The following is a 57,671-nucleotide window of genomic DNA, read 5'->3' on the forward strand; positions in this document are numbered from 1 at the left end:
CTCGTTATAGAGTATTATTTATCTCTTGAAGCAGATGACATCTTTGACGGTGAAGTCGAATTAGATGAAAGTTACTTCGGCGGTGTACGTAAAGGCAAAAGAGGTCGAGGTGCTGCTGGTAAGACAGCGGTGTTTGGTATCCTAAAACGAAATGGTAAGGTTTATACCATTGTCGTAGCAGACACCAAACAAACCACGCTAATGCCCGTTATCAAGCGTAAAATCAAGCCTGACAGCTTTGTTTATACTGACAGCTATCGAAGTTACAATGCCTTGGATGTGAGCGACTTTAAACATTTCAGAGTCAATCACTCTAAAGAGTTTACTTGCGGTAAAAACAATCACATCAATGGTATTGAGAACTTCTGGAATCAGTCTAAACGAACCCTGAGGAAATATAATGGAATCGATAAGAAGAACTTCCATTTATTTTTAAAAGAGTGCGAGTTTAGATTTAACTATGGGTCACCATCTAATCAGCTTAAAACCCTGAGAAAATGGTGTGATATTTAATCCTTATCTACTACAGCCCCTTTGTTTTTAAGTCATTCTCGTTCAGATTGAGAACATGCCCTAATCAACTTTCACGCATAAAAAAAGCCTCACTATGAAGTGAGGCTTTTGGTGCTTTTTCAAGCCATATTTGGAGCGGGAAAAGAGATTCGAACTCTCGACCCCAACCTTGGCAAGGTTATGCTCTACCACTGAGCTATTCCCGCTAAATATCAAACCGTAATATCGTTAACGACTACGTCTTGATAGGCTGGCTATTCTAGCAAATATTCTGTACGTGTCAATATATTTTTTAAACTTTATTGCGAATATTTTCGCTTTGATCGTCTATCTCATACAAAAACTCACGTAAGTAATTGATTTTATATCAACTACTGCAAGGAGATAAAATTATCATTTTTTTTACTATTTCTTGGGCGCTTACAATCATACGCTGTGTTGTTACTCTTTCTGCATTGGTTTTATCTTGTTAACATTATTATACTTATGTCCAATGACAGTTCAGGTAAAATTTTACTGTTTCGGTAGATTAGTAAGCGCTAGTAGAATATTAATAAAAGGCTGCTTTTTTACCCATTTGCTCAGTATTTGGTTTGTGCAATTTTACTTTTTATCATTTATGGCGAGGATATTTATTATGAAGAAATTATTAACCACTACTGTGATGGCAGCATCATTGTCAGCACTTACTCTGACAGGTTGTACAAGTACGACCAATACTGGCGCGGTCGGCGTTGACCGTCAACAGTTGCTCTTAGTCTCTAGCGAGCAAGTGTTGCAGTTATCAGCGCAAAGTTATGCTAAGACACTACAGGAAGCCCGAGCACGCGGTTTGCTAGATACCAACAAGGCACAACTCAATCGTCTAAAAAACATCTCTAACCGTTTGATCGGTCAAGTTGGTGTCTATCGCCCAGATGCAGCGAAATGGCAATGGGAAGTGCATACCATTAAGTCAGATCAGCTAAACGCCTTTGTCATGCCAGGCGGTAAAATTATGTTTTACTCAGGTATCATTGATCGTTTGAATTTAACGGATGATGAAATTGCCGCGATTATGGGTCATGAGATATCGCATGCGCTACGCGAGCATTCACGTGAACGCCTATCACGCCAATACGCTACACAAACCGGTATCGGTGTCGCTGCTAGCATTTTTGGCTTATCACAAGGTCAGGCAGAGCTAGCAAACGTCGCAGGTGATTTGGGTTTGAGTCGTCCCCATAGTCGCACCCAAGAAGCTGAAGCCGACCAAATTGGTCTAGAGCTGATGGCACGCGCAGGTTACAATCCACAAGCGGCGATTACCCTGTGGCAAAAAATGCAGCGCGCCAGCCAAGGCGAGCCACCTCAGTTCTTGAGTACTCACCCATCAAGTAGCAACCGCATTGCTGAACTACAATCATTGATGCCTAAAGTCATGCCACTGTATCAAAAGGCGCGTCGTTAGTTGATTTTAAATATGCTGCTTTGAGTCAGCATTGTTAGAGCATAAGAGCAGAGTACAAACGATAAATTGTGCTCTGCTTTTTTATGTAAAAAATGAGAATACGCTTTAGAAACAGGCGCTACGCAATAGCCTGCCATACAGCCAATCGCCTCTGCTATAATGGACACGACACGCCATTTTTACGCGGCTAAATACCATTAAATATAGTCAGGTCGATATAAAAAAGCGTCAGCAAGACTGGGATACATTTTTTGTAGCCTCTGGCAGCAACGGCACAGCCAGCAAGAAAAAATTGTGCCAGTCTCGCGTCATCATATCGTGTATCGACTATACAATACATTAAAGGATTGTTATGAGTGCCACCCCTACCGCTGATGCGCTGGAAGCTGAACTACAAGCATTACAACCGCAATATTTAGAGCTGATAAATGAGTCGATGGATCATGCGGGTTATTTTGAAGGTAAAGAAAGTCATTTTAAACTGACTATCGTCAGTGATGCCTTTGATGGCAAAAGATTGGTCGCTCGTCATCAATTAATATATGGGCAAGTTACCTCGTTATTAACCTCTCAAGGTGGCCAAGTACACGCTCTGGCTATTCACGCTTACACGCCAACAGAATGGCAAGGTCAAAGCCCTGATAGCCCGTTGTGCGCTGGACAGAACAAATAGCAAACGGTATCTAAGTATAAATACGCTGAAAAACTGCCATTTTAGAGGAAACGATATCCAATGAAACATTTACATATGCTGATGGCCGTACTGGTTGTTGTGTTGTTTTTATACCAGAGCTACTTAGTATTAAGCGCAAACAGACAAGCGCCTCGTGCGGTCAAAATAGCCAATCATATTGTCTATGCCCTCGTGATTGTGTCAGGCGCTGTCATGTTAATGCAGCTCATGAGTGCCAACGCACCCGTACAATGGGTCTTTGCCAAAATCATCTTACTGGTTGCAGCTATTAGTTCTAGTATAAAGGCGTTTAATACTCATGCGACGCCAACGCAAAGAAAGACCGGCATTCTCATTGCCGCGGTGGCTTATATCGGTATCGTCATACTTGCCTTTAGCAAGCCTGAAAACTTATTTTGATAAATGTTTGAAAGTAGCGCTGAGCGTCGCACAAATTGTCATATTCGAGCGTGTTGAGCATTCACAAATAAGGTTAACAAATATTAAATAGCCAATATCTTAATCCGGTTAATTTTGCTATCTTAAATAAACACAAATACCATAATTCGGCTTGATGGAGCAGCTATGAAAACCTTTACTACAGCGACATTACTGGCGGCAGCTGGCGTTTTCGGTCTCTCAGGCTGTGCCACTACGAGTAATATAACACCGCAATATGTACCGCCAAGCACTTATCAAAATTATGACTGCCAAGCGCTCAACCAAGAGTATGTCCGTGTCAATCGCTATGTAGACGCGGCGCGTAACGAGCAATCAACCTTATCCACCTCAGGTATCGGCGTTGGGGTTTCTGCAGGACGCTGGGGGATCTCACCCAACATCAGTTTTGGCGTTGGCAAAAGCAACGATACCAAAGCGCGCGATGCAAAATTATCGCGGCTATACGGCGAACGTGATGCCATTGTGCAAATAGCTCGTATTCAACGTTGTAGCTTTGCCAACGGCGTTAAGACTTATGGCGAGTAGAATCGACTAAGTAAGTACAAAACCGCGCCATCATAATTCTTATACAACGAAAAAAGCCAACACATTATCGATGTATTGGCTTTTTTTATATCTATCGCTCTAAATGTAATGGACAAAGCAGAGGTAATGGACAAAACCCAAGCAAAAAATCTTGGACGTTATGAATTCCTCAAGCTCCGCACCCATTGGACAATTTGGTCACTCGGTAATGCGCCTGACTGCCGTGCGATTTCTTTGCCATTTTTAAAAGCCACCATAGTGGGCAAACTACGAATATTATAAGGTGCGGCGGCTTGCTCGTATTTATCCGTTTGTATCTTGGCAAAGACCACTTGCGGCAACTGACTGGCCGCCGCTTTGAACTCCGGTGCCATCATCAAACATGGTTGACACCAGCTCGCCCAAAAATCAACGATGGTCAATATCTCATTTTTTTGAATGACTTTATGAATCGTTTGGGCGCTCAGCTCGTGAGGCCGAGCCGTCAATAACGGTTGGCTACATTTACCGCAATTCGGTGCGGCAGTTAGCTTTTCCACGGGTACACGATTGGTCGCTTGGCAATGCGGACAGACTAAATGAAGGCTTTGCTCACTCATTATAAGACTCCTATATAAATCGTATGGACACTCATCCACGATAGATTGGTAATATGGCTTACACGATAGCTTAGTATCATTTAAGATAACAGCTTTGATGTGTCATCTCATTTGTTTTATTGTCCAAGGACATTGATCGGTATTTTTAAATAACGCGTACCATTGTCTTCTGGCTTTGGAAAATGACCAGCATCAATGTTGACCTGTACTGATGGAATAATCAAGCGCGGCATCTCCAAAGTTGCATCGCGGCGCTCACGCATCTGCACAAACTCAGCTTCATTAATTCCGTCTTTAACATGAATGTTGCCCAGTTTTTGCGCAGCAACCGTGGTCGTTGGACAATGCTTGCGGCCTTGACTTGGATAGTCATGACACAGATACATGATCGTGTCTTCTGGGAGCGCCAACAGCTTTTGGATCGAATGATACAGGGTTGCGGCATCCCCTCCTGGGAAGTCGCAGCGAGCCGTACCCACGTCGGGAGCAAATAACGTATCACCAACGAAGACCACGGTTTTTTCTTTATCAGTGGCCATATAAGCCATATCAGCACGTGTGTGGCCGGGTACGTACATGGCGGTAATAGTGATGTCGCCTAGTGCTAGCGTCTCTCCATCATCTGTCAAAATATCAAACTGACTGGCATCGGTGCGAAAGCTGGTATCAAAATTAAAAATTTGCTTAAATATTTTTTGTACTTCAGTGATGTGTTGACCGATGACTAATTTTCCGCCCAGCTTTTCTTTTACATGGATAGCAGCAGACAGGTGGTCTGCATGCGCATGGGTCTCGATAATATAGAGCAGCTCCCAACCATGCTCATGTACAAACGTAATGACTTCATCAACGCTACTGGTTCCCGTACGACCTGATTTTGAATCGAAATCCAATACTGGATCAATGACAGCACACACTTGCTGCTGTACGTCCGCAAGCACATGGGTATAAGTTTCTGTGTCGCTGTGTAAGAATGAATGAACTTGCATGGCTACCTCTTTGCTTTATATAGGAATGTTTTATTTTCCAATGAATTCTTAAGTATACTGTGCTTGTTTATCATATTGGCATGCACATACTCATTGATGATGAATACCAATATAGCAATCATAAAACAATTTATCAATTTATATAATGTAAATAATGATAACTTGCTATACCTTGTAATATCATTGATAATTCACTATATCTTATCTATCAACTCTACCCTTTTTACCTATGCCTCATATAAGGAGCTCGCTCTGACTACGTCCACTTCAGCATTGAGCACATCTACTACTGGCGCTAGTGATGACATTTCTCCCAGCGTAACAGATTTCGTGCCCAAAGACTCTGCGCCTAAAGACTTGGCTGAGCAAATGCAACAAGCATCCATGCAAGCCAGCCAACTATTGAAGTCGCTATCGCACCCTGATCGCTTATTGCTCTTGTGTCAGCTGACGCAAGGGGAATACTGCGTTAGTGAACTTGAGAGCTTAGTCGGTGTCGGTCAACCAAGCTTGTCGCAGCAACTGGGTATCCTACGCAAGGATGCGCTGGTTACGACACGCCGTGAAGGCAAGCAAATTTACTATAGCATCGCAAGTGACGATGCTTTAGCGGTACTAGAGCTGCTTTATCAACGTTTCTGTGCCAAAACCGACGGCTAGCTTATCGACGAACGCTTGGCTTTGATTAACTTTTATTGTGATGACTACTGCTATGCCTTCTATTGCTGCTCGTCTGATTCCTACTTGGTTGCGCCAGTACCAGCTGTCTGATTTGCCAACTGACGTCATCGCTGGGTTGGTCGTCGGTGTGCTGGTCATTCCACAAAGCTTGGGTTATGCCGTGCTAGCAGGATTGCCACCCGTCTATGGACTATATGCGGCCATCGTGCCCGTCATTGTGTATGCATGGATAGGCTCAAGTAATATTCAAGCGGTTGGGCCTGTCGCTATCACTGCCATTATGACGGCCAGTAGCCTGCATCCTTATGCCGCACAAGGCAGTCAACAGTACTTACTGATGGCAAGCTTGCTGTCACTGATGGTCGGTGTGTTGTTATGGTTGGCAGGTCAGCTCAAGCTTGGTTGGATTATGCAGTTTATCAGTCGCGGCGTTTCGGCGGGCTTTATCAGTGGCGCAGCAATATTGATTTTTGTCAGTCAGCTGAAGTATCTGACGGCCATTCCTATCGCAGGAAACGGCTTGCTTGGTTATTTATCGAGTATGCAGATGTATGCGCAGCAGCTACATCCGCCAACTTTGCTTATTGGTATGACCGCCTTTGCGCTTTTGGTTGCCAATCGCTACGCCAGCAAATGGGTATGGCAATCTTGGTTGTCATCCGCTTACGCCAAATGGGCCGAACGTTTATTTCCGCTTATCTTGCTGGGTGTTGCCATACTATTGAGCATCGGCCTGCACTGGACGACAAATGGCGTAGCAACGATTGGCAGTATCCCGCAAGGGCTGCCGACCTTTACCCTTCCCTATGTACCTAACTTTGATGAAGCGCTTAATTTATTGCCTAGTGCAGGGCTGATGGCGCTGATTATTTTTGTCTCCAGCAGCTCAGTCGCTAACAATTATGCTCGCCTGCGCGGTGAAGCATTTGATGCTAATCGTGAGCTGACTGGATTAGGACTTGCCAATATGGCTGGCGGATTTTTTCAAAGCTTTACGGTAGCTGGTGGGTTTTCGCGGACGGCTATCAATGCCGACTCAGGTGCCAAAACGCCTGTCGCCAGTCTAATGACCGTGGTGGTAATGATTGCCGCTTTAATCGCTTTTGGCAATGCTCTAGCACCGCTGCCTTATGCCTTGTTAGGTGCGACCATCATGGCGTCCATCATCGGTCTCGTTGATATGACAACCTTTAAATCAGCATGGCAACGTGACCGCTTGGATGCTGCCAGCTTTATGGCAGCATTCGTGGGTGTACTGATATTTGGGTTAAATACGGGTCTGGTCATTGGTCTGATGGTGTCGTTTGCTAGCTTGATTTGGCAATCAAGCAAACCGCACGTCGCGATTGTGGGTCAACTGGCAGGTACGGGGCACTTTCGCAATATCAATCGCCATAACGTGGTGACTTTTAGCAATTTACTCATGCTGCGTATTGATGAGAGCATATTTTTTGGCAATAGCGAATCTGTCCATCGCCGTGTCGTCCAAGCCACCCAGCAATATCCAAAAGCTCATGAGATTATCCTCATAATGTCAGCGGTCAATCACATTGATTTGACGGGGCAAGAGATGCTTATTAGTCTCAATCAGGAGCTTTTAGTTCAAAACAAGCATCTGAACTTTAGCTTTATCAAAGGGCCTGTGATGGATATCATTGAGCATACACCGATTATTACCGAACTGTCAGGGCACGTTTATCTTAGTACCATGGATGCGGTAAATGCCTTAAAAGATACATATAGCCCCATAACTTAAATGTTGTTACATTCATGATTGTTATTGTCTGTGACAAAATATAGGTATGATAACAGCTGTGTTATGCTAAATTAGCATAAAGAAATAACGCTTAGCTATAACACTAAATACCCTATCGCCTTTTAATATATATGACCGAAGCTACTTATGACTGACAATGTAACTATCTATAAGCAAATTTACCCAAGCCAATGCGTAAAAATTGCTGAGCTTGGTTATCGTTCCGTGCTCAATATTCGTCCCGATGCTGAAACAGAGACCCAGCCCAATAGCTGTGACTTGGCCAGCGCAACGGCGAAAGCCAATTTGACCTATCATCATTTGCCCTTCGATGATGAGCGATTGAGTATGGCGACTGTCGAACAGTTTGCTGATTTTTATCGTGCCATGCCCAAACCCATACTGATGTTTTGCGGGACAGGCGCACGCGCCAAGCTGCTGTATCAAAGTGCATTGATGCAAGGGTTGCTATAAAGAGTGATTATAAGAATATTATGACGCTTACATATCGCCCCTTTAGAAAACCACTCATTCAGCTTACGCTTAAACGCTGTGTTTCCAAATCAAATCTGTCATTCTTTCATAGACAAAATAAAAAGGAGCTCTCATGAGCCATCAAATAAGTATTACTGGACAAATCACTCCTGACCAAGTGCCGATGATTGCCGAAAATGGTTTTAAAACCATCATCAATAACCGTCCAGATGGCGAAGAACCAAATCAGCCGACCAGTGCTGAGATCGAAGCTGCTGCTAAAAAAGCAGGACTTGCTTATAAAGAAGTGTCATTTGCAGGTAGCGAGCTCAATCAAAACCATGTCGAAGAATTTGCTGATTTCTTTAACCAAGCCGAGCAGCCAATGTTAATCTTTTGCCGTACTGGCAATCGTTCGACGGGTATCTATGAAGCAGCTAAGCGCATGGATTTGTTGGACGACTAATAACTATCTAAAAAAGTTCTACAGTTTAAAACAAAAATGCCTGTCCAGATATTGGATGGGCGTTTTTATTTGTTTTCTTAGATACATTGAACTGCATTTATTTGCTAAACAATTTTACAATAAATCAGAGGTATGTTAGATTCAAGATTGTGAGGGAAAAAGCAATTAATCTAAGTCTGGTCTTATATTTAGGTACCTGCAAAGGTCACCGCTAGGTAGAAAGCTGCTTAGTCAAGCAAATATCATATTGTGAGCAGTTAGCACATATATGATGTACGATTAGTGTAACAAGGTATTGAAGCATAATAGTGACAATTTCCGTAAGCATGAAAGTAATTATTTCCAATAAAAGGGGTGTTACCTTCTATGGTAACGGTAGGACAGTTTTATCACGTTTTTATTAATCGCTCTAAGCGTAAAAATGCTAGCCCCGTTCCCTCACTTCTAATACAAATTATAAATATATGAAAAATAAAGAAGACCTAGATAGCTGGTATAAAATTAAAAGATATCCTCATATTGGACTACCTTCTGAAAATCGTCGACAGACCATATCATATATAAAAGATAAAAATAAAATAGCTGTCCATGGTTTCGTTCCATTCATTCATAAAGTCATATCTACGAATCGGTATAGAAAAGAGTATGATAATGATGGAAAGTTGATGAATAATGGAAAACGCACTGACAAAAGCACAAAAGATAGAGATATCTATTATGCGAATAATCTAGACTCAAATATTTATGCCTACTACTCTCACTTACTAAACGTAAAGTATGAAGATATATTAGAAGATAGAAATCTAACCAAAGTAGTTACTGCTTACCGAAAGACCCCAAAAAAACTAGAACCTAGCCTCACTCAAAAATCTCCCAAGAAAAATAATATTTACTTCGCAGACGAAGTTTTTGAATATATTAAAAAAAACATAAGTGACGATAATGGCATTGTTGCTATAGCTTTTGATATTAAGAACTTCTTTCCTAGTTTAAACCATACCATTCTTAAAAAGAAATGGTGTGAGGTCCTTGATATAGATCACCTACCAAGAGACCATTACAACGTGTTTAAGAATATCACTAGATTTTCTTATGTCGAAGAAAAGCATCTTTTCAATTTATTCAAAGATAATATCTTAATCAGAAAAAATGATGGAAAAGTTACGGATAAGTCCATAAAGCGAATTGAGCATTTATATAATAAAAATGCTATTGCCTATTGTAAAATGCAAGATATACACACAATTCGAAAAAAAGGACTAATAAGATCGAGTAAACGAATTGGCAGTACACTTGTAACAGATGGCATTTGTCAAGGTTCTGCTATCAGTGCCACATTAGCAAATATATATATGCTAGGCTTTGATGAAGCAATTTATGACGAAATATCAAGAATCGATGGGCTTTATCGGCGTTATTCTGACGACATGGTTGTCATCTGTTCGATAGAAAACAAACAACATATTATTCAGCTTTTCGAAAATGAAATTAAAAATATATCGCTAAAAATTCATAAGGACAAAACTCAAGTTTTCCATTTTTCCTCCTGTAACGGTAGAATTATTTGCAAGCAAGAATTTAATGGCCGAATAACGCCAAATAGTATCAACAGAAATTTTGAGTATCTCGGTTTCAGTTTTGACGGTAAGTATGTACGCCTAAAGACAAGCTCTCTAGCCAACTATTACCGAAAAATGAAAAAAGGTGTGCGAAGAAGTGGATTTTATAGTAGTAAGATAAATAACGAGACAAGAGGTGAAATATTTAGAAAAAGACTGTATAAAAGATACTCATATATTGGTGCTAAACGCTGCATAAAATATAAACGTGTACGAGGTACTACAGATCAATGGCAACCTGACAAGTATGCCATAAACTGGGGCAACTATATAACATATGCTAAAAATGCACATAAAATAATGGGTAGTTATAGCAAAATTGACTCGCAAATTAAAAGTCATTGGAAAAATATACATAAAGAGATTGAGAAATCTAAGTAATGAATCACATATAAAAAAATTTCATCTATCTATTAAAACAGAACCACCTCATTTGAGGTGGTTTTTTTAACTAACTACAAACCGACTGATGTTACTACATGACTAAGTATTTAAACGCTAATAACACTTTATCCGCCTACCTCCTAAGACTAGTATCGCTTTTATCGTAGCCTCCAAACAAGTTTGGAGGCATACTACAATGCTACTCTCTCAAAAATATAGGATGCGACTGTGCAAAAACCACTACTTCTCATCGGTAATAAAAACTACTCATCTTGGTCGCTACGGGCTTGGCTACTACTCAAGGCATTCAATATTGACTTTGATGAGCAACCGATTGAACTGTTTCATCCATCAGCAACACCCATTCTCAATGAACATGCGCCAACAGGAAAAGTACCAGTTTTGGTCTATGGTGAAGGTGATAACAAAGTAACCGTTTGGGATACGCTGGCCATTGCGATGCATATTAATGAGTATTTAACGGATATCAATCTTTGGACAGGCATCAGCAAGTCTGACACTAACGCTCAAACTGACCATCAAAATAGAATCAATAGTGCTTATTGCCAAAGTATCGTTGCTGAGATGCATTCAGGACTCATGGGTATTCGTAATGAGATGCCGATGAATATTAGAGCAACAGCTAGGATACAACCGAGCAGTGCTTGCTTGGCTGATATTACGCGTATCGAGGCTATTTTTGCAGATTGCTTGAAAGGTCGCTCAGAAAACAGCTATTTGTTTGGGCAGTTTACAGCAGCTGATGTCTTTTTCGCCCCAGTGGTGCTGCGATTACAGACCTATGCTGATGCGTCCAATATCACTTTGCAACCGCTTACCAAGCAGTATTGCCAAACCATGCTGAATCATCCGCACATGCAAGCATGGCAAAAATCAGCGTTACAAGAGACGCGTATTATTGAAGAAGATGAAGCGGGTGAGATACTGTCAATCATTGGCGTGTTAGCTAATTAGATAAAAAAACCACTTTAACGTTAGTTAAAGTGGTTCATTTTTTCATAAAATATAAAGCGTATGCGTATTACTGTTTTTGATCTAACGCTTCTTTTACTGCCTTTTTACCCCATGCACTCAAATCAAGATCCAACTTTTCATACTCTTGTGCATCGAATAATGGCTCTTTAACGCCTGATTTTAATTGACTTGCAAAGTCGTCAAGTAGACGCTTGGCACGCGGGAAGAGCATGATCAAGGCCAACAAGTTGGCTAGTGCGAGTACGCCCATCAATGGATCAGCGAAGAAGAACACAGCGGTTGCCGTGGGTGCTACTGCGCCCAAGAACAAGATCGCAATCACCACAATGCGTAACACCAAGGTTGCCGTTTTGATATTCTTCTTAACTAAGAAGTTAATCGCATTTTCACCCATGTAGTAGTTATACATGATAGAACTCAATGCAAATAACAATAGTGAGATGGTCAGAACATACTGTGACCAGTCGCCCAGCTGAGCCGTAAGCGCTTGCTGTGCCAGTACAATACCATCGACTTCGGCACCTGGTTGATAAACACCACTCAGCAAAATCATAAATGCCGTAGCACTACAGACGACGATCGTATCAATAAACACCGATAATGACTGCGAGATACCTTGACTGACAGGATGTGTGGCATAAGCGGTGGCTGCAATGTTAGGCGCAGAACCCAAACCTGCTTCATTAGAGAACAGACCTCGCTTCATGCCTTGCTCAATCGCCACACCAATACCGCCGCCGACGACAGATTCAATACCGAATGCATTTTTGACAATCATCGCCATCAACGCAGGCAATTCAGTAATATTAAGCACGATGACAATCAGCGCCATGCCAATATAGATCAATGCCATCACAGGAATGACAACGTCGGCTACTTTTGCAATACGCTGGATACCGCCAAAGACAATGAATCCACCTGCAACAACTAGCACCGCACCTGATATCCAGCGATCAATGCCGAAACTTTCAAGCGCAGAACCTGCTACCGTATTGCCTTGGAACGCCACAAACCCAATAGAGAAAGACAGTAGTAGCGAGACCGCATAAATGACGGCGAGCCAGCGATAATCTTTACCTAGACCGTGCAGGATATAGGTTGCAGGGCCGCCGCGAAAGTTACCATCATTGTCTCTACGCTTATAAAGCTGAGCCAAGCTACACTCAACAATACTGGTCATCATCCCAATAAGGGCTACAACCCACATCCAAAAAACCGCGCCGGGGCCACCTAAAGAGATTGCAACGGCAACACCTGCAATATTACCACCGCCAACACGCCCACCGATCGAAACGAGCAACGCCTGACGGGCAGAAATGCCGTCATCTCCTACCTCATCCGTCTTAAACACACGGAACATACGTTTAAAATATGTAAACTGAGCGAACCTGCCCACAATGGTAAATAATAAACCAAAAATAATTAACATAGGCACGAGTGCCCAGCCCCACGTTAGATCGCCGAGTAGGGCGAAAAAAGATTCAATGTATTCCATACCTATTTTCCTTGTATTACATAATGCTATGATAGGTTTTTTCAAGCTCATTATCGCATCTAAGACACGCATTTGTAACGCGAATGACGACTTTGTAACTCAAATAATGACATTTTTTGAGAGAAATTGCTCTGTTCACTCATCCAAATGACTGGTTTCTAAACTTTAGGCGCTATTCTATAGAAAAATTCCTACACAAGCGCAAAAAAAAGCCACCTCAATTGAGGTGGCTTCTAAATCTTACGCTAAATAACTTACTGCATTACTAAGTACTCAAATGCTGACAATGCCGCTTTTGAACCCTCACCCATCGCAATATTAATTTGCTTAAATGGAACCGTGGTCACATCACCACAAGCAAAGATTCCTCTACGATCCGTACGGCAACGCTCATCAATCTCAATCTCGCCAAAGCGATTCAGATCCACAAAGCCTTTGACAAATCCAGTATTTGGTACGAGACCAATCTGTACGAATACCCCTGCCAGCTCAATCTCTTTGGTCTCGCTCGTGTTACGGTCTTCGTAGACAATTGAGCTAACTTTACCATCGGTTGCTTTAATTTCTTTGGTCGCGGCACTGGTCACGATATCGATATTGGTCTTTTCTTTGGCTTTGTTAATCAATACCTGATCGGCTTTTAAGCCATCAGCAAACTCAAGAACCGTGATATGTTTTACGATACCAGCAAGGTCTAGCGCTGCTTCAATACCTGAATTACCGCCACCAACGACAGCCACTTCTTTGCCTTTAAAGAACGGACCATCACAGTGCGCACAATAAGCCACACCTTTACCGACATTTTCGTCTTCACCTGGTACACCAAGTTTACGCCATTGGGCACCAGTCGCTAGAATGATACTGCGAGTGTTAAAGATCTCACCTGTATTGAGATGGATGCTATAGTTTTCGTCTTTGGTTTCACCAATCTCTTTGACACTGACATGCTCTTTGAGCGTGATGTTGTATTCGCCCAAATGTTTGACAAAGTTGGTCGATAGGTCTGTACCATTGGTGAGCGGCACAGAAATTAAGTTTTCGATGTCTTGTGTGTCTTTAACTTGACCGCCGATACGGTCAGCCACCATGGTCACTTTTAGCCCTTTACGAGCCGTATAGATAGCAGCGGCAACCCCAGCAGGACCTGCACCAATGATAGTCACGTCTTGCTGCTCTAGTTGCTCAGCATCGTCATCACTGGCCTCGTCCAACAAGTCAGGATATTGCTCTTGTAGTTTTTCGATCAACTTAGCCGTGTCAATTTTACCATTAGCAAAAGGCTTGCCATTTAAGAATACCGCTGGTACGCCTTGGATATTGTTGGCATCGACTTGCTCTTGAAACAATGCCCCATCGATCATCTCGTTACTGATACCATCATTGAGTAGCGCAAATTGATTCAGCGCTTGCACCACATCAGGACAGCTGTGGCAAGATAGCGACACGTAAGTCTGAAATTGTAGCGGCTTATTAAAACGTTTGACAAGCTTTTGCACGCCTTCATCTAGCTTTAAAGTGTGACCACCCGCTTGCAAAATCGCCAAAATCAACGAGGTGAATTCGTGACCGCCTGGAATACCACTAAACACGATGCCCGTGTCAGTCAGAGCGCCATCGATATGACTACGAACCGCAAAGCTGATCGGACTTGGCAAGCTGTCATCTGTCACTGTGCTATCAAAATTGATTTTATCGGTTGTACCCGCAATCTTGGTCAAAAAATCAATCAACTCGGCACGTTTACTGTGTTCACCGCTACCCAATACAAAGCTAATCGGACGGGTCATGTTTTCGCTATAGGTTTTTACCGCGTCTAATAAATTTTGATCTATCATGTTTGTTCCTCATTATTACTGAATATGTAACGGTAACTGTCATGTCACGCGTCGAAATATGGATTATTTGATACTCATAATTTGTCTAAAATGCTATAGGCTTCTGCCTTTTGATGTCCCTATTATCATTGGTTACAAGCCTTTAGACAAGCTGAGAAACTCAAACTTTGAGTTTTATAAAACAAATCATAAACCATGATATTTAATTAAATTTAAATATACAGGCGGATTATTGCTATAGCACCGATATTCTTTTTTCGCTACAATCAAATGAGATCGATAACGGTTTGTATTCAGAACACTTAAGTATCACTATCACTATCACAAAAAGTCTTAACAACCATGCGCGATTGCTTATCGCAAGCTTGCGCCTCATAACAAGGATGAGCAGATGAGAAAGACCGAAACGTTTCAAGATAACAAAGAGATCATCGCTGAGCTTAAACAAAAAGACAGCCATTTTTCGAATATATTTGATGAGCATACTCAGCTCGACCAGCAGATCAATCATCTTGAAAAGGATGTGATACAACACGCCAGTCGTGAAGAAGAAATAGAGCAAATGAAGCGGCGAAAGCTTCATCTTAAAGATGAGATTTATAGAGTGATTGAGAAAAACAAAACGCACTCTTTGAATTAACAAACAATCGCTATTTTTTGACAGTTACATCGTTTGAGTGCTACACCGTTTAAAAATTACATTATAAAGTAGCCGCTTATGTGGTTCGTTAAATCGTTAACTAGCACATAAACGGCTGTTTTTTGTCTAACATTTAGAACTGTTGATTATTGGTTCTCTACATGAGCAGACACTTACCCACCAATAATTTCACCACCATTCACATGAATGACTTGTCCTGTAACATAGCTTGCGTCATCACTTGCTAGATATAAATAAGCAGGCGCTACCTCATTGGGTTGACCGGGACGTCCCATCGGATTGTCTTGTCCAAAGCTTTCTATCTCATCAGGCGTAAACGATGCCACAATGAGAGGTGTCCAAATAGGTCCAGGTGCTACACCATTAACGCGAATACCTTTTTTCTCACTGGTTAAATTGGTCGCCAGCGCACGAGTGAACGATAAAATTGCACCTTTAGTAGAAGCATAATCAATCAGATGACCGCTGCCGCGATAGGCAGTAATCGATGTTGTATTGATAATGCTACTACCTGATTTCATATGTGGTAGCGCAAGCTTACTCAACCAGAAGTGTGGATAGAAATTGGTATGCAGCGTTTTATCAAATTGCTCAGTACTGATATCAGTTAATGACTCTTGCTCAACCTGCATGGCGGCGTTATTGACCAAGATATCAATCTTACCAAACTCAGAAATGGCCTTATCGATAAGGGCTTTACAATTGGATTCTTGCGATAGATCAGAAGCCACCAAGACACAACGTTGATTGTAAGATTCGACATACTTTTTGGTCTTATTGGCATCTTCATCTTCGCATAAATAACTGACCACCACATCCGCACCTTCTTTGGCAAACAGAATAGCAACCGCTTGTCCAATACCACTATCTGCACCCGTTATAACGGCTACCTTCCCAGCGAGCTTACCGTTTGGATAGTCGCGCGGTAAAACCTCAGGCATGGGCGTTTGCTCCTGCTGTGAACCCGGTAATGATTGTTGTTGATCCTTAGGGAAACCTTCTTCAGATGATTTATTATCACTCATAATAATTCCTTTTTTTAACATGATTTTTCATTAAAACGGTTATATTACCCGTATATACATAAAGGCTTGATAAGCAAAAATGCGCTTCGCTTTATTTTTTCTTTATAGTCTTCATCTATAAACTGTTTTTTTAGCAGTAATGATGATTTGCTTACTTTAATTACTAGGATAACGAGACTGGGCTAAAAATCGAATAGCCTTACGTGACAGTTTGTGGATAGGTTGTAATTAATATGACTAAATCTAACAGACAGTAAATTATGTGAAAAAATAGAATCGCTTTTATAAGAAGAACGCTTATTAATATAAAAAACTTTTAGACAACCAAAAAAAGGCTCTATCAACCATTGCTGATAGAGCCTTTACGATATTTAGCATTTACCTTTGTAAGATAAACAACAGTTAAATATTTTTAGTCTTAGATTTTACCAACAAGATCAAGACTTGGCTTTAGTGTATCGCCGCCTTGTTCCCAAGCTGCTGGGCAAACTTCGCCATCGTTTTCACGAACATATTGTGCTGCTTTTACTTTACGCAGCATGTCTTTAGCACTACGGCCAATACCGCCAGCATGGATTTCAGCTACTTGGATCAGACCATCAGGATCCACTAGGAATGTACCGCGCTCAGCCAAACCTGCTTCTTCAATCATGACGTTGAAGCCACGAGTGATTTTACCAGTTGGATCGCCGATCATTGGATAGTTTACTTTACCGATGGCGTCTGAAGAGTCATGCCATGCTTTATGCGTGAAATGAGTATCGGTTGATACTGAGTATACTTCTACGCCCAAGCCTTTTAGTTCTTCATAATGGTTTGCCATGTCTTCAAGTTCAGTTGGGCAAACAAAAGTGAAATCAGCTGGATAGAATAAGAAAATTGCCCAGCTACCTTTTACGTCTTCTGAAGTGATGGTTTTGAATTCACCATTTACATATGCATCTGCTGAAAATTCTGGAATTTCTTGATTGATAATAGACGCCATGATTGGCTCCTTTATAGTTAGGTTGATTGAGATTTATTTATACAATTAACTGAACTAACCCTATATGCTATCTGGGCTACCTGACAAACTATACGCGAATTCTATCGTTAATCCAGTTAAAAGTTTTTAATGTGATGTTTTGTTTTATTAAACTTGTTAAACTATTCTCTCTGCTTTTCATCATCAGTGTACTATACGTAAGTGACTATTTGATTAAGAACTTTAATAATACATTATAGTGATTCAGTATAAAAACAAGCCAGAGGAACTGGAATGAATTTTTCGCCGCCTCTGTCTGCGCAGGCACAGCAAGCAAGAAAAATTTATACCAGTTCCGCATTGAAATATAATGTAGCTTTTTTAATTAGAATCGAATATACATCGCCTGAGTATGTCAGATGAGCCAGCATCACAAATTGCGCTAAAAGCCCATTAATAGAGAGGTTTTATGATTACTTTACGTCAGCTTGAGTTTGCTTTAGCCGTGGCCAAACACCGTCATTTCAAACGTGCAGCAGAAGACTGCAACATCTCGCAATCTGCACTCAGCTTGGGTATCGCAGAATTAGAAAAACAACTGGATACCCAGATTTTTGAACGTAATAACAAACAAGTCTTAATCACGCCTATCGGTGAAGACATTCTGACTCGAGCGCAGCGCGTTTTTTCTGAAGTACACGATCTGACCACGCGGGCGCATAGCCATCAGTCTCCGCTGGCCTACCCGATGACGGTTGGCATTATTCCAACTATTGCCCCCTATCTACTCCCTAAAGTGTTGCCTGCGCTGCGAAAGCACTATCCAGAGTTTCGGATGAGCATCGTTGAACAACAAACGGAGCGCCTGCTCGAACAAGTACGTTACGGTCATATTGACACCGCTATCATCGCCTTGCCTTATGCCGTAGATGGGCTGCACAGCTTTGAGTTTTGGAGCGAAGATTTTTTTGCGGTATTTCCAAAAAACGACGTGCATGCCACGCTTGAAACCATCAATGCCGATGAGCTGACCACTGCTAATCTTATGCTATTGGGTGAAGGCCATTGTTTGACTGACCAAACGCTGTCTGTCTGTCATTTTGACCGCACGCAAATGAAATCCAGTTTTTCAGATGCCAGCCTCAATACTCTTATTCAGATGGCGCTTGCCAACATGGGTACGACATTGGTGCCTGAAATGGCGCTTGATCAATTGCATCTGCAAAATCAAAATGCGGTCGCAGTGCCACTAGCAGAAGAAGGGCCGCATCGTCATATCGCCTTTGTCACCCGTCTGAACTACGCCCGCGTCGATGATGTCAATTTGCTGGGTAAAGTATTTAAGCAAGCGTTTGAAGAGGCTACTACTAAAAACCATGGTACTGATAATCTTACATAAAAAGTCAGGTTAATGATGAACGATTTTTCGCCAATAGATGCTGAGCTGGGTAATCGATTTACTTTGCATTTATTTGCCATTAATACTGATGTCACGTCAGCGCAAGCAAAGACACTCTGGCTGGATATCGCAGCTCGTTACAACGAAACCCAGCGCGCCTATCATAGCTTACGTCATATCCAGCAGCTGTTTGTCCAGTTTGACAAAATCAATCACAAACTCAGTGAACCGCATCTCATCGCCTTAGCACTCTATTATCATGATGTCATATACAATCCGACACGCTCAGACAATGAGCTAAAAAGTGCAGCATACGCAATAGATCAGCTAAAGTGCTACCTAAATGAAGAGCAATGCCAAACTATTCACGCACTTATCATGATGACTGCTAGTCATCAACTTGCTGAACTGGCAGACAATGATAAGAGCAGCGATGCGGCGTATTTACTAGATATGGACTTAAGTATTTTAGGGGCATCTTGGTCGGAGTATGAACAGTATGCTCACGCTGTACGCCAAGAGTATGCGCATATTCCAGCTATGGACTACCGCGCCGGACGAATAACAGTTTTAGAGAGATTATTGGCGCATGCACAACTGTATCTCACTAAATACTACTATGAACGCTTAGAGATGCAGGCGCGAGAAAATATCGCGCGTGAGATTAGGTTTTTACGTGCATCTGAATAAACAACTCACTGCCCTGCCTCGCTGGATGTGAATTACGACTAGGCTCCATAATTTCAATCTCAAAATGAGTCTCAAAACGCTGCTGATACTCTTCTTTCGTCCCACCAAATGGCGGATCCTCTCGTCCAAAATCCTTCGCAAATAGCAAACCAACCAGCTTACCATTAGGCTTGAGCAGTGCCGCCATCTGCTGGACATATTCATTACGGCGCGACGGATTTATCGCACAAAAAAACGTTTGCTCAAGTACCCAATCAAACCGGTATTGCTCAGGCGATAAATCAAAAAAATCAGCGCAAAGTAAATGCTCAGCTGGAAAGTCAGGATAACGCTCAGCAAACGCCTCAATAGGTGCAAGTGCAAAATCAACCAAAGTGACATTGGTAAAACCTTGCTCATGTAAGTAGCCTACTTCATAGGCATTACCAGCACCAGCGACCAAAATAGCCTGATCTTTAGCTGAGTCAGGTAATTGGTCAATGTAAGCTTTTAGGGGCGGTGACACCTCACCCATATCCCAACCGATATTGTCTTGCTTGTAACGCTGCTGCCAAAATTCCGCTTGGCTGACGTTTTTCATATGACATCCTTGTGTATTTACCGTTATGACTTAGCATTTCAGGCTTACTGAAATTTTTGATAATGCTAAGGTAATAAGGTTAATCTAACTGTCCTGTTTTACCTGCTAACATGTCATGCCAGCGCCGATAGTCTGGCATCGCTGTCGCCACCGTTTGCCAAAACGCGCGGCTGTGATTGGCATGATGCAAATGACACAGCTCATGGACAATGACATACTCGGTACACTCTATAGGATAAGCGGGCAAATAAACCGATAGCCAAATTCGGCGCGCCCGAGTGTTACAACTGCCCCAGCGTGTGTGCATTTTTTTCAGGCGTATCTCATTGGCGGCTGCTCCAACGACTGGTTGCCACTTATCAAATAACACCGTTATGACTGCAGCAAGCTCTTGTCGATAATACGCGATTTTTTCATCATGACTCAATACAAGCGGTTGCGCAATACCCCAAAGCAATAGCGGACTGTCTGCCGTTGAAGTTTGGGATATAGGTAACGGTTTGCGCTGATGTTGCTCTAATACTTGTGGATGGTGAGCAATCGCCCATGGTACGCGCTTAGCAACGGCTTGCCCGATCTGCGCAGTGCTGATAAATATCGGTACAGATACCATCAACTTATAAGGCTTTAGACGAAAATTGATGTTTTTGACGCGCTTTTTGGTTATTTTTAACTCAATACCTCCTCTTGCCAAGCGCTGGATAGCACTCTCCAATAAAGGAGTCTTATACTCTGGCAATAGACTCATTTTCAAAGCGCTTGCAAGTGATTGTCAAAGGACATCATATGGTATTGACTGTCGGCAAATATACGCCCAGCACTATCACTCGAGCTTATATCTGTCGCAGGTATGTCTCTTATAGATAACGTGGTCAACTGGCCTTGCCCATCACTAACAATAAAACCTGCTTTTTCACTATGCTCATGAGTTTGCTTAGTCTTGCTACTGCTATTGTTTGATAAAACCGATGCCCCTGCGCAGTCCGGCAGACTGACTGCATCAGTCAGTCTGTGCGTATTTAGGTCAAATATGGCGGCACAACCGCCAATCGGTGTGGTCACACATAATTGGTTACGCTCACTATCTACTGCCACGCTGGCAATATATTGATGAAAGCGCTGCCATTGATTATTGGGCATGATTAAAGGCCTAAAGTCAGTCTCACCGCGTTTATGAGTCAGTACTAATGGCACATTGATGTGCTTTGCGCCTTGAAACTGAATACCAATCATCACCGTGCCGTTGTCATGCATGGCTAAATGACGCACGCTCATCTGATTGTGCTCTGGCATAATTTGCTCAAGCAACGAGCCATCATGACGGTTGAGATAAACCAACGATGGACGCATAGTATCTAGATTTAGCTCTTCGCGCGACGCTCTTTCAGTTTTGATGCCTCCATTGGCGATAACTAACGTATCACCATCTGGATGTATGATCAGCTCATGCGGCCCAATACCGTGCGAATCAAATTCAGCTATTTTTTGATAATGATGACGAGCATCGTAGATACCAATTTTCCCAGCCAAGCTTATCGCATCATTTTCAGTCACATATAGCGTTGCGCCATCCAAGCTATAGCACGCATGCCCATAAAAATGACGATTGGCGGTGGCGGTAATCGCATATTTAACTTGCCCTATCGCCGTGTCCAATACCCAAAATTTTTCACTAGGACGACGACCCATCACCACGACGTCTCCATTTCTACTACCGATAAATGTACTTTGAATATCAGCAACGGGCTGAACCACAATATCGTGGACACGTTCAGGCATGGTCATCTGCCAAACGATTTGTCTATCCGCATCAATACCGACGACGCCAAAATCATTGGCATTGACGGTGTCGTCTCTGTCTTTTGTCAGTGTGATGTTTTTTGGCATAGAGGCGACGCCACTGACCCAAAATACAGGGCGCGCCAGCATGGTGGTGGTGTGTATAGCACTAAAATCAGTAGCGCCATTGTCGCACTCATTATCCTTTATTGAATCGATATGGTAAGCCTGTTGCCACGCAGCCGTTGCCTGTTGACAAGCGTAGCGAAAGCGCACGAGTGCTGGCTGCGAGATGGAGGGTAATGACTGCCACTGCGCCCGCACGCCCGTTACGTAGTCTTGCAAATTCGCAGCAGGCTGACGCTGTTTGCGATAGTGGTGATGGATACCGACCAGTGCTGCTGTGCCCATTACTGTCAATATTGACGTCACTAACAGTTCCTGAGCGAAAGTCCTCTCTACTTGTCTATTTTCTAACCTAGAAAATTCACAGGAATTTTCACTCACTGACATCGCTGGCGTGGCGTTGGTATTTTGCATGACTCAATCGCCATCAGTGCTGTTAAAGCCTACACGAATACCAAGTGTCGGAATCAGTTGACGCTTAATCAAACGAGTAATGACAGTCAGTTGATCAAGCAATTTTTGCTGGGTGGCTTTATCAGCAGTGGTTAAGTCTTCGGGCATCTGTGCCAATAATGTCGTGGTATCGGCAAGCGCCGTCGATAGACTATCCGCCACGTTGTTTTGGTTATTACTACCCAAAATAGTGATTAACACTGGATCGGTCAGCACTGTATTCAAAGTGGCCAATTTAGCATTAATAATAGCGCGGCTTTGGCCAGCAGTAGCTGCTGGTACATGACCTTTGGTCTTGCCATTTAGACCCAGTGGCTGCTCAATGGCATTTGATTTCATGGTCTCAACTAAAGACAATAAAGAATTGAACCATTGGTTCAAGCCTTGGTCGCTATCGCCCGTTTTATCAATTGCTAATAATTCGACTGAATTTTGCTGCCAGTTTTTCTCGATATCTTTTAGACGCGTGCTCAAAGCACTACTGGCACTCATGACATAAGCACATTGACCAGCGTTTAGACTATCATTGGCATACAACGCTTCTTCCAACCCTGGTACGCCTTGGACAATCGCACTCTCATTGGCGAGTTGCTCAGCAGTTAGGTTTGGATTGGCAGCAATAAGCTCAGCAACGCCGCTATGTACCAGTCCGCGCTCGTCAGGATAGTAATTGATATATAGATTGCTCATACTGGCAGTTGCAGGGCCAAAATTCACCATTTCAGCACTCGCCCATGCTTGTGCCAATACCAACCATTGATCACGCAATGCTTGTAGCTCATCACCGCTGACTGGTGCTTGCTGACAGTGCTTTTTTGCCAAATCATGTAATATATCACTTTGCTTGGCTGCATCAGCATATGCGGGAATAACTACATCATTGGCTACATGGGTCAAGTAAGTCTGCTCCGTATCGGCACTAATGTCTACGGCCGTTATTTGAGCCGCAGCGTCGCCCGTAACGGCTGTTGAGCTGGTAGAGGTGGCACTATCTTGTGCGACTTTTTGGCTGTCTACCTCTGGGGCTTTATTCTCATCAGCGGGCTTTACACAGCTGATAAGGAGGCCAGCGCTTAAAGCAGATAACGCCATTGCTAAAGCATGATTTATCTTCATAAATTTCTCGGTAATGTGATAAGCAATTATTTAACTCGTTATATTGATAATGTTATGAGGCAGATAAAATAAATACGGCCCTGTCTCTTTTATAGTCAGGTCGATATACAAAAGCGTCAGCGAGACTGGGATAAATTTTTTGTCGCATCGAGCTGCGTAGGCACAGTAAGCAAGAAAAATTTGTGCCAGTCTCGCGTCATGATCTCGTATATACATTTTATTTGGCATTGACTATATTTAGGATCAGCTATACTTATAATGATTTTAAGAAAGCATTCAGTTCAGCACGCCCTTGTTTATCCAATTTCAGCACGCTTTTTTGTTGCTTTTGTGCTTCTCCACCATGCCATAGTACTGCCTCCATGAGCGTACGAGCGCGGCCATCATGCAAAAACGTCGCTTGAGGATCAACCGTCTGAGCAAGACCGATGCCCCATAATGCTGGCGTACGCCACTCATAAGAGTTGGCTAAAAACTCAACTTGGAAAGTTTTGGGGGGCAATTTACCCGCAATCGTACGATCAGCCAAATCATCGCCCATATCATGAAGCAGTAAATCCGTATAAGGATAAATCACTTGTCCATGCTGCTCAAGGTGATCGTCATCGGTTTTTGGCAACTCATATCGTGGCGTATGGCAACTTTGACAACCCATATCATAAAAGCGTTTTTTGCCAGCCAATACCTGTTTGTCGTCGGCATTGCGGCGATGCGGTACGGCCAAATTGCGTGTATAAAACTCCACGAATTTTGCCACTTCATCATTCACTTCGACGGGTGGTTTACCATTGCCTTGCTCATCAGCCCCAGTTGCCGCGTTCATACAAGCCGTTTGCATCGGCATACAAGACTCATGCGGACGAATGTTCGACGTCAATCCCATATCTTCATTGAAGGCGCTTTGGTTTTGAGTAATGAGCTTGGTTTGACCCGCTTTCCAACCAAAACGTCCGAGCGCATGTTTGCCAGTTTGCGGATCCATTACCCAATTAAATTTACCACTAATATCACCATTTGCTTTCATAGCTTGATTTTTAATAGCCTCATCAGGGATTTGTTCTAGCAGCCCAAGCCCAATCATTGGCAAAGCAACCCGTGGCGACACCATCAGCTCATCATCAAATGGACCATAACCGGGATTGGTCAATGTAAAGGTTGGCGCGCGCAATGTCTCAATATGACCATCAGCAAACGTGACGGGTTTATCCGTCCACTGTACCGCGATTCTTGCTTCGGCAGGCACCCCTTGAATACCTCGATCTTGCAACTGACCGCCATACATCGGATGGGCAACTTTTTCGATCAATGAATTCTGCAACTGCTGACGCTGCTCATCAGTGGTCGCTGGCATAGCAAGGCGAATGAGCAAACTGTCCGCATCGTCTTCCGCGGTCATTGGTGCATGACCGCGACCATCTTTAATATGACACGATTGACAAGCAGCAACATTAAACAATGCCCCTAAGCCATCGCGGCTGTCGGTACTAGCAGGAGCGATCACCCACGGTTGCTTGAAAAAGGCATTGCCAATAAAAAAGTGCCCTTTACGCGAAGCTGGTAAGTTTGAAGAAGGTTTGGAGTAGCTCTCAGCACTGCTAATACTCAGTCCCGTATCACCGCCTTGCTTAATCTCTTGCGGATCAAAGCTTGCCAACTGCTGCATGGATACGCCAGCCAGCCTTTCTATGGTTTGGACACGTTGAGGTGCTACAACTGGATTTTTCTCAGTATGAGCAGCATTATCCCCCACATCGTCCGCTGGTTGACAGGCAGTCAAAGACAAAGCACATAAAATGCCCAGTGTCAGCTTCAATGGCGTGGTTTTAATGAGTAAACAAGAGGAGAGAGAGACAGATTTTTTGACTTTTAAGACAGTCGAGGTGTTCATAGAGAGTACCTTAGTTCTAACATAGAACCATCAAAATCGCATGTTATAGAACGCTTCATTGCTAGTCGATACTGCCTAAAATGGATATGCGACATTATAGAGTGAGACTGATACAAAATTTTCTTGCTTGCTGTGCCTGCGCAGACAGAGGCTGCAAAAATTTGTACCAGTCACACAGACTCTTTTTTATATTGACTTAACTATTTTTTAACACAATATAAAAAAACACGTTGCCAACTGCGGGCGGCAACGTGTGTATTATACCTACTTATTTTTCTATCAAAATAAGTAGGTATAAGCTAAGCTTATAACGAATTATCCAGCATTATGAATAGACATAGCCAACCGTTTTAAGCGTATTCATCTTCACTTAAAACTGCGACCCTGCGTCAGCGTCTAGATTATCAATACCAACCGCTTTGGCTGCATTTTCAATACCAGCAGTCAGTTCTTGTAAACTGTTGATACTGTTCTCAATCCAACTGCGACGGAGATTTTGTTCATCAGCTGAAATACCTTGTTCGCTTACTTGACCGGCTGTAGCGATCATTTGATCGACTTTGATATTTTCTTTTTCACCTTTTTCAACAATCACATTGAAAGTGGCTTCTACTTTTGCAAAATCAGCCGCCAATTTATCAGCCGCTTCTTGATTGCCGGTATCGACCAGATAGTTTTTGACACCATAACCACCGACGGTTTTGCCATCAACGGTCCTATAGCTACCATTAAAGACATTTTGGATACCGCGAGCATTGTTGGCATAGCTCAAATGCGTCAAATCACTAAAGCACTCGTGCTCATCTTCGGTAGAGCCTGTGACAAAAGCGACCTGCATACGCTCAGAAGCCAGCTCACCCAGTGCTAAGCTGCCCATTTGATACATAATCTGACGCAGACCGTTATCGTATTTGCGTGCTATAAAGTCACTGCGGAGGGTATTCTCGCTTTCAGGCTGCCATTCGGCTTCCATCGCCGTTAGATCATTAACTAATAATTGCGTGGCTGCTTTTAAGAACTCACCACGACGTGTACATACACTGCTATCTTCATTGACTGTATCGCCGCTGGTGCATTGACCCGCTTCAGTTGCATAATCGCTCACTGGACGATTGCCTGCCCCTTCGCCAACACCGTTGGTATCTTGACCCCATAACATAAATTCAATGGCATGATAACCAGTCGTCACATTGGCTTCACTACCACCAATCTCATTCATTTCTGCCAACAACTCAGGGGTAATTGTGCCAGTATCTTGTTTGACACTACCAACTGTAATGCTATCGCTATTGATGATATTATCTGGACTGTTGTACTCACCTTCATAGCTATCACTGACATAATCAATCAGCGCTTCATCAAGTGGCCAAGCATTTACTTGTCCCTCCCAGCTATCTATGCTGCCTATAGCACGTTTGTCATTGGCTGTGACAAAGCCTTCATCAAAACGGAAAATTTCAGTTTGTGAGTATGGCTGACGCGCGGCTTTATAGGCAGATTTTGCAGCGTCAAGATTTTCTTGCGTGGGTGTGGTTACGTACGTTTCGACTGCTGTTTGTAGCACTTTAGCAGTGTCTAACGAGTCTTTATAGGCTGCGTGCGCCATGTTTGCATAGCTTATCACCAGTCGATCGGTGTGGGCTTTATCAGCAGCTGACATGTTTGTCGTATCAGCTGCTTCTGTATTCTGTACCTCAGTTTGCGTCTCCGCATTAGCGGCAGTGTCTTCTTCAGTTTGCTTGGTACAACCTGACACCATCAACAGCCCTGCAAGCGCAGCAGCCAAAGTAGTTGGTAAAATCTTACGGCTCGTTACGGTGGTCATTGTCATACACATCCTCAAGAAATATAGCAAAAGAAAATTGGTTTAGATTAGGTCATACTGCCGCAATAATATCGTAGCTAGGTATATTTACTATTTACCATACACAATAAAATGCTTAATATTGCAGCAATATAAAATCTTTATAAAGTATAGTTTTATTGATAATCATTATCAATAATTAATTTCATATTATTGTCATCTTTTGTCTGTCATTGATACGCTGAAATAAACCAGTCAAAAGTACATATTAAATAGAATTCCGCACAAAAAAAAGACCAGCTCAGTGCTGATCTTTTTTATAAATAAAACTAAGATATACAGTCGTTATATAAAGAATACTTATATAAAACTAGTGATTAGTTGACGCTTTGTGGTGAGTTAATAGTTAATTCAACACGGCGATTTTGCTGGCGGCCATAATCAGTATTATTATCAGCTATTGGACGTGATTCGCCATAAGCAACAACATTGACACGGTTAGAAGCAACACCGCGCGATGTTAGATAATTGGCAACTGAATAAGCACGATCACGTGATAGACCCATATTGTATGAAGCTGAACCTCGGCTATCAGTATGACCTGCGATGTTTACTGTAGTCTTGTTATACTGATTCATCGTTGAAGCCAACTTATCAAGCGTTGGTTTGAAAGATGAATTTAGCGTAGCGTCATCGAATGAGAAAGTAATGCTACCTGGCATAACCAAATCGATGTTACCTGTGGTTGGGTTTTGCTCAACCGTCACGCCTGTACCAGCCATTTGTTGCTCAAGCTGCTTGGCTTGACGCTCCATATAATAGCCAACACCAGCACCCAAAGCTGCGCCGATAGCTGCATCACGACCTGTTTTATCACCACCTGTTGCTTTTGAAATTGTTGCGCCACCTGCCGCACCAACCAAAGTACCAAGCGCCGTTTTATTCAAACGTTGTTGTCCAGTGTTTGGATCAGTCGTACAACCACTAAGAGCCAAACCTGATGCTACTGCTGCGATTATTAATGTATTACGCATAATGTATTTCCTCTTAACTTAAAAGTGATGAATAAGTTGTGTTTTTTATAAATATGTTCCGATAATCCTTTATAGGTGCATATTTGCACTCGTGATTATTATGGCAATTACAATTTTATCGTGTGTAATATTTTGTCACATCTATGTATAAAAAGTGCAGGAAGCGTTTGCGGTTATCATACTTTTACGCCTTCGTGAATGTTATCACAAGTCACGTTTACACCCGTACACTATCAATCGTTTCTGCTAAAATTGTGCCACAGAATAAGCCATGACTATGCAGAGTACATAGAAGCTATGAATCAAGTCTCACCTTTATAAACAGTATTTGCGTTATTGATAAAAACCGATGAATTAACAAACCGATGATGAATAACTATATTGATAAGCGTGACCGAAAAGGAATGAGCATGCGACTAACCTCTACGATTCAAAAAATGCACAAACGTAGCCCTAAGCTGGGAAAAGCCGTTTCGCTTGCAACAGCAACTAGCGTCATCGCGACCAACAGCTTCGGTGGTAGTATTCCTTTATGGTTGATGGGGCTTGGCAAAACGCTTACTGGCGCACCGATTGCGGACAAAGCCGTCATAAAAATCGCCACTTATTGGATCAGTAGCAATAGTGCCTTAATCAACAATATGCTGCCGCGCAAAGACTGGCGTATCAACTTGCCTGCTGACGTTCATATCAATGGTAAATATTTGCTTGTCAGCAACCATCAGTCATGGGTTGACACCAGTGTCGTGCAATATATTGGCGAAAAACGCCTGCCATTGACACGATTTTTTACCAAATTTGAGCTGATCTATATCCCCATTGTAGGTCAAGCGTTTTATTTTTTAGACTTCCCAATGATGCGGCGATATTCCAAAGAAGCCGTGGCCAAAAACCCTGCCCTAAAAGGTAAAGACATTGAAGAAGCGAAGCGGGCTTGTGCCCTGTTGAAAAACAAACCATTTACCTTATTAAATTATCTAGAAGGTACTCGCTTCACCAAGATCAAGCACGCTCAGCAGCAGTCGCCCTACACGCATTTGCTCAAACCACGAGCAGGCGGCCTGTCATTGGCGATTAATGCGCTAGGCGCAGACATGGATGGTATATTAGATATGACCATTGTCTATCCGGATGGCGTACCAACTTATAGTGATCTATGGAAAGGTAACATTAAGCGCTTAGGCGTTGATGTCAGACATATCAAGATACCTGATGCCTTGTTTGCTGGCATTCAAAATGGTGGCTACGAAAATGACGACTCTGTGAAGGCGCAAATGTTTGCATGGGTTGAGCAAATATGGCGTGAAAAAGATCAGCTGATTACGGATATGCTGGCTGAATTTGAAACCAACCCCAAAACCGAAAAGACGTAAATATGATTAATTCTCCATAATAGTCAATGGACTATAAAAGAGAGGCAGAGAGACTGAGATAAATTTTTTGTAGCCTCTGTCTGCAACGGCACAGCAAGCCAGAAAGATTTATCCCAGTCTTGCATTATAATATCGTGTATCCATTTTATTTACTGTCAGCTATATAGGGCGTGTTTGATAATTCAACCATGGCACTGACAGAGACTATTTTTTAGGCGATTCGACGGTAAAAATAGTAAGTTTAGTCATTCTATACGGCTATTTTTATCAATGAAGCGGCAAAAAAGAGTCCTGTCCCCTGCTTTTATGATTGGGGTTGATGCTAAAACTGCCCCATACTGCGTTGCAAGTCTAGCTAAGGCATGAGCATTATCGTCAACTTGCGCCTTGTCTGGAACTGTTTTAGCGATCAGCAGTGCCTACTTGTGAATATCAAACACGCCCTAATAAAAGATGGGTTGTTTTTTGGAACGATTCATTGATAATGGGAGCAGTGATAAGCGTCTATTTTTACTGACTCAATAGTCGCGTATTTTATCTAAGCTGCTTCTTTATGCCATTTATTATTTATAAGGTTTGACTGTGTCCGCCTCCACTATTACTAGCTCGTCTCTAGACTCAGCACCCGTGCCAAATCAGTCGTCTCATCTATCGGACGATAAGCCGTCACGACCCAATCGTCCAAAACCAAGTCGCTTAAAACTCACTTACGATATTGTGATGATTATTGCCATCAGTATTGATCTATTATTGATCAGTACTGATGCGGTCTTGATGAGTGACTTTAGTCGCCATGTCGCAGGGTGGCTAACCATTAGCGATGCGCTCATCTGGTATCAAAACACCTTACATGATCCTTTACGTACAGCTGGTGGATTTTTTACCATATTTTTAATTATTGAATTATTGTTACGTTGGGCAGTTGCGATTAAACAAAAAATCTATTATCGCTGGTTCTTTTTTCCTTTTGTGCATTGGTACGAAGTGTTAGGCTGTTTTCCTCAACTACGAGCATTGCGTTTGTTTCGAGCAGTCGTTATCGGGCGACGTTTATACCAACTTGGCTACCAAGTGCTGCCACAGCCGTGGATCAATCGAATTAAATTCTATATTGACTTATTATTAGAAGAGTTATCTGACCGCGTCATATTGACAACTATTCAGAATTTTCGGCAACAACTGACCAATCCTGAGACACACAAATCGCTTATTGAATCCACGATTGCACGAAACCGTAATGAGATTGAGGCAGCACTGTTGTCTGTATTGCGTACAGAATTGGCCCCCAAATTACAGGAATTGACGGCAGCAGCAGGCGGCGGCAGTATATTGGCCAGCGAAATGGGCAATGCTATCGAAGAAGGATTGGCCAACACACCTGAGTTACGCCGCTATTTGCGCATGATCCCTATTGCTGGTAGCTTGATTGAATCGCAACTACAACACGTGGGACATAATATAGGTGAAAATATCGTTCACGCCTTGAATAAACGCCTCCTTGATCCTCAGCGTCTCGACTCATTGATGATGGCTATTGCGAGCGGTATTGCAAAAATAGACACGGATAATAGCGCGCTAGATACTTTAATTTCTAGTATCATTGATGACAGTTTGACGGAATTTGAAGCCCAAGTAAAAGTACAACAATGGAAGCATCAAGACATGCTCAATCTATGACCAATCATCCGACTTAACCATAAAATAAACAGTACGACTCGATAATAAAAACAGCATCGCGAATACAGCGACAGAATTATCTTTTGAGGATTTATATATGACAGTTTCAGGCAACGACAATCAGGACTCGATCGCCGTACCAGCATTGGCGTTTTATGGCAAAATGCTGACCTTTTCACGTTTGCAATTCAGTACAGATGATCTAGGCGTTATTGAAGCCCAGCTTGCTGAAACGCTAAGTAACAAATCCAGCAATATCCCAGTTCTCATTGATAGTGAGGTTGAGCAAGATCTATCAGCATTGGTAGAGTTGTTGTGGTCATGGGGTTTACAGCCCATCGGCGTAGTAACAGGGATGCTCGATTCACAAGCACGCGCACAGCGATTGGCCATATTTCCCGCCGATGGCAAACGCATTGAGCGGATTTTGGCCAATAAAAAAACCGTTACTCAAATTAGCAAAGCTCCAGAGAATACAAGCGAATTACCAGAGGATAAAAGCGCAGACTTGGCTGGCAGTAGCGACACTGCTACCATTGACAAGTCGGCTGTGGAAACAACGATAGCAGAGCTCACAGCAGAGACTTTATTGAGCGCTGAGCATATTACCAGCTTGATCTATGACCAAATGCTACGCTCAGGACAAAGCCTCAACCACGTCGGCGGCGACTTAATTTTGACTGATAGTGTCAATAGCGGCGCTGAAGCCATCACTGACAACAATCTGCATGTCTATGGTCGCGCCCAAGGTCGATTGGTTGCAGGAGCAACAGGCGACAAAGATGCTCGTATTTTCTGTCAGGTTTTTAATCCTTCACTGGTTTCGGTGGCGGGTACTTATTGTTTGCGAGACAACTTACCCGAGCATGTGATCGATAAATCAGTACAAGTGAGGTTTATAGAAGGTGAAGGCTTGGTATTTACCGTTATGGATGATGCCTAAGTTAACATGCTATTGAAAACCATAAACGTTCAAATGGTTATTAGAAAAATACAAAGCTGAGCCAAGCAATTTTTCATAAAATACTCTGAGGTGATTGGATTCATTATTAGCGTAAGTTTATTTAACAAAAATACTCTATGATGAATCTCTGGCTCTGCCACTATCTACCTTGTTCATGAGCGTTTATTTTATCATTCACAAAAGGCTGTATTGGCTAAAAAACGTTAGGTAACCATAGCGAATGGCTTACTGATACGCTGTTTTTTGGCTTTAGCATTGACTTGCTATAAATTTTTGTTTATTTGTGCTAGGCTAGCTTCGCAGGTAGTGCATGCTTAGTATGTGAATAATATGTAATTGCGCTATTTATATAAAAGATATCCCATTGATTCATAGGAGTGTGCCATTGTGGCGAAGATAGTTGTAATCACTTCAGGTAAAGGCGGTGTGGGCAAAACCACGACAAGTGCCTCTTTTGCCGCCGGCTTAGCATTGCGTGGCTATAAAACAGTCGTTATCGATTTTGATGTGGGTCTACGTAATCTAGACTTGATCATGGGTTGTGAGAACCGAATTGTTTACGATTTTGTTGATGTCATCAACGGTAATGCTCGTTTGTCGCAAGCACTTGTCAAAGATAAACAACTCGAAAATTTGTACATCCTACCCGCCAGTCAAACGCGTGATAAAGACGCACTGACGGATGAAGGGGTGGCAGAGATTATGGCTGAGCTGTCTAAACAGTTTGACTATATTATCTGTGATTCACCTGCGGGTATCGAGCGCGGTGCGCAGTTGGCAATGTACCATGCGGATGAGGCGATTATTGTTACTAACCCTGAGATTTCTTCAGTACGTGACTCAGACCGTATTATTGGTATTTTGCAAAGCCAAACCAAAAAAGTTGAAGAAAATCAAGGTTCTGTACGTGAGCATCTGATTATTACTCGTTATAACGCCGAACGGGCAGCAGCCAACGAGATGATGGATATTGATACGATTTCTAACGATATCTTAAAAGTGCCCTTACTTGGGGTTGTTCCTGAAAGCCATTCGGTTCTTGAAGCATCGAACCATGGTGAGCCAGTTATTCATTATACCGACTCTATTGCTGGTCAATGTTATGATGACATTGTCGCCCGTTTCTTAGGCGAAGAACGCCCATTACGTCATATTGATGTGAAGAAAAAGAGTCTATTACAGCGTTGGTTTGGAGGTTAATGATGACGAAGAAAAAAGGATTTTGGAGTAGCCTATTTGGTACTGATGACAACAATAGTGGCGGTAGTGCTAATTTAGCGACTGAACGCCTTAAGGTCATTGTTGCTAGTGAAAATCGCTTAAACAACCGCCTAACCGTTGATCGTATCGAAAAAATGAAACGTGAGATATTAGAAGTGGTTAATAAGTATGTCAATGGCGTACAGATAGATGATGTCAATATCAATCATCGTTCTGAGGACAGCTTAGATGTATTAGAGATGAATATCAATTTGCCTGAGCATAAAAAATAATTTGCTGCATCAGACTTATTTAGCTTACTAAATATAGTAAGTGTATTCACAAAAAACCCTAAGTATTCGTACTTAGGGTTTTTTATATGCGTTTTTTAGGTAGAAAAAAATACTTTCATCGATAAAAAACCGCTTAAAGTCAATTATTTCATACGTGCCATTAAATTGTCTTTTTTCACGAACTGATGATATAAAGCAGCGGCAATATGAATAAGCGTGAATGCAATGATTGTTGGCCAGATAATCTCAGTATGCAAATCATTATAAAAGCGGGCTAAACCTCGATCTGGAGTCACAAACACAGGGATTTGAAACAAGCCAAAAATATCAACAGGTCGACCACCATAAACAGACATCAATAAACCCGCCATTGGCATGGCAATTAGTAGCGCATAAAGTCCAAAATGCGACAATTTTGATAGTAACAATTGCCATTTTGGCATGGATATTGGCGGCGGTGCTTTAGTCACTACACGGTTAATTACCCGTGCTATCATCCAAAACAATAAGCTGATGCCAAAAGATTTATGCAATCCGATATAAAGGTTACTATCAAGATTGTCGTACAAAAATATCATTACCCATGTGACCAGTAATAAAACTGCACTGATCCAGTGAAAAATACGACTACTGACAGACCACTTTGATAAGTGTGAACTTGTATTACTCATGCGCTATCCCATTGTCCTTATCACTCATTATCTACAATCAATGTCATAGACAAAATAGCCACTTATCCAGCGATTAGAAATAAGCAAAATTTCTAGGCTAATATCTTGATAGCCAAGAATTCACTCAAATATAGACGAGCAACTAACTGTCTAAATCAATTAATTGATGCGCAATTTTATCCAAATCTGGCACCAAGTAAGTTTTGTCATCAATCATAACGGTTTGAAAAAGGTAGGATAGCACAACGTTTTCATTAGCAGGTACTACAGTTTTGTCGATATCTGTATGATTAAGTTGCTCAGGAATATCGATATCTTTGACTTGAGAAATACGTACTTGTAATTGATGGAGCTCGCCTGCCGTTTGCAATGCTAAGCGATGCTCTGAGGTATTACCCTCTAACACTATTATTTTATCTGGCGACTGATCCTGTGGTAGTAGATGAAATACCACCACTGCTTGCTGCTGCCAATCATATGTTGAGACACTTTCTTCATAGTCATCCACACTCAAAATCAAGCTGCTTGGGATAAGCCAGTCAGGTTGGTTAAAGGCAGGAACAATCGTAACATCAAGCATACCCTTGCTAGTGGTCAGTAAGCTTACCGCTTCAAACGAGTGTTTCAAAATTTGTTTCATACATCGCTCACCATAAGTTAATGCGAAGAGGCTGTCACCGCCCTTTCACCAATATAATCTGTAAGTTTTTGCGCCAGATCTGCTGGACTACCAACAAAGCTGCAATATCCTGAATCAATGATCGCCTGAGGTTGACTTGGACAAGCACTTAAACTTGGATCTTGCGCCCACAACTGACTGTTGTTTTCTTGAATGACATCCAAATATTGCGAGCCATCGTTACCCATACCTGAAAATATAATATTGATAAGCTCACTACCATAAACGTCGCTGGTATTTTTGAGGATTTGACCAATGGCAGGCTTATATTCACCACTCCATGCTTCATCTAACAATATCACACGACCTGTCGAGTCACAGACGATCTGCTTATCAATGGGTGCTATGAGGCAATGACCTGCTCGTAAGCGCTGTGAAGATGCAATCACCTGACAATGCCAATTATTATGGCGGTTGAGTATACGTGGCAAGGTATCAATCATAGTTTTATTAAAATGATGTGCCAGTAAGATAGAAACTGGTAGCATAGGTGACAAGTTGTCTAAAAACTCTTTAATCGCACTAGGACCACCCATAGACGCGCCCAAAAACACAACATAATGCCAATCTGCTTCCGTATTATCCTTCTTATAAACTAAATCATTGACCAACACAGGTAACGCGAACATGTGCGCAAGCTTACGCTTTAATTTGCGCTGCCACTTGGCATATTGCGGCGCTTCGTTAAGATAAGGTGCTTGACTAAATCCAACCAACACTGCGGCTGGTTTGGAAACAGTCGTGGCCATCATAACATTGTCATCATAGTCGCTATCTATCAGCCAAATATCGACTGCTACCTCAACACTCTCTTGCAGTTGCGCTCGTGACATACAACCAACGAGGATAAAACCACAACTGCGTATGGTATCCGAAAAAGCCATACGCTGATGATGATCTTCTGCTACGACCATCACCCTAATCTCATTCTTGTTTTTTTTTCTTAGTGCCAAGATACGTGCATTATCCTTCATGAGTCAGGCTAACCTTTTTGCCCAATATCCCCTGAATTTTATTAAGCAGCTCCTGCTCTTGGAATGGCTTACCCATGTAATCATTTACCCCAATTTCTAACGCACGCTCACGATGCTTCTCGCCCGTACGTGAGGTAATCATGATAATAGGAATATGCTGTAAACGCTGATTATATCTGACTTGAGTTGCGACCTCAAAGCCATCCATCCGTGGCATTTCGATATCCAGCAATATCATATCTGGCGTGGTGTCTTGTAATATCTCAATTGCATCAATACCATCTTTTGCTACTGCCACATTAAACCCTTGGCGCTCCAAGAAGCGTGACGTCACTTTGCGTACGGTGACTGAATCATCAACGACTAAGATAGTAGACTTAAACGCTATACTCTTTCGTTTAGATTCAGCAGATTTCGACATATTTTTAACCAGCTGTGCATTGCGCATCAAAGCAATCAGATCCAAGATAAGCATGACCGAGCCGTCGCCCATAATGGTCGCTGCTGAAATCCCTGGCAGATTTGACAACTGTTTTCCTAATGGTTTTACCACTACTTCAATACGTGATCCTGCAATTTGATCAACCTGCAAAGCAATATTGTGTCCAGTACGGTTTTTAATAATAATAAGTGGCAGACTGGTATTGGTATTGACGACCAGTTCGTTCAATTTATTACCCGATAAAATCTCATTTAAATAGCGAACCCGATAATCAACATCTTCAAAATTTAGCGTGGCAGCATTTGACTGATAATAATCGTAAAGTTTTTCTGGATTGACACGAACCACACGCTCGATTTGCACCAGTGGTATCGCATAATAACGATCTGCCGCCCTAACCACCAACGCATCAGACACTGCCACAGTCAGAGGTAAACGCATCGTGAAGCGCGATCCCTGACCCAGCTCTGAAACAACCGAGACCGCACCGCCCAATTGGCGAATCTCACTAATAACCACATCCATACCAACGCCGCGCCCAGAAATCTGCGTCACTTGCTTACTGGTACTCAGTCCAGCATTAAAAATGTATTGCATGATATCAAGGTCAGTTAAACTATAATCGTCTGCATTAATGAGACCTTGAGAGATGGCTTTGTTACGTACGGCTTCTACATCGATGCCACGACCATCATCTGACAGCTCAATGACAATCTCACTGCCTTCGCGATGTACTTCAAGCGTGATATGCCCACTACGTTCTTTACCTGCTCTTAGACGCGTCGATGTATTTTCGATACCATGATCGACGGCGTTGCGTAGCATATGTTCAAGCGGCGAGGTAATACGCTCTAGGATGGTTCTGTCCATCTCGTCGTCAGCATTAATAATCGTCAACTCAACAGACTTGTTCAGCTCATTGGCAGTCTGACGCACGATACGCTCAAGACGTGGTGTCAGACGCGTAAATGGCACCATACGCGAGTTCATAAGACCATCTTGCAACTCAGTTTGCGTGCGTGCTAACTGCAACAAAAGACTCTCACTATCACGTATCTTCTCTAGCAATGTATGGTTAATATCGACCAAATCCGATGCGGATTCTGTCAAGGATTTTGATAACTGATTCAAAGAAGAGTATTGATCCATTTCGAGAGGATCAAAATCTTCATTCTGAATCAGCTCATCGTCGATTTGCGACAGAATTTGTGCCTCAAGCTCGATTTCCATTCGGCGTAACTGATCCGCCAAACGCTGTACCGTAGTTCCCATATCTTCAATACTGTTGGTCAAGCTGGTTATGCCCATATCAATACGAGCACGGTTAATGGCTGATTCACCAGACAGGTTGATCATATGCTCAATCAACCCCCCTGAAATACGAATCATCTCATTGTTATTATCAGCTTGATCGTCTTCATTGACGCTACTGAGCATAGACGGCATTTCACTAATATCTTTTGCAAGGTACTGTGAATCCTGCTTTGCTTTAGCAATAAAGATGGCTTCACGCTGTGCTTGTAGAGACTCTTTGGGTATTTGTTTTAAGCTATCAGGGTTTTTACCAAACTGTTGCAATGCTTCAATTAATAGCGCAGGCGTCGGTGGATTGACCTGCTGTCTAAGAATAGACACTGCATCAGCCAGCCAATCATGACTGGCGACTAGCAACTCTAATACTTTCTTGGTGGCGGGACGGCGACCATTCACAAAATCCTTATAAACTGCCTCCATTTCATGAGCCAGATCAGCGATACCAGTCGCCGTAACCATTCGCGCACCACCTTTGATGGTATGCAAATCACGCTGAAGCGCTTGTAACGCGGTGGTATTGTTGGTATCTTTTAAGAATAAATGCAGATATTTATTACGATTGGTAAGTTCTTCTGCTTCTTCTAAAAACACCGCCAATATATCAGGGTCAGGTAAGCCATTCGCCCATGACTGCTGAATCATTCTATCCAAACTTAAGGTATCTGCTTCGTCACTACTATCAGTATTTTCAGCATTCTTACTTTGCGTATCAGATTCAAAACTATGTTTAGGTACGGGTATAATGAGCTCTACCGTTTCTGGCAATGTTTTTGCTTTTTCAAACTGTTGTAGCTGCTCAATCAGCTCTGATGCAAAAAATGATTGTTTATAATTCGCGATATGCATCACTTGCAACGACATCGTGTCCTGTACCATTTGCATAATTTCGAGCCATTGCGCTGTTGGGGCTCTTCTGTTCTCTACAAATGACTCATAAACACTCTCAGCTTCGTGCGTCAGATCGCCAATACTACGGATACCCGCCATCCGTGCGCCACCTTTGATAGTATGAAGGTGACGTTGCAAAACTTTTAATGAGTTGATATTGGTTATATCAGTGCGCCATTTATTAAAACTCTCATCTAGCGCTGCATCCAGCTCTTGGGCCTCTTCTAAAAAGATTTCTAATAGCTCAGCATCTGTGTCAATAGACTCAAGCTCAAGCTCAGGTGCTGAGACACTTCGAACGATAAAAGCACCGTCATCATTGTTGTCATCATCCTGATAAATACTGTGTAGATCCTCAAGCACTTGATTGTTCACTTTCAATGACGTACTACCAGCCAATGCATCAAATAAACCGACTACCTGAGCGTGCCCAGCATGTAATATGGCTTGAATGTTTGTATCCCTTGCTTTATCAAGATTGTCACTCAAGTAAATATACGTATTGCCTAGCTCATTAAGGATTAAAGTAAACTTTGGAAACGCTTGTGCTTTATTGGCCAAATGGTGTATTTGCGATATTTGGCGCTTTATATAGCCCTGAATATGTTCTATTTCAGAATGATTGAGAGCGGCATCTAGTTCCCATTCCGCATCTAATAATTCATCAATATTATTATCTAACAGCTGCTCTATCGTCGGTTTTTTATCAGATACGGCCTTAGTATCGCTAGTGATATGTTGCTCATCAAGCATGGCCTGTAACGATGAGATGTCTTGTTGGCTCTGCATCTCTTCTACTGCTACGTTTTGCGGCTGAACGTTTTGTTTATAATGGTCCAAATAACCATCCATCAGCGTGGCAGATTTGGCTAATGCCTCTAGATGCTGAGCATTCATGGCAGTATCTTGTTGTTGTAACAACTCCAAACTATGCTCTATGGTCGCGCTCACTTCGCTGATGGCCGCTAGCGCACTTGAGCCAGAAGCCCCTCTCAAAGTATGAAAGGCGCGTACGATTTCATCCGTGACTTCAACATAAGGCTCATCTTTATGCTCATCAACAAATTGATTAATATCCTGTAATAAGCCTTCCGCCTCGTCGATAAAGATCTCACAAAATGCTTTTTCTTTTTCACTTTGAGGCGCTAAGACAATAGCTGCGTCTGCTATCATTTCGTTGACGCAGTTGATCGTCTGTAGTGTGATGTCTATCTCTTCATTGGTATTATCATGAATGAGGTACGTATTATCTGAACCAGATAGCTCAAATCCGACTGAGCTTTGATTTTCCTCATACTCAGAGTCATTTGATGCTGGCTCATACGGCTGCGCAAATAAATCAGTGTAGCTAAATTCATCATGTTGCTGCTTACTATAAAATTTCGCGCAGGCAATCCATAAGGGTATCATCTCTGGATAGTCTTGGCTGTCGTGCTCAAATACCGTCAGCATCTTGGGATAAGCGGCCAATACATCTGCAATCAGCTGACACATATCCTCTGAGACAACAACGCTACGATCCAAGATGCGATTAAGCATATCTTCTATAGCCCATGCCAGCTCAGCCGTATAATGAGCCCCTACCATACGACCTGAACCTTTTAAGGTATGAAAGCCGCGGCGGATGTCTACCAGTCCGCTCAAATCAGTGATTGATAGCCGCCAATCTTCAAATAAAGGAGCGATGTCAATCAATACTTCATTGGCTTCTTCTAGAAATATCTCTTTAATATCAGGGTCTGCATCACTAGCATCTGCTGGTAACTGCTCGATTTTTTGCATAAAAGGGACAAGCACCGCTGGAATCGCTAAAGTAGCTAATGGTGCAGCTATCTTTTTATTTTCACTGTCATTACTTGTCTTGTCAGAATCGTAAACGGTATCCAGAAGCATTGACGCCTCAACGTCAATGGTTGCGCTGAATACGTCCGATTCTGAGCGGTTTGCTAAAACAGATTGATTGTTATCGGATGCGGTTTCACTGTCAGTAAGCGCAGGCACAGGTAGACCAGTATTGATAGGCTGCTGCGCCATCAAATTATGGCTTTGCAAAATAATGACAGCAGGATCAAAGCTTGGAGATTGCTGCGCTTCAAAATCGGCCACCAATGCTGGTAGGTGTTTCGTTGTCTCTATGACCAGATTTACCACTTCATCTGTGACAGATAGCGTCTTATCCAAAAGGCGATTTAGTAGGTTTTCGATTGACCATGCCATTTCACTGATACTAAAAGCACCGACCATACGGCCTGAGCCTTTTAAAGTATGGAAGCCTCGACGCACTTCAGTTAGTGGGGTTAAATCCTGTGAGTCCTGCTGCCAAATCGGCAGGAAATCTTCTAGATCAGAGACTACCTCTGTCACCTCTTCAATAAAGATGTCACGGATATCTGCGTCCATTTCGAAGTTGTCAGGTTTAATTTGCTCACGAACGCGCGTTAACGCTTCACTCTCTACAACATTATTAACGGTATTGCTATCAACAGTATGGTCGCCAATATTATTAGTATCTTCATTATCGACGTCTGAAACGATAACAGGGGCAATCTCGCCACTATCATCATAACGAAGTACATTCATCGCTGCTGGCTTTTGTGTAAGAAAAGTATCGTTGATCGTCTCTGGTGCTTCAATATAAACATTAAGTAGCTGTATGGCTTTGGTCGTATACTCATTTGCTTGAGTCAATAACTGCTGATCAAAGACCTGTTGTGCAAGATAATCAAGCAACAATTCAATAGAGATTAAAGCCTCAGCCAATGCTTGAATCACATCCCAGCTGAGCACTGCAATATTATGATTTGCCAATTGTGCAAATATACTGGCCATCTCATCTATGGTTTGACGAATTGCTGGCAAACCCATATCAGCGAAAGCATCGCCAATAGCGGTAAAATCAGCTGCATCTGGCAACAGATGAATGTTTTGGCGCTGTACGTATTCATCGAAACTTTGTTTTACTTCTTCTACTGCGATGCGCAACTCACGCAAATCTGCACCAGCAGAAGCGACGTCATGATTATCCTCAATCTCATTATCCACACTATCAAGTGCTTCAGACCCTGTGATAAAAGAGGCCGCGCCCCCTATCTTAATAGATATTGTTTGTTCGGTATTATAGATAGCACTATATAACTCTTGCAGCTTGCGCTCAATCTGCCATTGCTCTTGTGCAAAACCATTTTCTGATGATAAAGCGTGCTCGATATCCGTAAGGATTGACTCGACTTGCGACACATAATATGTCCAGCCTCGCCTCTCAAGTTGACTTTTTACTTTTTGTAAAGGCGTTAAAAGCGTGTCTGGTTTATCTAAATTAAAGATAAGTGTCTCAAGCTCACCAAGTATCCGTGATAGAAAACGTGGAGCGGTTGGCGCACTCTGCGATAGACCGTTTAATATAGATTGAGTGGTCGTGCTACTTTGGCCAAGACCACTTAATTCGATATAGATTTTTAAAATTAAGCTTCTGATAACGCTTGAGGGTAGCTCAGCTTGATTGGCACAAGGCTCTATCATTTGCTCAAGTTGACTTAATAATGGCGCATACTGCTCAGGTAATGGTGTGTCATTGTGCGTAAGATCAGTTAGCCACAGTTCAGTCAAATACCAAAGGCGCTGCAAATCGCCATTTTGCGTGGTTTGCCACAAATATTGGCTTACCGTTTTTAACACGGTCAGTAAAGATGATTGATTGCTATTAATAACCAATAACGATTGTACTTGCTGACGCCAAGCCAGTAATAACTGTTGATAATGATGATCGTCCAAATGCGTCATCATTCGACTTGCAGGTACTATCACCTCAATATTATCGATGATATTGTTATCGACATCATTGTATGAATGCTGATATTGGTTATCGGTAAGGCCTACCAGCGAGTCTGTCGCTATACCCAGTTTTGACAATGCTTGCGTCAGTTCATCAGCGGCTTTATGAATTAAAGCAATATGATGACTGCTCGTACGTGCATACTGATTCAGCTCACGTTGCAACAGCCCATGAGAAAACTGACCAATCCGGTGGTGATAAGTAGAGAGACGATCATGACGGCTTGCTTCTGCCAGTAAACTCAGTTTGTTAGCGAGGTTTGCTAGCAAAGGAAAGCGAATCATGGTCAACGCCCCACCAATCTGATGGTAAGGCTCTATCATCCGCTCATAATCAGTGCTATCCGCACCTAATTGCCAGCCATCAGATACCTGTGATAATTGCTGATTAAATAGTGGCAATAACCACTCAAGCGTCACTATGTCATTGGGCTGGTTTTTCATAGGTTTATCCTAACTCGTCTAGGCACTAATTTAGGCATTAATTTTTTGCCACACATTGACCTGTGGGTGCGCAATACGGCGCATATTCGAAGGACGCCAAAACAACGCCTCACCTGGAGCCAATATAATATACCCACCTAACGCACACTGCTCTGATAGCCGAGCCAAAACATCACGCTGATCAAACTTACGAAAATATAGCAGCATATTTTGACAAATGATCACATGCTGAAGATGCGTAGTGGGTGGTTCTTGCTCAAAAATATTATGTAAAGCGAAACGTACATATTGCTGCAAGATAGGCGCAATTTGCCAGTGCATCTGAGTGCTTGCTCGCGTCTTTTTTACAGAAGACGAATCAAGAATATTTGATTCGTTTATCGCATTCGCATTTTGTAATGGCTGAATAAATTGTTGACAATGTTGAGGAATTAAAGACTGCTGGCGCTTCTCATACTGCCCTAACCGTGCTTTTAAAATCGCCTGTTGGCTGACATCAGTACCCAATATCCTATAGTTTGTCAATTGTTCCGATGCCAAGCTCATTGCCAGCGACCAAGTCTCCTGTCCTCTAGCACAACCAACGCTCCAAATGCGAAACAATTCATTAGCACCATTCTCATTAATACGGTCGTTACTACTATCAGCATCGGCGATAGCCGTTGGTTGCTGATGCTGTAATGCACACTGTGTGGCAAAATCTATAGAAGGCATGTGACGAAAAAAACGACTTTCATGAATCAATACTTTGTCTAACAATTTCTGACGAATCTCATCATTGTTTGGTAATTGATACCACAATTTTTGAGCGGTCATTCCATACGATAATGCCGTATGGTCAATTGCATTTATCAACCATTGCAGTTGGATATCTGGTAGAACAAAACCAATCTCTTGCTCTATATACCGTTGCCATTGCTGCACATCAAAATCGTCCGACTGCATCAAAGGTTTGACTGATGCAGACTTGGCTGTCTGAATATGCTCGCTATTTGGTTGAATAAGAATATTCACGTCACCTGCTATGATTATTGCGGCACGTCATCACCACGCATGCCGCATTTTGGTTAACACACCAGTATGGAAGATGACCAACCATCTAGTAATGACTTAAAATCAAAACTTATTATCAAGCGCTTTTTGACAAGGTTTTCTCTGTTTTCAGCGTGTCATTATCTAACAATACATCATCATTCGTTACTTTAAAGCCCGTCACTGATTCTTGTAGTGCTGCCGCCATTTCGCTCAGCTCACCAATAGAGCGTGCGGTTGCCATCGTACCAGATGAAGTTTGTGAGGTAATGTCTTGAATAATATTCATAGTGTGGGAGATGTGTCCAGCAGATTCAGCCTGCTGCAACGCCGCATTGGAGATGTTTTGAATCAAGTCCGCCAACGTATTAGAAACGCTCTGCACTTCTTCTAGTGCTTCACCCGCATCTTTTGCCAAACGAGCGCCGCGGACAACTTCGGAGGTTGTTGACTCCATCGACATAACTGCTTCGTTGGTATCTGCCTGAATGGTTTTCACCAATGTTTCAATCTGTTTGGTAGCGTTAGCTGAGCGCTCAGCAAGACGTTGAACCTCATCAGCAACCACAGCAAAGCCTCGACCCGCTTCGCCAGCCATCGATGCCTGAATCGCAGCATTCAGTGCCAAAACGTTGGTCTGATCCGCAATATCATTAATCAAACCAACGATATCACCAATCTCTTGCGATGACTCACCCAGACGTTTGATACGTTTTGAGGTTTCTTGAATCTGATCTCGAATAACGTTCATACCTTCAATAGAACGTTGTACAACCTCTGCCCCATTATGAGCGATAGCAACTGAACGCTGGGCAACCGTCGCAGATTCTGATGCGTTATTTGATACTTGGTCAATGGACACAGTCATCTCATTAATAGCCGCTGACACACCCGCAATTTCTTGTGCCTGGTGTTCAGATGCTTCGGCAAGCTCAACCGCATTCATCTGTGTTTGCTCTGAAGATTGCGAAACACGATCTGCCGTGTTGTTAATAACCAATACTAACTGACGTAATTGGTCAATCGCAAAGTTCACTGAGTCAGCAATCGCGCCAGTAAAGTCCTCTGATACGGTCGCATTAACCGTCAAATCCCCTTCTGCCAAATCACCCAATTCATCAAGTAAACGTAGAATGGCTATCTGGTTTCGTTCGTTTTCTTCTTGGATTTGACGCGCGCGCTCAGACTCTGCCTCTGATTCTTGACGGCGACGCAGTGTTTCTTTTTCAATAAGTACCCGTTCTGACCCACCGCGCTGCTTAAGTAATTGGTATGAAGCAAACAGAATGCCTAATGCCCCTATTACAAATATTATTACTGGCAAAACAACAGCTTGATTAAAGTCAGCTAAATGCTGACTCACTGACGATAACGAATTGACCAGCCAAATCAGACAAGCCCCACTTAATAAAACAAAAACCCCCAATAACAATTTCCATAAGTTATTGGAATTATCGCTGTCAGCCATTGTCTTAGTCGTACCAGTCACAGGTTTTTTTATAGCATCACTCATCGTACGTATTCCTTTCAAACAATCGTCAAAGTCTTATCGTGACTGACTTTGACAATCGTACTGTTATAAAAAAAACAGTGATTAACAAAGCCTGTATGAATGCTGATATCCAACTGTATCATGTCATTCGCCATTATTTCATCGTTCTAATAACCAAATGTTTTATCATCAACAGCTATATGGCAGCATTGGCATACTGCGAATCTTGGGCGAGCAAGCTTGGCATAAAAACGTACCAATCCTGTTCATTTTTCAAAAATTTACCATGATTATAAGGCGCAAACGGCGAACTGGGCTCGACTGCTTCTGCACGGTATTGGTCACGAGTAAATTGCTCAATACCAATGACTTGATCGACTACCAGTCCTGAAAAGAAATTATCATGGTCGATAACAATGACTTTGCGTTGACTCATTTGCGTCAAGCGACTAGGAACCTGCAAAAACTGAGACAAATCTGTTATGGGTAATAGACGTCCGCGTATATTGGCCATGCCAAGCATCCAAGGCTTTACTAAAGGCAAGCTTGTATACTCTGGCATGGCCAATACTTCTGATATTTGACCCATCGGAGCAACCAGTCGCTGTCCACCAATCTCAAATACCACACCTTGCCAGTCATACTCTTGTCCACCGCGGCGACCACTTTTGCGCGCGCGGGCCAAATCTGCTAAACGCAGAAGCTCAATAAATCCTCTGGATGCCACAATCTACTCCATTACTTTGCGAATGATATTGACCAACCCACTTTCATCAACTGGCTTGGCCATATACTCTTTAGCACCTTGACGCTTACCCCAGACTCTGTCTGTTTCCTGATTTTTGGTACTGATCATAATCACGGGAATATGAGCGGTGGTTTTACCACGAGTGATTTTTCGAGTAGCTTGAAAGCCATTCATCTCAGGCATGACCACATCCATCAAGATAACATCTGGCAGATGATCCATGGCCATCTGACAGCCTTGCTCACCATTTGTCGCCTCTAATATTTTAAAATTATTTTTAGCAAGCAGGTCGCGAAATTTCGCCATTTCAGATGGCGAGTCGTCAATGACTAAGACGGTAGTCATAGTGATTTCCTTTCTTTTTCGAAGATATCCTTAAGGATATATTGATATATGATTGAGACAAACTGAGTAAAAGTAACCTGCCAAAATAAATGGCAAAATGACTTTCCTCACAGTCGGGATTAAATATTGAGCCATTATCAGTTATGAAACCCGTACTAAATATATTTACTGTAACGCTAACCTATGAATATGCATCAATCATGCCAATCCGTAAGGCTTAATTCAGTTGTGTATTTATAGATATACCTATCCATTCGTACTAGCGATACTGATTGATTGCCTCAAACAACTCATCTTTACTAAATGGCTTCGTCAAGTACTCATCAGACCCAACGATACGACCTCTTGCTTTATCAAATAAGCCATCTTTAGACGACAACATAATTACAGGCTTATTGGCATAATCAGGATTGTTTTTTATCAGCGCACAAGTTTGATAACCATCTAAACGCGGCATCATAATGTCGACAAAGATAATATCTGGGTTATTATCAACAATTTTTGCTAAAGCATCAAAACCGTCAATTGCGGTCACTACTTCACAACCAGCTTTTTGTAACAAAGTCTCTGCGGTACGGCGAATGGTTTTTGAGTCATCAATTACCATCACTTTTAAGCCATCAAAATTATTTTCCATTATCATTGTCCTATAAACGACTATTTATGCGTAACGCTCTTTATTGATACAAATGATTAACTGTTATCTCAACTTACCCTACCATTGATGATGGGATTGATAAGAACGGCTAAGTTTGCATTGCTATTTTCATGACAGTGAACTTTCCATCTATCAGTATCTGCCTCTCAAACACAGCGTCAACATAAGTTACTATACGCACTTTCTTATTAATAAGCTTACTAAATTGAGCCTGTTTTTTATCTTTTTGGATGAATTATTTCGCTTTTATACTCATGCATTGAAACCGTATTTGTTTCAGACGCAATTTACAGCGTCTCATAACAGCGTGATAATTATTATTGAAAATAAAAAGCCCAAATCAGAAAAACCCTCAGTTTTATGATGTTTTTGTATTATATAGAAGCGATAATCACATTGCTGGATAATTTTGTTTTGTAATAAAAATGTACAGTCTATTTCGTTATGTTTGTTTTATCACAGTTATCGACCTTTTTCCAGTCATTAGTGAATCAATGTTCGCACTGATCAGTAATATTTTCGACCGACTCACTTTATTGGACTCTATACTTTGACTATCTGTATGGATTAATAGCCTTATTTTCCTAAGTGTCATCCATATTGGGCAATTGTTTCACCTCATTGCAATTCACTATATAATAAAACCATGATTATTCTGGTGACTGCTATGACAGCTTCTAAAATTTTAAAAAACAGCATCTATTTGCTCAGTGCTTTATTGCTTGCTGCCTGTCAGCCATCACCGCCGACTGATGAACCAGTCACGTCCGAAAACAGTGCCACCGTAGACACTCCCGTTATCATTACTGCCGATAGCGTTACCATGACACCCGATCATATCTTGAGCATAAAGCCTTCGCGTTATCAGCCAAGTTTGGGGTTACAAGGCCGTATCGAACCCATCAAACAGACCAAGCTTATTGCAGCGCATCCACTTGATGTCGAAAAAGTACTGGTCACTAAAGGTCAATGGGTGGAAAAAGGTATGCCTTTAGTGATTGTGCGACGTTTGGCTACCGCAGACATCCCCTCTTCGGTAACCGAACAGTCTGATCGAGAGAATGCATTGGCTAGCGATGCAGATGATACCCAATCAAAAGACAAACAAGAAAAAAACACCACGCTCAATTCTGAATTGGCCCAGCCTACAACTGAAGACAGTACGGCGCCCATAAACAATACGGTAACCACAAAAAGCACCTCACCTGATAAGAAAGATCCACTAAAAGCAGAGCCTGCCACAAATGACAACTCTCGTGCAGATACGGTAAATGCCAGCGACAGTGCAACGAATTCGACATCACCGTATACTTTAGTCACGGTCCGTGCCAGCTTTTCAGGGCGCGTAGAAGACTTATATATCAAAACAGGCCAAACACTAACGGCGCGCACACCGCTATTACGACTGAGTGATGAGACGCAATTACATTTTATCGCGACCCTACCTATTCAAGCAGAACCGCAGCTCTCGGTTGGTCAGACCGTGAACTTTACTGCTGAAGGACTGTCGGACAAATTTACTGGTCAGGTCAGTAAACTGACAGCGACCAGCCAGCCTAAAAAACTTTTGGTTTATGTGGAAGTGGTCGAAAATAAGACCAGTCGTGACATGTTGATGCCAGATATGAAGGTCACGGGACGCGTTGATTACGGTCAAATAGATGTAGGTACAGTTGTGCCTAAGCGCGCACTTCATGATGTTGACTTGACAGAATTACAAAAGCCACCATATAAACCGCTTAGCCCTTTGACCGCTAACGTGTGGATTATTGGACAAGATCAGCGTTTGATTCGCCGGCCTATTGAGGTAGTTGAGTACAGCCCCATTACAGACCAATATTTAATTGCGGGTATTAGTAACGACAGCTTAATTTGCTTAGCTGATTTACCGGTTGATTCTAAAGGCAAAAAAGTCATTGTTTCATAGCCATTCATGCTTACAGTTACATTGTGTAGAAACATTAACAAAGGCTCTCTTGTTTTGTAACTGCATAATTAGGCAATATGACCGTATTATATATCATATACCGAGTATTTAGCCGTCTGTGTCTCGCCAGATAAACGCCCAAACACAAAAAGTTAATAAATTATTGGAAAATTTAGAGAGTTGATCGCTTATTTAGAGAGTTGATCGTTTAAATGCTTGAGAAGCTGATGTACTTATCATGATATAAAACAGTAGAGCACGTTAAGTTTTGACAAACCATAACAACAACTAGAGGATAAACCATGAGCAAGCAAATTTTATTAATTGAAGATGATCCCGATTTAGCTGAATTAATCAGCGACTACCTGACAATGAACTATTATGATGTGCATCATGCAGGACTCGGTCAGGAAGGGCTTGATTTATTAGATACCAAAGAGCGTGATATCGACTTGGTCGTGCTTGATTTAATGCTACCTGATATGGACGGCATGCAAGTATGTCAAAAAATCCGTGGCAATAAAAACAACATGACCAATAAAGTACCAATTATCATGCTGACCGCAAAAGGTGATACGACAGATCGCGTACTAGGTCTTGAGATGGGTGCGGATGATTACATCGCTAAGCCTTTTGAGCCACGTGAGCTTCTCGCGCGTATTCGCGCTGTTATTCGTAGGCATGAACAGCCCAATCAAGCAGACAGCCAATCAGACAGCTTAACTTTTGGTCGTTTGAGTGTATTCCCTGATAGTCATGAAGTGACTATCGATGATGAACCAGTACGTTTGACAACGCATCAATTCCAATTATTGCATTACTTTGCCACCCATTCTGGCAAAGTCTTAAATCGCGAGCAGCTTTGGCAAGCCATGCCAAATGATGACAGCTCAGACAACATTGATCGCGCGATTGACGTGCATATCTCACGTCTGCGTGCTTTAATTGAAGACAATCCGCGCCAGCCAAAACGTATTATTACCGTACGCGGTGTTGGTTATCAATTTGCCACTGATCAAGTTTGATCACAGAAATCACTGACTTATTGAGCAAATAATCATACGGTTTATTTCATAATATAAAGTAAATCGTATGAGCCAATATAAGAGTCTGACAATAGAGATGGTTTAATGCAGCAGTTGGGATTCCGTTCGGTATTTGCTAAGCTATTTGCCAGCGTGATGCTGGCACTTATTTTGTTTGCCGTCGCTATGGTGTTATTGACACAGCTTGTGCACGATAAAGATGCAGGTATCCGCTCAGAAGTCTTGGCCACACAGATTCTGGGACAAATAGACCCATTTCTGCACGAGCTGAACATCTCCGTTAGTAAAGACAACCGTTTACAGTCACGCTTTATGCTAGCTGTCGTCAAAAAAAGCTTTGATATTTTTGATGAGTCATTACAAGCAAAGATGGGCTTGTATGACAGCGAAGGTCGGTTGCTGATGCAAACAGACAATAGCGATTTACCGCTAGAGCTGCCAGAACCGCCTTCTCTACTATCACGCGTTTTTCCTTCATTTACAGACACGCCTCCTACCAAACAAGCCCAAGTGTATAGCAGTACAGGCTATACGCTTTTGTACGAGTCACGCTTGCCACCCAAAAAGCCAGTACTCTCTGCCGCCTTAAATTTATTCACTGGTACGCTACTACTGCTGATCATTATGGCAGGTGTACTATGGTGGATTGCCCGTACCATCACATGGCGTATCAATCAGATGAGTCAACAGATGGCACAGTTGGGTGATGGCGACTTTACGGTGCGCGTTAATGCTCGCGGTAATGATGAGATTGCCTCATTGGCACGCGGATTTAACCAAGCGGCGCAAAAGATCGAACACCTTATCGATGCCAATAACTTATTATTAGCACATGCCTCTCATGAACTGCGCACCCCCATCACTCGCATTCGCTTACAAATCGAGATGATGGATATGCTGACGGGCGCGCTACCCGCAGACACCAAAGCAAAATTCGATAAACGTGCGCAAGCGATTAATCGTGATTTATCTGGACTCAATGATCTGGTAGAGAGCATTTTATTGGTCAGTCGTTTAGATGCTGGCCATGCCTTACAGCAAGTTGAAAATTTGGATTTGTATCAGCTAGTGAACCAAGAGCGGCAACATTATCCTGAAGCCACGCTGATTGGCGAGCACATCGTTATTGATGGTCAATCATCCATGTTGACTCATCTGATTCGCAATTTATTAACCAATGCCATGCTACATGGTAAACCGCCAGTGACTGTATTGCTGTATGGGGTTCAGAGTATTGATGAGGCCGGCACCGTTCCTGATTATCTATTGCAAACAGTGCTTTGTAGTAGTTTTGCTGATTATAATAATTCAGACTTTGCATCTTATGATCAACAGAGTGATATCAACGAAGATGTGTCGCAACACCCATTGAGTTTAGACGAATCCGCTACTTCTAATACGATTGATAACGTTAAATCTGAGAAAACAGATTCGACCCCTTTATTGCCAGCACCACCTATTTATAAAAATGGGGAAAGTATGGCGACTAATGGCGATAGTGAGGGAGAGGTTAGGCTAGATATTGATAGTAGCACTGATGCTGAGAGTCCTACCAGTGTGGTATCACCAGTATCTACCTCTTCTAATACTGCAAAGGATTTGGATGCTGTACAAAAATCAGAAAAAAGTAGCCCTATAAACGAAACCACTAGCCATGAAACCACGAGCACCTCATCATTGTTCGCTAACTATTATAGCTTCACCACTGATTTGACTGACAGAATAAAAAAGGTCATGTGGAAAGCCGTTCCTGACTCTGAAGCGAGTAACTACTCTAAAAGTGCAGTCACTAGCGATACGACGTCTAAGCCTAGAACCAGAATAACGAGTGGAAATATCAGTGCACGCAAAAATGATGAAGCTCCTAAAACAGACAAAACTATGGTTGATTCAACTGTCATTAAAAACGATGCTAAGCCCAACGTTCAAAATGAGATTGAGACAGCGAGTGCACCCCGTAAAGAAAGCTTATTTGCCAAGCATATAAAGAAAGCCAAAGCCGAACCTGTACGCTCATTACCAAAATATGCGGTATTAGCCGTCATTGATGAAGGCACGGGCATTCCTGAAGACAAACGCGAAGAGGTATTTAGCCCATTCGTACGCTTACAACAAAAAAATAAAGGCTCTGGTTTGGGATTATCTTTGGTTTCACAAATCGTCACTGCCCATCAAGGGCGTATCCTCACCGATACTCTGAATGGTCATACCAGATTTTTAGTTGTTATACCAGTCAATCACGATCCTCATTATCATCAGCATAATTAGGTCAAACAAGCATTTTTTTCGACGCTCTTCTTGCAACTCATATTCTTTAAAGTCCTTTTCATTAATAGCTATTAATCATAAGCGGTGCACGGATGCGAATATCCAAAGTGCTCGATAATATGCTATATTAGCGCCCCTTGTTATAGGGTTATTGACTGTTGTTTTCTAATTGGCTGCTTATATTGTAAAAAAGGCTGATAACACGTTTATAACTATTAAAAATTATTGAATTTTGAGCCCGCCATGAATGACATGATTGTCTTAAACGATGTGACCAAAAGTTTTTTAAGCGACCGCTCAATCAAAGATAAAGACGGCAAACCGCATTGGTTTACTGCTGTTGAGCCAACCTCTCTGTCTATTCAGCAAGGCGAAATATTTGGCCTCATGGGCTATTCGGGTGCAGGCAAGTCTACTTTGTTACGCCTGATTAATATGCTTGAGCGCCCAGATTCTGGTCAAGTCATTATCGATGGCACCGACTTAACCACATTGTCTGCCAGTGAGTTGCGTATCGCTCGGCATAATATTGGTATGATTTTTCAGCAATTTAACCTAATGTCCAATCGTACCGTCTTTGATAACGTGGCTTTTAACTTAACTGTTTCGGGCTATCCGAGCCGTGACATTCACAAACGTGTCATGGACTGTCTTGCGATTGTAGATTTGACAGATCGTGCTGGTCATTATCCTGCGCAGCTATCAGGTGGACAAAAACAGCGGGTTGGTATTGCGCGAGCGATTGCCCCAAGTCCAAAAGTATTGTTGGCCGATGAGCCGACCAGTGCGCTTGATCCGGCCACGACCCGCAGCTTGCTCACTTGTCTGCGTGATATTAATGAGCAACTGGGCGTAACCATTGTGATTGTCACTCATGAAATGAGTGTGATTCGTCGGCTTTGTAATCGCACAGCGTTATTGCATCAAGGGCAACTGTTAGAAGTGGCAGAAGTAAGAGACGGTCTGATTCAGGCAAATACTCCGATTGGTAAAGGTTTGGTCGTTGAGGACTAATGAGGCAGGAGAAATAGATATGTTAACTGGTACTGAATTATCCGCCTCGATAGACAAGCTGTTTGCACTGCGCAAAGAGATTGTGAATGCGTTTCTCGATACGTTTATCATGCTGGGCATTTCAACGACCGTCGCTATCGTCATCGGCGGGCTGTTTGGCGTGTTTTTGTTTTTATCCAGTGACCGCCAGTTCTTACAGAACAAGACACTTTATGGTGTACTTGGTGGTATCACCAATTTTATGCGTGCTTTTCCTTTCGTTATTTTGATGATTGCTATGAGTCCTTTTACCAAAGCCATCGTTGGCACTGGTATCGGCCCTATTGCTGCCTCGCTAGTGTTGGCAATCGCTGGTTCGTTTTATTTTGCCCGTTTGGTCGAGCAAAATTTACGTGAAGTGCCGCGCGGCATCATCGAGGCCACTGAATCTATGGGCGCACGTCCCTTTACAATTATCAAAGTTTTACTCAATGAGGCACGCTCAGGCCTGATATTGTCAGTGACGATTCTCTGTATCAGCCTGCTGTCTTATTCAGCGGCGGCTGGTATGATTGGTGGTGGCGGTTTGGGTGATTTGGCCATTCGTTACGGCTATTATCGTTATCAAACTGAGGTGATGATTTTTATCGTCATTGTACTATCTATCATGGTCATCGCGATTCAGGCCTCTGGTAATTGGTTAGCCACTCGCTTGGATAAACGGTAAAAGCCGTATCAAGACAAAAAATCAAAAGGCCGTCAACATTGCTTATTATGAAGAACACTCAAGGTTTAATGCCGATTCGTCCTAAGCAAAATGCTTGACTTTGTTACTGAGACCCTTTAATTTTGTCACTAATTTAATACTCATTCATTTAGCAGCATTACTATCCCTAATGTTGCTTTTTTTAATGGCACATTTTGCCTACTGTCTCCCCCTCTTATTAAGGAAATCCCATGAAATTAACAGATATCAGCCGCCAGTTGGCGAATGCATTTGCTGCTGTTGGCGTATCAGGCTTAGTGTTGGTTGGTTGCAACAATTCATCAGCACCAGAAGCGACTAAACAGCCCGTTACCGAAGGCGCAACGGCAGAAACTGCCGCTAGCGATATCGATCCTGAGCATACAAAAATTGTCATTGGTACTACCGAAGGCGATTTTGCTGATATGGTACGTAACCAAGTGAAAAGCTCACTTGAAGCCCAAGGTTATGAAGTAGAGCTGGTTGCCTTTACGGATTATGTTCGTCCGAACCTTGCGTTGGCTGAAGGTGATTTGGATATCAATATCTTCCAGCATAAACCGTACCTTGATAACTTCAAGAAAGAGAACAACCTTGATTTGGTTGAAGCATTCCAAGTACCAACCGCCCCACTTGGCATTTATTCTGGCAAAAAGACCAGTCTAGACGCAGCTTATAAAGGTATGAGTGTTTCTGCTCCAAATGACCCAAGTAACTTTGCTCGCGCTCTTGTGATGATGAGTGATCTTGGTTGGATTACGCTAAAAGACAACATCGATCCATTGACTGCGTCAAAAACCGATATCGCTGATAACAGCAAATACGATATTGAAATCGTTGAGTTGGAAGCCGCTCAACTACCGCGTGCTCGTGATGAAGTGGACTTCGCGGTTATCAATGGCAATTATGCGACAGACGCTGGGATTGTTCTGACTGACGCTCTATTCCAAGAGCCAAGCTTTGCTTACGTTAACTGGTCAGCTATCAAATCTGCTGACGTTGGCAAAAAGTGGGTCGAAGATGTGACAAACGCTTATAACTCAGAAGCATTCAAAAAGTACGCGCATGAAACCTTCCCCGGTTATAAATATCCAAAAATTTGGGGAACCGATCACAGCGCGCATACAGACACTGCTGCGACCACAGCCCCAGTAGAAACTGCTGCCCAATAAGCTTTAAACTAAAGAATACTCCAATATAAGAGTATCTTGTTTACAGTAAACGCCCATTGCTCAATAGCGATGGGCGTTTTTTATGGCATGGATTTCGAAGTCTGTATTTTTTGAAAAAATGCTAAAATGCTAATCAGTGATTAAAAAATCACGTTACAGCCTGTTTGTCCTTTGTAGGAAACCGTCACCTACCCTTTCGTTTTGCCTCGCTTTTTTCTATAGTAGACGAGCTAAAGAGTACTCAGTTGAACCGACTATGACTGTTGCTCTGTTTCAATCAGTTTTATGAGTCAGAGTCTATAAGACATCATAAAATCATTAACGATAAGGATAATAATATGAGTACGAAAACTTATAATATGCGTACAGCTGGACAAGCAAATATTCCGGTACTAGGACTGGGCACTTGGCAATCAACGGGCCAAGACTGTATCGACGTTGTCAAAAAAGCGTTAGAGATGGGCTATGAGCATATTGATACTGCTCAAGCTTATGACAATGAAAAAGAAGTGGGTCAAGGCATCAAACAATCAGGCGTGGCTCGTGACAAGTTCTTTTTGACCACGAAAATTTTCCCTGATGACATGAAGTTTCAACCAGAAAAGTTGGTCGAAGCAGCCAAACGTTCGTTAGAAAACTTAGATACCGATTATGTCGACCTCTTGCTATTACACTGGCCTGATGATCGCGTGCCATTATCTGAAACGATTCCTGCATTATGCGAGCTACAAAAACAAGGATTGACCAAACATATTGGTGTGTCTAACTTTAATATTGCCAATATTATTGAAGCAAAAAAACATGCCGATGTACCGATTGTGGTCAATCAAGTTGAGTTTCATCCATTTATCAAACAACACACCTTGCAGACTTTTTTGAACAATCATCACATTCTCTTAGAAGCCTACTCGCCATTAGCACGTGGTGATGTATTTGATAATGAGACCATCAAAGAAATTTCTGATGCGCACAATGTCACGCCAGCACAGATATCATTGGCATGGATTTTGTCCGACAAGCACCGTATTGCTATTCCAAAAACCGCTAACCCTGATCACTTGCAAGGAAACTTAGACGCTATCGATGTGGTACTAAGTGCAGAAGAATTAGAAAAAATTGGCAATTTAGCGCGCGCTGATGGTCGCAAAATCAAACATCCTGATTATAGCCCTGTATGGGATGATTAGTAGCTGATAGTTATTTATGAGAAAGCATGAAAAAAGCCACCGATACTCTCGGTGGCTTTTTTATCAATCTATTTTAGGATGGGACAGCCAAACAAACTTATTACTTATTACTTATTACTGTTGCAGCGTCTGAGTCTCATGAAGTTTTTCGGCAGGATTGTACTGCTCAGAAGGAGGCACAACCCCATTACGATTGTTCTCTTTCATTGACTTAGCGACTTCAGGCGGCATATAGTTTTCATCGTGTTTGGCCAATACTTCTCCAGCGACAAACGTATCACCTTGCATTTTACCAGTGGCGACGACACCTGAGTTTTCAGCAAACAAATCTGGCAAAATACCTTGATAGGTCACCGGCACTGTCGACTGAAAGTCAGTAATAGCAAACTCAACATTCAATGGATTGTCTGCTGCTCGCTGGACACTACCCGCAACCACCATACCGCCTGCGCGAATACGTTTGTCTTGTGGTGCTTCACCTTGTGCAATGGCCGTAGCATCAAAGTAGTAATCTGTCTGTTGCCCGATGGCATAAAGCACCAACACCACGGCTATCGCCGCTCCTGCAAGCGTAAACATAACCCACATCAGTTTTTTGCGACGAACTGCGTTCATACCACTACCTCATTGATGAGTCACTGTTTTACAAACTACCGTCAAAGCCTTTGTACATCGTTACCCTGTACTCATATTAAATGGCTTTGACAATATTAATCTATAAAACAGAAAATATTGAAGACACTACGATTAGAAAAACTTTTTAAGAATGTCTTTCTAGTCGTACGCTTCTAATAGCTATATGATAGCATTTTTTCTATAAATCAATAAGCACCATCGCAACTTATGCGGTCACATATTGATGATTGTACTAT

48 protein-coding genes, 1 tRNA gene and 1 pseudogene are annotated in these 57,671 nt (G+C 42.3%); 26 read left to right on the forward strand and 24 right to left on the reverse strand.

What is annotated here, in order from left to right; translation table 11 throughout:
* Positions 1 to 513: IS1595 family transposase (locus JMY02_RS04555; protein ID WP_201595704.1), on the forward strand; the 513-nt coding region annotated here is incomplete at its 5' end.
* Positions 514 to 644: 131 nt separating this feature from the next.
* On the opposite strand, the gene JMY02_RS04560 is transcribed toward JMY02_RS04555, so the two are convergent.
* A tRNA-Gly gene (locus JMY02_RS04560) sits at positions 645 to 719 on the reverse strand.
* A 431-nt stretch (positions 720 to 1,150) separates the two neighbouring features.
* Between JMY02_RS04560 and JMY02_RS04565 the strand changes: the two genes are divergently transcribed.
* From JMY02_RS04565 to JMY02_RS04580, 4 genes are all read left to right on the forward strand, one after another.
* The gene (locus JMY02_RS04565) at positions 1,151 to 1,963 is read left to right on the forward strand and encodes a M48 family metallopeptidase (protein WP_131656751.1); all 813 of its coding nucleotides are present in this window, start codon (positions 1,151 to 1,153) and stop codon (positions 1,961 to 1,963) included.
* Between the two features lie 352 nt (positions 1,964 to 2,315).
* Positions 2,316 to 2,636: a BolA family protein gene (locus JMY02_RS04570; protein ID WP_201595707.1), complete on the forward strand. Its 321-nt coding sequence runs from the start codon at positions 2,316 to 2,318 to the stop codon at positions 2,634 to 2,636.
* Between the two features lie 60 nt (positions 2,637 to 2,696).
* Complete coding sequence (locus tag JMY02_RS04575; protein ID WP_021813761.1) at positions 2,697 to 3,056, forward strand: SirB2 family protein; 360 nt, start codon at positions 2,697 to 2,699, stop codon at positions 3,054 to 3,056.
* A 165-nt stretch (positions 3,057 to 3,221) separates the two neighbouring features.
* On the forward strand, positions 3,222 to 3,623 hold the full coding sequence (locus JMY02_RS04580; RefSeq protein ID WP_201595710.1) for a hypothetical protein: 402 nt from the start codon (positions 3,222 to 3,224) through the stop codon (positions 3,621 to 3,623).
* A gap of 158 nt (positions 3,624 to 3,781) precedes the next feature.
* On the opposite strand, the gene trxC is transcribed toward JMY02_RS04580, so the two are convergent.
* Positions 3,782 to 4,222, reverse strand: coding sequence for a thioredoxin TrxC (gene trxC, locus JMY02_RS04585; RefSeq protein ID WP_201595713.1), 441 nt, complete (start codon positions 4,220 to 4,222; stop codon positions 3,782 to 3,784).
* Positions 4,223 to 4,338: 116 nt separating this feature from the next.
* Positions 4,339 to 5,211: an MBL fold metallo-hydrolase gene (locus JMY02_RS04590; protein ID WP_201595715.1), complete on the reverse strand. Its 873-nt coding sequence runs from the start codon at positions 5,209 to 5,211 to the stop codon at positions 4,339 to 4,341.
* Positions 5,212 to 5,484: 273 nt separating this feature from the next.
* Here JMY02_RS04590 and JMY02_RS04595 point away from each other — a divergent pair, with 273 nt between their 5' ends.
* The 6 genes from JMY02_RS04595 (at position 5,485) to JMY02_RS04620 (ending at position 11,566) form a co-directional block, all read left to right on the forward strand.
* Entirely contained in the window at positions 5,485 to 5,871 is a 387-nt protein-coding gene (locus tag JMY02_RS04595) for an ArsR/SmtB family transcription factor (protein WP_320157789.1), read from the forward strand.
* A gap of 52 nt (positions 5,872 to 5,923) precedes the next feature.
* Positions 5,924 to 7,648, forward strand: coding sequence for a SulP family inorganic anion transporter (locus JMY02_RS04600; protein ID WP_201595718.1), 1,725 nt, complete (start codon positions 5,924 to 5,926; stop codon positions 7,646 to 7,648).
* A gap of 147 nt (positions 7,649 to 7,795) precedes the next feature.
* Positions 7,796 to 8,122, forward strand: a complete 327-nt coding sequence (locus JMY02_RS04605; RefSeq protein ID WP_131656756.1) for a beta-lactamase hydrolase domain-containing protein — start codon at positions 7,796 to 7,798, stop codon at positions 8,120 to 8,122.
* A gap of 133 nt (positions 8,123 to 8,255) precedes the next feature.
* Positions 8,256 to 8,588 carry a TIGR01244 family sulfur transferase gene (locus tag JMY02_RS04610; RefSeq protein WP_021813753.1) on the forward strand — a complete coding sequence of 111 codons (333 nt, stop codon included), beginning with the start codon at positions 8,256 to 8,258 and terminating at the stop codon, positions 8,586 to 8,588.
* Positions 8,589 to 9,052: 464 nt separating this feature from the next.
* Entirely contained in the window at positions 9,053 to 10,588 is a 1,536-nt protein-coding gene (locus JMY02_RS04615) for a reverse transcriptase domain-containing protein (RefSeq protein ID WP_201595721.1), read from the forward strand.
* A 231-nt stretch (positions 10,589 to 10,819) separates the two neighbouring features.
* Complete coding sequence (locus JMY02_RS04620; RefSeq protein WP_201595724.1) at positions 10,820 to 11,566, forward strand: glutathione S-transferase family protein; 747 nt, start codon at positions 10,820 to 10,822, stop codon at positions 11,564 to 11,566.
* A 67-nt stretch (positions 11,567 to 11,633) separates the two neighbouring features.
* On the opposite strand, the gene JMY02_RS04625 is transcribed toward JMY02_RS04620, so the two are convergent.
* Both JMY02_RS04625 and ahpF read right to left on the reverse strand, forming a co-directional pair.
* Complete coding sequence (locus JMY02_RS04625; RefSeq protein WP_201595727.1) at positions 11,634 to 13,082, reverse strand: alanine/glycine:cation symporter family protein; 1,449 nt, start codon at positions 13,080 to 13,082, stop codon at positions 11,634 to 11,636.
* A gap of 254 nt (positions 13,083 to 13,336) precedes the next feature.
* The gene (ahpF, locus tag JMY02_RS04630; protein ID WP_201595729.1) at positions 13,337 to 14,917 is read right to left on the reverse strand and encodes an alkyl hydroperoxide reductase subunit F; all 1,581 of its coding nucleotides are present in this window, start codon (positions 14,915 to 14,917) and stop codon (positions 13,337 to 13,339) included.
* Between the two features lie 391 nt (positions 14,918 to 15,308).
* On the opposite strand from ahpF, the gene JMY02_RS04635 reads away from it, so the two are divergent.
* On the forward strand, positions 15,309 to 15,557 hold the full coding sequence (locus JMY02_RS04635) for a YdcH family protein (protein ID WP_201595732.1): 249 nt from the start codon (positions 15,309 to 15,311) through the stop codon (positions 15,555 to 15,557).
* Positions 15,558 to 15,730: 173 nt separating this feature from the next.
* On the opposite strand, the gene JMY02_RS04640 is transcribed toward JMY02_RS04635, so the two are convergent.
* Both JMY02_RS04640 and ahpC read right to left on the reverse strand, forming a co-directional pair.
* Positions 15,731 to 16,603, reverse strand: coding sequence for an SDR family oxidoreductase (locus JMY02_RS04640; protein ID WP_201595735.1), 873 nt, complete (start codon positions 16,601 to 16,603; stop codon positions 15,731 to 15,733).
* Positions 16,604 to 17,021: 418 nt separating this feature from the next.
* Positions 17,022 to 17,588: an alkyl hydroperoxide reductase subunit C gene (ahpC, locus tag JMY02_RS04645; RefSeq protein ID WP_131656761.1), complete on the reverse strand. Its 567-nt coding sequence runs from the start codon at positions 17,586 to 17,588 to the stop codon at positions 17,022 to 17,024.
* Positions 17,589 to 18,036: 448 nt separating this feature from the next.
* Here ahpC and JMY02_RS04650 point away from each other — a divergent pair, with 448 nt between their 5' ends.
* Positions 18,037 to 18,966, forward strand: a complete 930-nt coding sequence (locus tag JMY02_RS04650) for a hydrogen peroxide-inducible genes activator (RefSeq protein ID WP_201595738.1) — start codon at positions 18,037 to 18,039, stop codon at positions 18,964 to 18,966.
* A 12-nt stretch (positions 18,967 to 18,978) separates the two neighbouring features.
* Positions 18,979 to 19,656 (forward strand): HD domain-containing protein, encoded by a 678-nt coding sequence (locus tag JMY02_RS04655; protein ID WP_227678413.1) that lies wholly within the window; start codon positions 18,979 to 18,981, stop codon positions 19,654 to 19,656.
* Here the strand turns inward: JMY02_RS04655 and JMY02_RS04660 are convergent.
* The 7 genes from JMY02_RS04660 to JMY02_RS04690 all read right to left on the reverse strand — a co-directional run bounded on the left by JMY02_RS04660 (position 19,631) and on the right by JMY02_RS04690 (position 28,436).
* Positions 19,631 to 20,236, reverse strand: a complete 606-nt coding sequence (locus JMY02_RS04660) for a methyltransferase domain-containing protein (protein WP_201595741.1) — start codon at positions 20,234 to 20,236, stop codon at positions 19,631 to 19,633. The two genes, JMY02_RS04655 and JMY02_RS04660, sit on opposite strands and share 26 nt — an antisense overlap.
* A gap of 79 nt (positions 20,237 to 20,315) precedes the next feature.
* Entirely contained in the window at positions 20,316 to 20,984 is a 669-nt protein-coding gene (locus tag JMY02_RS04665) for a M48 family metallopeptidase (protein WP_201595744.1), read from the reverse strand.
* 2 nt (positions 20,985 to 20,986) lie between these two features.
* Positions 20,987 to 22,555 carry a DUF1513 domain-containing protein gene (locus JMY02_RS04670; RefSeq protein WP_227678414.1) on the reverse strand — a complete coding sequence of 523 codons (1,569 nt, stop codon included), beginning with the start codon at positions 22,553 to 22,555 and terminating at the stop codon, positions 20,987 to 20,989.
* A gap of 3 nt (positions 22,556 to 22,558) precedes the next feature.
* Complete coding sequence (locus tag JMY02_RS04675; protein WP_201595747.1) at positions 22,559 to 23,710, reverse strand: imelysin family protein; 1,152 nt, start codon at positions 23,708 to 23,710, stop codon at positions 22,559 to 22,561.
* Positions 23,711 to 23,963: 253 nt separating this feature from the next.
* Complete coding sequence (locus JMY02_RS04680) at positions 23,964 to 25,598, reverse strand: di-heme oxidoreductase family protein (RefSeq protein WP_201595750.1); 1,635 nt, start codon at positions 25,596 to 25,598, stop codon at positions 23,964 to 23,966.
* Positions 25,599 to 25,968: 370 nt separating this feature from the next.
* A complete protein-coding gene (locus tag JMY02_RS04685; RefSeq protein WP_201595753.1) occupies positions 25,969 to 27,429 on the reverse strand; it encodes an imelysin family protein in 1,461 nt (486 codons plus the stop codon).
* Between the two features lie 350 nt (positions 27,430 to 27,779).
* Entirely contained in the window at positions 27,780 to 28,436 is a 657-nt protein-coding gene (locus JMY02_RS04690; RefSeq protein WP_201595755.1) for an OmpA family protein, read from the reverse strand.
* Positions 28,437 to 28,846: 410 nt separating this feature from the next.
* Here JMY02_RS04690 and JMY02_RS04695 point away from each other — a divergent pair, with 410 nt between their 5' ends.
* The 5 genes from JMY02_RS04695 to minE all read left to right on the forward strand — a co-directional run bounded on the left by JMY02_RS04695 (position 28,847) and on the right by minE (position 33,943).
* Positions 28,847 to 29,809, forward strand: coding sequence for an acyltransferase (locus JMY02_RS04695; RefSeq protein WP_201595758.1), 963 nt, complete (start codon positions 28,847 to 28,849; stop codon positions 29,807 to 29,809).
* A gap of 582 nt (positions 29,810 to 30,391) precedes the next feature.
* On the forward strand, positions 30,392 to 31,486 hold the full coding sequence (locus tag JMY02_RS04700) for a hypothetical protein (RefSeq protein ID WP_227678415.1): 1,095 nt from the start codon (positions 30,392 to 30,394) through the stop codon (positions 31,484 to 31,486).
* A 97-nt stretch (positions 31,487 to 31,583) separates the two neighbouring features.
* On the forward strand, positions 31,584 to 32,429 hold the full coding sequence (gene minC / locus JMY02_RS04705; protein ID WP_201595761.1) for a septum site-determining protein MinC: 846 nt from the start codon (positions 31,584 to 31,586) through the stop codon (positions 32,427 to 32,429).
* Positions 32,430 to 32,837: 408 nt separating this feature from the next.
* Positions 32,838 to 33,650, forward strand: a complete 813-nt coding sequence (gene minD / locus JMY02_RS04710) for a septum site-determining protein MinD (RefSeq protein ID WP_021813732.1) — start codon at positions 32,838 to 32,840, stop codon at positions 33,648 to 33,650.
* A gap of 2 nt (positions 33,651 to 33,652) precedes the next feature.
* Entirely contained in the window at positions 33,653 to 33,943 is a 291-nt protein-coding gene (minE, locus tag JMY02_RS04715) for a cell division topological specificity factor MinE (RefSeq protein WP_040642038.1), read from the forward strand.
* Between the two features lie 143 nt (positions 33,944 to 34,086).
* On the opposite strand, the gene JMY02_RS04720 is transcribed toward minE, so the two are convergent.
* From JMY02_RS04720 to pilG, 9 genes and pseudogenes are all read right to left on the reverse strand, one after another.
* The gene (locus JMY02_RS04720; RefSeq protein ID WP_201595764.1) at positions 34,087 to 34,614 is read right to left on the reverse strand and encodes a cytochrome b; all 528 of its coding nucleotides are present in this window, start codon (positions 34,612 to 34,614) and stop codon (positions 34,087 to 34,089) included.
* 142 nt (positions 34,615 to 34,756) lie between these two features.
* Complete coding sequence (locus JMY02_RS04725; RefSeq protein WP_201595767.1) at positions 34,757 to 35,254, reverse strand: hypothetical protein; 498 nt, start codon at positions 35,252 to 35,254, stop codon at positions 34,757 to 34,759.
* 17 nt (positions 35,255 to 35,271) lie between these two features.
* The gene (locus JMY02_RS04730) at positions 35,272 to 36,267 is read right to left on the reverse strand and encodes a chemotaxis protein CheB (protein ID WP_201595770.1); all 996 of its coding nucleotides are present in this window, start codon (positions 36,265 to 36,267) and stop codon (positions 35,272 to 35,274) included.
* Positions 36,257 to 43,186 (reverse strand): Hpt domain-containing protein, encoded by a 6,930-nt coding sequence (locus JMY02_RS04735; protein WP_201595773.1) that lies wholly within the window; start codon positions 43,184 to 43,186, stop codon positions 36,257 to 36,259. The genes JMY02_RS04730 and JMY02_RS04735 overlap by 11 nt, the downstream gene beginning before the upstream one ends.
* A 30-nt stretch (positions 43,187 to 43,216) precedes the next feature.
* Entirely contained in the window at positions 43,217 to 44,200 is a 984-nt protein-coding gene (locus JMY02_RS04740; RefSeq protein ID WP_227678416.1) for a CheR family methyltransferase, read from the reverse strand.
* A 115-nt stretch (positions 44,201 to 44,315) separates the two neighbouring features.
* Positions 44,316 to 45,740 (reverse strand): annotated as a pseudogene (locus JMY02_RS04745) (methyl-accepting chemotaxis protein); the annotation flags it as partial.
* A gap of 166 nt (positions 45,741 to 45,906) precedes the next feature.
* Positions 45,907 to 46,437 carry a chemotaxis protein CheW gene (locus JMY02_RS04750; RefSeq protein ID WP_201595779.1) on the reverse strand — a complete coding sequence of 177 codons (531 nt, stop codon included), beginning with the start codon at positions 46,435 to 46,437 and terminating at the stop codon, positions 45,907 to 45,909.
* A 3-nt stretch (positions 46,438 to 46,440) separates the two neighbouring features.
* Positions 46,441 to 46,803: a response regulator gene (locus tag JMY02_RS04755; RefSeq protein WP_201595782.1), complete on the reverse strand. Its 363-nt coding sequence runs from the start codon at positions 46,801 to 46,803 to the stop codon at positions 46,441 to 46,443.
* A gap of 259 nt (positions 46,804 to 47,062) precedes the next feature.
* Positions 47,063 to 47,440: a twitching motility response regulator PilG gene (gene pilG / locus JMY02_RS04760; RefSeq protein WP_021813722.1), complete on the reverse strand. Its 378-nt coding sequence runs from the start codon at positions 47,438 to 47,440 to the stop codon at positions 47,063 to 47,065.
* A gap of 688 nt (positions 47,441 to 48,128) precedes the next feature.
* On the opposite strand from pilG, the gene JMY02_RS04765 reads away from it, so the two are divergent.
* From JMY02_RS04765 to JMY02_RS04795, 7 genes are all read left to right on the forward strand, one after another.
* On the forward strand, positions 48,129 to 49,388 hold the full coding sequence (locus JMY02_RS04765; RefSeq protein ID WP_201595784.1) for an efflux RND transporter periplasmic adaptor subunit: 1,260 nt from the start codon (positions 48,129 to 48,131) through the stop codon (positions 49,386 to 49,388).
* 302 nt (positions 49,389 to 49,690) lie between these two features.
* The gene (locus tag JMY02_RS04770) at positions 49,691 to 50,413 is read left to right on the forward strand and encodes a response regulator transcription factor (RefSeq protein ID WP_058025471.1); all 723 of its coding nucleotides are present in this window, start codon (positions 49,691 to 49,693) and stop codon (positions 50,411 to 50,413) included.
* A 105-nt stretch (positions 50,414 to 50,518) separates the two neighbouring features.
* A complete protein-coding gene (locus tag JMY02_RS04775) occupies positions 50,519 to 52,702 on the forward strand; it encodes a sensor histidine kinase (protein WP_201595787.1) in 2,184 nt (727 codons plus the stop codon).
* Positions 52,703 to 52,945: 243 nt separating this feature from the next.
* Positions 52,946 to 53,716: a methionine ABC transporter ATP-binding protein gene (locus tag JMY02_RS04780; RefSeq protein ID WP_201595790.1), complete on the forward strand. Its 771-nt coding sequence runs from the start codon at positions 52,946 to 52,948 to the stop codon at positions 53,714 to 53,716.
* A 19-nt stretch (positions 53,717 to 53,735) separates the two neighbouring features.
* The gene (locus tag JMY02_RS04785) at positions 53,736 to 54,422 is read left to right on the forward strand and encodes a methionine ABC transporter permease (protein WP_201595793.1); all 687 of its coding nucleotides are present in this window, start codon (positions 53,736 to 53,738) and stop codon (positions 54,420 to 54,422) included.
* Between the two features lie 230 nt (positions 54,423 to 54,652).
* On the forward strand, positions 54,653 to 55,612 hold the full coding sequence (locus JMY02_RS04790; protein ID WP_201595796.1) for a MetQ/NlpA family ABC transporter substrate-binding protein: 960 nt from the start codon (positions 54,653 to 54,655) through the stop codon (positions 55,610 to 55,612).
* 338 nt (positions 55,613 to 55,950) lie between these two features.
* Positions 55,951 to 56,799 carry an aldo/keto reductase gene (locus tag JMY02_RS04795; RefSeq protein WP_201595799.1) on the forward strand — a complete coding sequence of 283 codons (849 nt, stop codon included), beginning with the start codon at positions 55,951 to 55,953 and terminating at the stop codon, positions 56,797 to 56,799.
* 114 nt (positions 56,800 to 56,913) lie between these two features.
* On the opposite strand, the gene ccmE is transcribed toward JMY02_RS04795, so the two are convergent.
* Positions 56,914 to 57,414, reverse strand: a complete 501-nt coding sequence (ccmE, locus tag JMY02_RS04800) for a cytochrome c maturation protein CcmE (RefSeq protein WP_201595801.1) — start codon at positions 57,412 to 57,414, stop codon at positions 56,914 to 56,916.
* Positions 57,415 to 57,671 lie beyond the last annotated feature (257 nt).

Source organism: Psychrobacter vallis (assembly GCF_904846715.1).
Classification (GTDB): domain Bacteria; phylum Pseudomonadota; class Gammaproteobacteria; order Pseudomonadales; family Moraxellaceae; genus Psychrobacter; species Psychrobacter vallis.

What these genes read in the sequence shown, in the direction of transcription:
- JMY02_RS04655 (WP_227678413.1), top strand. Translation starts at nt 18,979, where the DNA reads ATGATGAACGATTTTTCGCCAATAGATGCTGAGCTGGGTAATCGATTT.
- JMY02_RS04665 (WP_201595744.1), bottom strand. Translation starts at nt 20,984, where the DNA reads ATGAGTCTATTGCCAGAGTATAAGACTCCTTTATTGGAGAGTGCTATC.
- JMY02_RS04610 (WP_021813753.1), top strand. Translation starts at nt 8,256, where the DNA reads ATGAGCCATCAAATAAGTATTACTGGACAAATCACTCCTGACCAAGTG.
- ahpC (WP_131656761.1), bottom strand. Translation starts at nt 17,588, where the DNA reads ATGGCGTCTATTATCAATCAAGAAATTCCAGAATTTTCAGCAGATGCA.
- JMY02_RS04690 (WP_201595755.1), bottom strand. Translation starts at nt 28,436, where the DNA reads ATGCGTAATACATTAATAATCGCAGCAGTAGCATCAGGTTTGGCTCTT.
- JMY02_RS04600 (WP_201595718.1), top strand. Translation starts at nt 5,924, where the DNA reads ATGCCTTCTATTGCTGCTCGTCTGATTCCTACTTGGTTGCGCCAGTAC.
- JMY02_RS04680 (WP_201595750.1), bottom strand. Translation starts at nt 25,598, where the DNA reads ATGAACACCTCGACTGTCTTAAAAGTCAAAAAATCTGTCTCTCTCTCC.
- JMY02_RS04775 (WP_201595787.1), top strand. Translation starts at nt 50,519, where the DNA reads ATGCAGCAGTTGGGATTCCGTTCGGTATTTGCTAAGCTATTTGCCAGC.
- pilG (WP_021813722.1), bottom strand. Translation starts at nt 47,440, where the DNA reads ATGGAAAATAATTTTGATGGCTTAAAAGTGATGGTAATTGATGACTCA.
- JMY02_RS04790 (WP_201595796.1), top strand. Translation starts at nt 54,653, where the DNA reads ATGAAATTAACAGATATCAGCCGCCAGTTGGCGAATGCATTTGCTGCT.
- JMY02_RS04780 (WP_201595790.1), top strand. Translation starts at nt 52,946, where the DNA reads ATGAATGACATGATTGTCTTAAACGATGTGACCAAAAGTTTTTTAAGC.
- JMY02_RS04685 (WP_201595753.1), bottom strand. Translation starts at nt 27,429, where the DNA reads ATGACAATGACCACCGTAACGAGCCGTAAGATTTTACCAACTACTTTG.
- JMY02_RS04635 (WP_201595732.1), top strand. Translation starts at nt 15,309, where the DNA reads ATGAGAAAGACCGAAACGTTTCAAGATAACAAAGAGATCATCGCTGAG.
- JMY02_RS04765 (WP_201595784.1), top strand. Translation starts at nt 48,129, where the DNA reads ATGACAGCTTCTAAAATTTTAAAAAACAGCATCTATTTGCTCAGTGCT.
- JMY02_RS04695 (WP_201595758.1), top strand. Translation starts at nt 28,847, where the DNA reads ATGCGACTAACCTCTACGATTCAAAAAATGCACAAACGTAGCCCTAAG.
- JMY02_RS04580 (WP_201595710.1), top strand. Translation starts at nt 3,222, where the DNA reads ATGAAAACCTTTACTACAGCGACATTACTGGCGGCAGCTGGCGTTTTC.
- JMY02_RS04625 (WP_201595727.1), bottom strand. Translation starts at nt 13,082, where the DNA reads ATGGAATACATTGAATCTTTTTTCGCCCTACTCGGCGATCTAACGTGG.
- JMY02_RS04720 (WP_201595764.1), bottom strand. Translation starts at nt 34,614, where the DNA reads ATGAGTAATACAAGTTCACACTTATCAAAGTGGTCTGTCAGTAGTCGT.
- JMY02_RS04725 (WP_201595767.1), bottom strand. Translation starts at nt 35,254, where the DNA reads ATGAAACAAATTTTGAAACACTCGTTTGAAGCGGTAAGCTTACTGACC.
- JMY02_RS04670 (WP_227678414.1), bottom strand. Translation starts at nt 22,555, where the DNA reads ATGCAAAATACCAACGCCACGCCAGCGATGTCAGTGAGTGAAAATTCC.
- JMY02_RS04640 (WP_201595735.1), bottom strand. Translation starts at nt 16,603, where the DNA reads ATGAGTGATAATAAATCATCTGAAGAAGGTTTCCCTAAGGATCAACAA.
- JMY02_RS04730 (WP_201595770.1), bottom strand. Translation starts at nt 36,267, where the DNA reads ATGAAGGATAATGCACGTATCTTGGCACTAAGAAAAAAAAACAAGAAT.
- JMY02_RS04615 (WP_201595721.1), top strand. Translation starts at nt 9,053, where the DNA reads ATGAAAAATAAAGAAGACCTAGATAGCTGGTATAAAATTAAAAGATAT.
- JMY02_RS04755 (WP_201595782.1), bottom strand. Translation starts at nt 46,803, where the DNA reads ATGACTACCGTCTTAGTCATTGACGACTCGCCATCTGAAATGGCGAAA.
- JMY02_RS04570 (WP_201595707.1), top strand. Translation starts at nt 2,316, where the DNA reads ATGAGTGCCACCCCTACCGCTGATGCGCTGGAAGCTGAACTACAAGCA.
- JMY02_RS04660 (WP_201595741.1), bottom strand. Translation starts at nt 20,236, where the DNA reads ATGAAAAACGTCAGCCAAGCGGAATTTTGGCAGCAGCGTTACAAGCAA.
- minC (WP_201595761.1), top strand. Translation starts at nt 31,584, where the DNA reads ATGACAGTTTCAGGCAACGACAATCAGGACTCGATCGCCGTACCAGCA.
- JMY02_RS04795 (WP_201595799.1), top strand. Translation starts at nt 55,951, where the DNA reads ATGAGTACGAAAACTTATAATATGCGTACAGCTGGACAAGCAAATATT.
- trxC (WP_201595713.1), bottom strand. Translation starts at nt 4,222, where the DNA reads ATGAGTGAGCAAAGCCTTCATTTAGTCTGTCCGCATTGCCAAGCGACC.
- JMY02_RS04605 (WP_131656756.1), top strand. Translation starts at nt 7,796, where the DNA reads ATGACTGACAATGTAACTATCTATAAGCAAATTTACCCAAGCCAATGC.
- JMY02_RS04650 (WP_201595738.1), top strand. Translation starts at nt 18,037, where the DNA reads ATGATTACTTTACGTCAGCTTGAGTTTGCTTTAGCCGTGGCCAAACAC.
- ccmE (WP_201595801.1), bottom strand. Translation starts at nt 57,414, where the DNA reads ATGAACGCAGTTCGTCGCAAAAAACTGATGTGGGTTATGTTTACGCTT.
- JMY02_RS04785 (WP_201595793.1), top strand. Translation starts at nt 53,736, where the DNA reads ATGTTAACTGGTACTGAATTATCCGCCTCGATAGACAAGCTGTTTGCA.
- JMY02_RS04590 (WP_201595715.1), bottom strand. Translation starts at nt 5,211, where the DNA reads ATGCAAGTTCATTCATTCTTACACAGCGACACAGAAACTTATACCCAT.
- JMY02_RS04575 (WP_021813761.1), top strand. Translation starts at nt 2,697, where the DNA reads ATGAAACATTTACATATGCTGATGGCCGTACTGGTTGTTGTGTTGTTT.
- JMY02_RS04735 (WP_201595773.1), bottom strand. Translation starts at nt 43,186, where the DNA reads ATGAAAAACCAGCCCAATGACATAGTGACGCTTGAGTGGTTATTGCCA.
- JMY02_RS04770 (WP_058025471.1), top strand. Translation starts at nt 49,691, where the DNA reads ATGAGCAAGCAAATTTTATTAATTGAAGATGATCCCGATTTAGCTGAA.
- JMY02_RS04675 (WP_201595747.1), bottom strand. Translation starts at nt 23,710, where the DNA reads ATGAAGATAAATCATGCTTTAGCAATGGCGTTATCTGCTTTAAGCGCT.
- JMY02_RS04565 (WP_131656751.1), top strand. Translation starts at nt 1,151, where the DNA reads ATGAAGAAATTATTAACCACTACTGTGATGGCAGCATCATTGTCAGCA.
- ahpF (WP_201595729.1), bottom strand. Translation starts at nt 14,917, where the DNA reads ATGATAGATCAAAATTTATTAGACGCGGTAAAAACCTATAGCGAAAAC.
- minE (WP_040642038.1), top strand. Translation starts at nt 33,653, where the DNA reads ATGACGAAGAAAAAAGGATTTTGGAGTAGCCTATTTGGTACTGATGAC.